A 57,671-nucleotide genomic window follows, 5' to 3' on the forward strand; every position below is an offset into this window, starting at 1 on the left:
GCCGATGAAGTGTGGGGAGACCCTTCTTTTGGTGTATTCCCTTGTCGTCGTACTTTACCATCAAATGAAGATCTTGCCGCAGCCATCGATCTGCTTCTAAACGCTGAGAAAATTGCACTAGTCTGTGGAGGTGGTGTTTTACATTCCGGTGCAGTGGATGAACTTATTGCATTTTCTGAACTCCTTGGCGCTCCAGTAGGAACCACTATTTCAGCAAAAGGTACCATTACAGAAACACATCCATTGGCGATGGGGACTATTGGTACGAATGGTTCTACTGCAGGAGCACGTGATGTATTACGTGAGGCGGATACACTGGTATATATTGGCTGTCGAGTGGGCTCCGTTACCAGTGAAAAACGTACAAACCCATATAATGGTGAAAAGAAAATATTACACATAGATATCGATCCAAAATCTATCGGTGCAAACTATTTGACGGATGTGTCTTTAGTCGGAGATGCAAAAGTCATACTTTCTGAATTAGTCGCTTTGCTTGCCAAACAGGAAAGTAAATGTCTTCTGTCAGAATGGGGATTAAAAGCGGTAAAAGCGTCTAAAACACAGAAAAAAGAGCGTTTTGATCGCTATTCTCAATCAGATGCTATGCCTATTTACGGTGAGCGATTTGTAACTGAATTGCAAAAATCCTTACCTGATGATGCGATTGTTGTTTCTGACCCTGGTACACCGACGCCTTTCTTATGCGCCTTCTTCGAACCTCAGAAGTCTGGTCGGTCGTTTATTTTCCATCGTTTTCATGGTGGGTTAGGGTTTGCTTTACCTGGTGTCGTGGGCGCACATTTTGCAAATACGGGAAGAAAAGTGGTGGGGGTTATGGGTGATGGTAGTTTTGGTTTCTCCTCTGGAGAGCTGGAAACCATCGTTCGTTATAATCTCCCTGTAACATTGATCGTGCTTAATAATTCAAGCTTCGGATGGATTCGTGCAGGGCAAGATCGTTCTTTTGGTAAACGCTATTTTTCAACACAGTTCTCGACTACTGATCATGCCAAAGTGGCCGCCGCTTATGGATTGAAATCTTGGAGTGTTAAAGATCCTAATGTATTAGCAGAAACATTAGCAGAGGCCTTTGCAACAGAAGGACCCACTTTAGTTGATGTGTATACTCGACCATTAGAAGAGAGTGAAGTGCCAGTGACGGCTTTTCTTGGATAGCGTTAAAATACTGTTTGAATAAAAGGCGGCTTCGGTCGTCTTTTTTATGTGCTCATCATGGTGGAATGTGACTCACATTGCATATTGTTTCAATTAAGCTCGTTAGATTTCTATATGAAGGCGGCGATTTAAATGAAGGATTAACTTTCCATTGAGAAAGCAAGCCAAGTCTTAACTGTTGTGAGTCAAGGTAATTCAATAAAGTGGGGATTTATATAAGAGGTGTGTATTTTTTAAGATATGGTACACCCGAGAGGATTCGAACCTCCGGCCTCACCCTCCGGAGGGGTGCGCTCTATCCAGCTGAGCTACGGATGCATTACGGTTGATCTTTTGAAATACATTGTTTCTATTAATTACTAACGAAACCAGTATCGCTTATGTTTGAACAATCATAAGAATGCGCGAAGTATACAGAAGACTGACACGTCTCTCAATATATTGTATGAACTAATGAAGAATAAGACGGCTTAGTGAGGTTGTTTACACTAATGTATTTATATGTATTTTTTGAGTGGAGTTTTTTCGTGAAAACTGGTTGTTTTTAATATTTTGAACGATACTTAATAATCAGGATGGAAATAGGTTAACTGTGTTGGAATATCTCGTTGGTTCACTTTATGTGGCGGTGGTTTATGTTATGGAGTAAACAGAAATGCCGAAAATAATATTTACAATACCTCTCTTCATCGCCGTTTTAGGAGAGGTCTTTGTTGCGTCTCTAATACTTTTTTTTGATTATCCAATCGATAATCTCGTTATCTATCTTGGTTTTTTTATTGTTTGTCTAGCAATGATTAGCTTTGTTGGTCTACGCCTATTGTATCGTCACATGAAAGACGTTCATGTAAAAGATTGCCAAATGTTAGAATTACAAAATTCATTATTAGTTGAACAAATTGCGCTTTTAAATCACTTATGTGCCAAGAAAACGCGATTTTTAGCAAAAATGAGTCAAGATTTAATGGTGCCTCTTTCGGCTGTAAACAGCTTCATGCAGTTACTTGAAGTGACGGAACTAAGTAAAGCGCAACTTAGATACGCAAAGGATGCAAAGTTTTCTTTAAGAGTGATAAAACAAACATTAGATGATGTCGTTGACATTACGGATATTGAGCAAGAAACCTTATTACTCACCAATCAAGATTTCTTTCTGCAGGACGCTATTAAGGAAGTGGGAATGAAGTGTACCTTGTCGAGTCATGAGATTAACAGTGAGATCTATTATGATTTGAGCTCTAATGTTCCTCTGTATGTAAAAGGAGATGTAGAAAGGTTTAAGCAGATTCTTTTTAATTTAATGGAAAATGCGATCAAATTTACTGAAAAAGGCGCGATAGTAGTGCGCTTTAGAGCCATCAGCCTAGATCAACACTTTGTAAATCTAGAGGTCTCTGTCAAAGACACGGGATGCGGGATGGAAAAACAGAAATTAAAAGAAGTTCAAGCACTTTTTTCTCCTTATGAAAACTCTCTATCTTCTCTCTATTCAGGATCCGGTCTTGGCTTAACAATCGTTAGTCAGCTGGTTCAAAGTATGAAAGGAAAAATTAGTGTACAAAGCCAAATAGATAAAGGAAGTGAATTTACATTTGATGTTGTGTTTGAAACGGCATCGATACAAGAGTCGCTGGTCGATAAAATGGAAAAATCCTCGGCTTTCTCTATTCTTTTGGTGGATGATAATCCAACCTCGTTAAGTATACTGGGGGGATACATCGAAGAGTTTGGCTGGCATTACGAATATACGAGCAGCCCGTTAAAGGCACTTGCCTTATTATCGAGTATAGACGAAAACAAACAATTTGATTTAGCGATAATCGATTGGAGTATGCCGGAAATGAACGGTAGAGAGTTAGCCGAGGAAATTAGAAGACAAGCATTCTCTAAAAAAATGCCTCTCGTGATGATGATAACGGCTTATTCTAAATCCATGCTATCCAATCTATATGGAAACGATACGTCTTTGTTAAATGGTTTTTTAATGAAACCTATTACACCCCATGAATTGTACGATTCGGTCAAAGACACATTGTCTCTCACAAAAAAACCGACGGAAGACTCATTCAATGGTGAATTGCCTAGGTTTAATAAGCGTATTTTATTAGTCGATGATAACCCTACCCATCAGACCATTGCCAAAGGCTTGCTTGAAAGTCTAGGTTGTCAGGTTATTGTCGCTCATGGGGGGAAAGATGCATTAACGGTCTTAGAGGAGAACTTGTTTAACTTTGATTTGGTGTTTATGGATATTCAAATGCCGGATTTAGATGGGTTAGATACAACAATTGAAATTAGAAGGCAGAAAAAATTCGAGACTTTGCCGATAGTGGCTTTAACGGCTAGGACATTAACAGTGGATATCGATAAATGTTTAACTGTGGGTATGGATAGCTACATTGCAAAACCATATGATGTAAGCGATTTGATTAGAGCTCTAGATACCTTCACGACGAATAGCCCAAAAACGGAATTGAATATAATATCTCCTATAGTCCCTAAAAGAGTCGATTTTATTGATAAAGAAACACTCAAGTTGTGCCAGCACTATAATATAGCATGGGAAGAGGTGATGGCTCGTTTCAATCAAAATAAAGATATTTATAAACGGTCTTTAGAGTCATTTATGAATGATATAAAAATTTGCCATGCAGAATTAATCGGGGACTCAGAGGAAACCAACGTTGAGAAATTAAAACCTATGATGCATATGCTTCAAGGCTCCTCGGCCTCATTAGGATTTAATGATTTAGCTGAATGCGCAAAATCTATAGATACATTGCTATTAAAAGATAAACTCAAAGGGCTTGATCGTCATTTAACTATGCTAATGAAGCATATTTCTGAAGCTGAATACGTTATCCCTAAATTAATTCATTTATTAGAAGAAAAAGTAGCTCCATTGGCAACAGTAAATTCTTTTGAAAACCCTAGTATAGGTTTGTATAACTCATTGAAATTATTACTGAAAGAGGTTTCTTCAAATAATATGCAGTCAATTGATACGTTTCAGAACATGATGAGTGAACTAAGTGTATTTTACCCTACCGAGACAAAGTCTCTAGATGAAGCCTTAAATAAATTAAGGTTTAAAGATGTGCAGGTCATTATAAATACCTTGTTAGAGGAAAATGAATGCCTTTAAAGTCATGGTTACGCAGTAAAGAGATAGACTTATCTCATGCGAAAATCTTAGTTGTTGATGACCAACCAGTTAATATTCAAGCTATTTATTCTTCATTAAATGGAAGTTATGTCGTATTAGCCGCCACGTCTGGTGAAGAAGCTTTAGATTTGGTTGTAAAAGAAAATCCAGATCTAATTCTGATGGATGTTGTGATGCCGGGTTTATCTGGCCTAGATACTTGCAGAACATTAAAGTTGCAGGAAGAGACTTCGGAGATTCCTGTAATATTTATTACGGGTAGTGATAGTCCTGAAGAAGAAAATGACTGTTGGGACAGTGGCGGAATCGATTTTATTAGTAAGCCGGTTAATCCAATGACTCTTCGAAATCGAGTAAAGTCTCATTTGATGCTCAAATACCAAAAAGATATGTTATTAAAAATGGTATATGTGGACGGGCTAACAGGTGTATTTAATCGACGTTATCTTGATGAACATTTGATTAAGCATATTCATTTGGCTAAGCGCACACAACGAGATACAAGTGTTCTATTGATTGATATTGATTTCTTTAAACAATTTAATGATCGCTATGGTCATGTGGAAGGCGATGCGATTTTAAAGAAAGTAGCCGCTACGATTCAAAATGAAGGACTAAAACGAATGTCCGATTTTATCGTTCGTTATGGCGGCGAAGAGTTTGTGGTTATTTTGCCTGAAACGGATCTCGCTGGAGCAGAGCAGGTCGCAGAAAGAATACGTCAAGAAGTTCAACTCTTGAGCATAGAGCATTTGGATTCAAATTTTAATGTGTTAACGATTAGCATTGGTGTCACTGGGTGCTTATCGCAAGATATGGATTCAAGAGCGGTTGTGGATGCTGCAGATAAAAAATTGTATCAAGCGAAAATATCCGGTAGAAATCGAGTATGTGCCTAGAACACATCATTATCTGTCTATACTAAATTGAGTGGATACCTATAAATCATTTCAGATAATTTGAATAATGTTTATAGGTACCTACATGTATTTTTAAGGTGTTCAACTATTCCTAGTTAAGTTCTCACTTATGTTTTGTTTTACTAATACGTTATCTTCAATCCGTATTCCCCCAAATGGTATTAGTGTTTTGATGAGTGCCATATCGCAACCGTGCTGAGGCAAGCTTTGTTGCATTTTTTCTAGAAGCATAGGAATAAAATATAATCCCGGTTCAATCGTAATGACCATATTTTCTTCTAGTTTTCTTGTTAATCGTAAGAAAGGGGCCGAAGATGGTGGTTTTAGAATATCACCTTCAGGTGTAACTTGATGGCCACCAACGTCATGAACTTGTAGCCCTAAAAGGTGTCCTAAACCATGAGGGAAAAAGGTTTGGGTGATGCCTTTACTTATTTGCTCTTCTGCAGATAACGAGCAAATTTGAGACTCTTGTAATAAATTAGCAATTTCTGTTAAGCAGGTGGCATGCAGCGCTTTATAGTCGGTACCGGCAATGGATTTATTTGCAAGAGACTGTTGAATTTGATCCATTTTGCAAAGTAGCTCATTAAACAGATTATTATCGGTGGTGAAGGTTCGAGTTATATCACTTCCATATCCAGTTACTTTTGCTCCGGCATCAATAAGTAATGTACGAAACTTATCTGGAGATTGTATCTGCTTATGCTCGTAGTGCAATACGGCGGCATTTTGGTTGAGAGCAATAATGCCCGAGTAAGGCTCTTGTGGACTTGTTTGTTGGCTGGTTCGAAGGTAGTCTAAATAAATATCGAGTTCACTTTTACCTTCAAAAAAAGCTTTTTCCGCCGCGTGATGGCCTTTCAACGCTCTAACATTCGCTTGCTTTAATAAATCAACTTCATAGTCTGATTTATAGGCTCTATGATAATCTAGCCAGGCTAAAGTCTTATCATAGCGACCAAACTTATCCGACAACCCTGCTATATCTTGGCCTAACCACATTGTTTTTCCTTTGATGGTATCCGCCCAATTTTCATTGGCTCTGGTTGGCTTAATTGTCCATAAATCAGACCAGCTACCTTCGGGTAAATTTTGTTGAGCGTGCCAAAAATCTTCTTTTAATGGCCAGATTAATGTCGGTTTTGAATGGTTTGAAATAACGATAAAGGTATCGGGTTCAACATCAAATGGTAACCATTGTTGTGCGTACGCATAAGGTTTAAAAGGGTGTGTGTAGTCGTCTTGAAAATAATAACTTTTCGTACCGCTGGCGATGATTATCTGATCAAGTTGAAAACGCTCTAAGGTATCTTGATAGAAAGAGGTTAATGATTTTATGTGAGAAAAATATAAAGAGTCCATTAGCATACCTGTTAAGCGTAAAAGTAAGCAGAACTATAGATAAGTAATGGGTATTGCTCAAGTAGATAATGAAATAGTGAATTCTAAATAAATGAACTCGAAACTGAAAGAGAGGGTTACTTTAAACTGGATACGCAATATTGTCAGCCATTAAGGTGCTGATTTTATCTGCAGGTAAAGGCCGATTAAAATAGTATCCTTGAGCGTATGGACAGCCTAGGGATTTAAGCGTATTTAATTGCTCTTGAGATTCTACACCCTCGGCCACTACAGTCCAATTTAGCCGATTACTTAGATGAATGATGGCTTCAACTATCGCAAAATTATGTTTGTTTGTATTCATATCCATGACAAATGATCGATCAATTTTAATGACATCTGCATTTAACTGGCTAATGTAAGAGAGTGAGCTAAGCCCTGTGCCAAAATCATCAATAGCAATACTGACACCTATTTTTTGTAATTCAATTAAGCTCAATTTCGTAGAAGAAATATTGCTCATCATCGCCGTTTCCGTAAGTTCAATTTCTAATGATGATGAGGAGAGATTGTGTCGTGTTAATATCGTTTGAATGTCTTGGACGAAGTTAATGTCTAGTAAATTATAAGGGGAAATATTGACGGCAATAACCATATCTATGTCTTGAAGCTGCCACTGTTTTGCTTGCATAATCGCTTTTTCAATAACATAGCGAGTAAATTTATGGATATGAACACTTTTTTCAATGAGAGGAATAAAATGGATAGGTGAAATTATCCCTTCAATGGGGTGTTCCCATCTCGCGAGTGCTTCAACGCCAATTATTTTGCCCGTTTGGGTATCTACTTTCGGTTGATAGAGTAGAAAAATTTGTTCTTGTTTTATGGCTTCTGAAATATCACTTCGAAGTTTTGCTTCATAGAGGTAGGTTGCACCCAGAGTCTCATTATAAACATAAGATCCTAAGCGATTAGATTTCGCTTGGTGCATGGCTAGATCCGCATAAGTCATGATCGTGTCTAGGTCAGTTCCATGTTGGAAGAGTAAGGCAATACCAATACTTGGTATCACTTCGATACTAAGGTCATGAATGACTATTCTATTTGTACAAGTATCCAGTATCCTTTCAGCAATTTTTAAGGCGCTGGCCTCGTTTAGCCCTTTGCTCCATATAATAAACTCATCTCCGCTCATTCGGACTAAAATTTCCTTTTTACTCAGGATTGGCTGAATTGTTTGAGCGAATTTTATAAGGACTTTGTCTCCAATCGCATGACCATAAGCATCGTTAACTTCTTTAAAACTGTTCAAATTAAGCTGTAGAATAGCGCCGGATGTTTTGTTGCTATCAATTTTATTTTGACTGATTAACTCTTTAATTTCGGTTCGACACTTAGAAAATAGATGCAGTCTATTGGGTAGCTTCGTTAAAACATCATGAGTGGCAATATGAGCAAGATCGTCATTTTTCTTTTGAACTTTTTTATTTATCCAAGTGGCTAAGAATAATGCGAGCCAAACCGCAATCCAAAAGGTAATGATAGATGTCACAATCAAACGTTTAGTGATGTAGTTGAGAGCTAAGGGGATCGACTGTGCACTCTTAAAAAAGATAATGTCTGCATTGTTTTTGGTTTTTAGTCTTATCCATGCAAACGTTTTATTGTCAATGTTGATAATACCTTGGTTATCTTCATTGACTAACACTGACGTTTTCTCTAATGCTTTGTTTGATGTTTGGGGCGGGAGGTTAGTAAAAGAAAAAGCATCAGGAGAATTGAACAAAAAAAAGCTATAGGTCGCGTTGTTTTCTGACGGATTAGCCGCATAGTTTTTATTCAGAACGGCCTCAATTCTTATTTTTGACTGCTCTATCTCATGAGTATCGAGTACATATTGAAAGTTGGTTGCTTCTGTTGAAATGGCATTAAGCTCTGTAGACGAGCCAATGTCGGAGGCTATTTTATAAACAACAACAATGTATATGATTGATACAACGATAGCGACGCCTACACACACACAAACTAATCGCAATTGAAAGTAAGGGTCTCTATCTAAAGCTGTAGTTGAATTTGAATGCATGAAGCTTCCTTCTTATATGCAAAATACGAAGCGGACAGTGCTTACTCGTCTTTTGCTTTGTAGGTGCTTAGATTTGCCAAGTGGTAAATTGGACACCATGCGGTCAATAAAGAAACAAGGTTCAAAACTGAGAAGATAAAGAGTAACCACCATACTATCGAATCTTCTATATAGTTACTAAAAAAAAGCGTAAAAATAAAAATGCTTACACCAATTACTCCACGAAGAGTACGATCGATAGTACTTAGGTTTCTTGATACCAACATATTTTAGTGGACCTTAATGAATAGAATTAAACTTTACTAATTTAATTATAGTTTACTTTAACTCTATTCATTCAGATTAGTTTGTGACGAAATGTTGTGGCTGAATACGTATCTTTAGGCGCTATTTTCTAGGTGCCTTAATACGTTAGTAAAAACTGGCAAAAGCAACAATAGCAACGCTGGTTAGAATGAAACCACCCCCTATCCATTCCCGAGTACTTATTGTTTCGGAAAAACGGTATTTTGAATAGTATAGGGTCCCAATGACTTCAATTTGCCCAAGCGTTTTAACAAGGGCAGGATTCGCTAATGAGAATGCGGTGAACCAACCAATGGACCCAATGGCACTGAAAAACCCCACTTTATTACTTAATTGAATGTTTTTAGTGAATGGACTAAAAACGCTTTTTTCTAAATAAGACTGAACTGACCACAATAAGAGAGACTGAATGCTTAGAACGAGTATTAACGTTAATGCGGCTCTGGTGGCTAAATTGCCTTCTAATTCGTGACTAGCATAGGTGACTGCAAGTGATGTAATAGCAAAACAAAAACCACTAGATAAACCGAATAATGGACCTGTTTGGAAAAAACTCGAGATCGCGATTTTGGTTTTTACACTTAAAATAATGATGCCTACCACTCCTAAAAAGACGCCAATCCAAGCGATAGTTGATAGTGCAGAAGCAAAGAGCAATAGGCCTAATAATGCCGTCATGATAGCCTCTGTTTTTGCGAATAAGGTTCCACTTGCAAAACTTTCTGTTTTAAATAAATTAAGCATTAAATAGGTTGCCGCTACTTGAGCAATGGCTCCAATAAAAGCCGCTAAGTAAAAATACATGGACGGTGCGGATTGAATTGGCCCTAAAAATAACCAGCAAAAAACGCCATAAATAACAACGAATGGCAGTCCAAAGAGAGAGCGAGCTAGCGTGGCGTGTAAAGTACCAAATTCTTTAGATAGAGAATTTTGATAAGCGGTTCTCATCGATTGGAACCAAGCGGCGATTAAAGTTGAGAAAATCCACATAGGAGAGCCTTTTAATTAGAGTGCTGAGATCGGATAAGGTTTATTATTATGCAAGCATGGTGTCTTACGATTGAAAAGTAAAAGGAATAATAATTATGTTTTGGATTACCATTTGGAATCTGAAATAAATGATAGAGGCTATTTTAGAGTGTTATTTATACAGCTTAATCTTGCGGTGGAGTGATTGATGAAGAACGTGTTGGTTTGGGATTGGCCTATTAGAATGTTGCATTGGCTAATGGTTGTTCTGTTTTCCGCCTTAATAGTGACAGGTAAGTCAGAGGAGGATTATTTAGAACTTCATATAAATCTTGGCTATGCGCTTTCAGGCGTGTTGGTCGCTCGCATTCTTTATGGCTTTTTAGGCTCATACCATGGAAAGTTTTATCATGCGTTTTTCCGTCTAAAAGAGGTTTTTAAATACAGTCACCGTCTTTTAAACAGAACGGCGAATCCAGAGCTCGGCCATAATCCATTAGGATGGTTGATGGTCATTATGATGATTGGGTTACTTACTTTTCAAATTGTAAGTGGTCTATTTTCAACAGATGATATTTTTTGGTATGGCCCATTTTATGATTATGCAACAGATGAGTGGATTTCACTTTTTTCTTATTTTCATCAGATACTACCCAATGCATTAATTGCCTTATCTGTATTGCATATTGGAGCCGTATTGATGCATGAAATTTGTTTTAAAGAAAGGTTGATACGGGCAATGGTTTTTGGAAAAAAGCAAGTGCGAACAGATACACTAGGGCCTGTAATCAGCACGCCAAGATGGGGTATTACCATAAGTTTAATCGTAAGCTTATGTTGGTTAACCTGGTTGTTTACTTTACCAAATTAACCAGCAATACAAGATATTCAAGGGGGAATTGGGCTTATGCCGCTTCATCACTATCGTTTAGTTCAATGATCTCTTCATCGAGATCATTGCTCATGTCGATCATGTCCTCCGTATCAATCATGGCTTCTTCATCTGTTTCGATAACAATGTCTTTTAACGTTTTTACTTCTTCGTATTGATTAGTTTTTTGTTTTATTTCTTCTTTATTACTTTTTTTGGCCGCTGGCTTTCTTTTTGTACCTAGTGCCACTAAAAGGTTATCTTTGTTCTGAGCTAGATGCATGGACAATTTATCTAACAATTCAACGTTATCAATTAATTTACTTTCTTCTAATAGCTGATAGAGTTCGTCAGACATATCGAGCAGTTTGTCATAAGCGTCTGCTTCTGCTTTTGAAGAAAAAGTCATTTTTTCTACCCCATTGCGTTCAACAACATATTTTGTAATGACAGGCATGATTCACCTCCTATAAATTATACTGTACAAATATACAGTTGTTTTTTGATTCTTGTCTAGTTTTTTATAAAACTTTTCTGATTTGAATTGTTGATTCGGTTAATGGTTGCTAAAGTTGCGCCGTTGAAAATAGGAAAATTTAGTATGAGTTTTGATTTTAATCAGATCGATTTCACTTTTTTAAAAGAGCATTCACAAGTTGTCTTAACCATTATTTGGATTCTTGTTTCATTGGTTATTCGTTCATCTGTTAAGAGGGCGATACGAGACACAAAAAAACTTGAGCATGATTCTAAACGCCAAAAAATAAACACAATAGATAATATTTTTAACATGGTGTTATTTGTTGGTGTGGTATTTATTTGGCTCTCAGAATTACAAAATTTAGCCCTTTCTATTGCGGCTTTTATGGTTGCGCTTGTTATTGCAACAAAAGAGTTTATTCAATGTATTGTGGGGGCTTTTTACAAGGCAAGTACTCGCCCGTTTCGAGTAGGAGATTGGGTGAAAATAGGTCATTTCGAAGGAGAAGTGACAGACAGTGATTGGTTAACAACCACCTTGTTTGAAGTGGATATGTCTGGCGGAAGTTATCAATATACCGGCCGTACCTCGGTTATACCGAATGGTTTGTTAATGACTCACACTGTACAAAATTTAAATTATACACGACGCTATGTTACTCATGTTTTTTCAATTACTCGTCAAACCGATGAGGTCAACTTGTTTAAAGCAAAAGATCAAATATTGAAACGTATCAAGGAGTACAGTGAACACTTCAAAGAGGTGGCTATTCGTTATAACAGTTTAATTGAAAAACGGTTGGATATTAAAATTTCTGGACCGGAGCCAAGTGTGCGTATTACGACGACACCAGAAGGGTATAATGTGTTTACTGTCTCGTTATTTTGCCCTACTGAAGAAGCATTGGAAATAGAGCAAAAAGTAACAGAAGACTTTATGGGGTTTTGGTTTGAAGAAGCGCGTAAACAGCGTTTAATAACTGTTCAGTAGTATTGAATGGTTCATTTGAGAGATGTATATGAAAAAAATCTACTGTTCATTAATGATAATATTAAGTGTTCTTTTAAGTGGTTGTAACAGTTATAGACTCAGTGAAGCTAAGCTGAACGAAGAAATTGTTCAACGTATTAAAGACGAGCCAAAACAAAGTATTATTGTATCGATGGGAGAACAAACAGTTACTCTGGATATGGTTGTTATTGGTGCTGTTGTGGACTTAATGGCAAAAGAAGGCGGCGTTGCGCAGATTAGACTGTCTACAGATATGACAGGGACTTTGAATATGTTCGGTAAAGACATTTCTGTACAAACAGATCTTATGCCTTATATTCAAGCGGGAGTTCGAATTGAAGAGGGGAAGATTTATCTGGTTAATCCTAAGGTTTTGGAAATTACCGTGAATGGCTCAAGCTTTAACGATCAATTATTAAGGTCCGCTTTAGGTCCATTACATGATGATTTCGAAGTGGCTCTGTCTGGTTACTTTTCTGAAAACCCTGTTTATATTATGAATCATTCCGCACTGGAAGAGTCTGCGGCTTTAGTGGTTAAGAAAATTACCATTAATGAAGATGAAATTGTGATGTCTATGTTCTGATGTTGTGTCTGTAATACGATAATTTGATTTATAAAAATGCAGAAACTTGAGCTCAGGTTTCTGCATTTTTCGTTATCAAGCCTATTACCTAGTGTGAATCGATTTGAATTGATCAATAAGAGTAACAGGTTGTTTTAATATAAGGGATCATTTTATCGTGACATGGTTCACTAAAAGGTCGCCGATAATAAAATGTGAATGTATTAAAGTAGGTTTGCTACAGATTTAGACACATCTTCAGCGCCTTTTCGAATTTCGTCAATGATTCCATAAGCTTCATTGACGAGCTCCGTACTCTGATCAGATTGATACTTTACCTGCACCATGCTTTCTTTTGCTTCTCTGGTTAGAGCACTGTTTTGTTTAACCATATTTTCAATCTCAACAGTTGAAGAGCTGGTTCTAGCTGCTAAAGACCTTACTTCATCGGCCACTACCGCAAAGCCTCGACCTTGCTCTCCTGCACGAGCAGCCTCGATTGCGGCATTTAATGCGAGTAAATTTGTTTGATCTGCAATGCTGCTTATGGTGGTGACGATTTTAGAAATCTCATCAGATTGTTCATTAAGTCTATCAATTAATACTGACGCATTTTCTATGTCTGTAGAGATCTTTTCAGAAATGGCGACTGTTTTCTGTAATACATCCGAGCCTTTTTCTGAAACCTGTGCGGTTTCAACAGAGGTTGAATGTGCCACTTCGGTAACACGTTGAGATGCTAGCTGCTTTTCTACTCGTTCTGTTACATCACTGGCAAACTTTATGATTTTAATAACTTCGTTTTTGTTATTAAAAATAGGGTTGTAAGTGGCTTCTAGCCAGAGTGTTTGTCCATTTTTGTTTTTTCGCTTAAATTGCCCCGCCCTAAAGGCTCCTGCTTCTAGGTCCTTCCAAAAGTCAGGATTTTCATCATAAAAATCTTGATCACAGAATAATTTGTGATGCTTGCCAACTATTTCATGCAAAGAGTAGCCAACAGTCGAAGTGAAGTTTTGGTTTGCGTGGATAATGTTACCTTTTGGGGTAAACTCGATCACAGCTAACGATCGATCAAGGGCTTCAAAAATGTACTCTTGGTTGTCAAGTTCCATTTTTGACTTTGTTACATCGCTGGCTATTTTGAAGATTCGAGTGATTTTTCCTGATTCTTTAATCGGAAAATAAGTCGCTTCAAGCCATAAAACGTCTCCTGCTTTATTATATCTTTTAAAGGTACCACTGATTTTTTTACCTTGATTTAAATCATCCCAAAATGTTTGGTACTCTTTTGTTTGTGTGTAATTACCACTGCAAAACATTTTATGATGTTGGCCTGTCACTTCTGCATGCGTATAGCCTGTTGTAGCTAAAAAAGAGGGGCTAGCTTCAATAATGGTGCCGTCAGGTAAGAAGGATATGGTTGGCATATTGGCTTGTAATGCTTCAATGAATGCTTCGTTTTCTGTCGCTATATTTGAAGTATTAATGACGTGTTCTTTCGTTATTTTTTGTTTAGTGAAAAACATAGCGCTCTCCATTGATTTTAATAAATAAGGTGTTTTCAAATTCATTTTCGTAAAAAAAGAGAGGGTTGCATAAGTTTTTTATGTGTTTTTATGTAGTCTATGTCTTACAAAATATGCGTGGATTTGGGGAAAAATACTTAAAACAATGTATTATTAGCAAAAATGACAGGACATTTTGTGACAAAAAAATCATAATACTTAAACAAAACATCCAGAATAAATAAGGTATTAAATGTCTATTACTAAAAATAAAGTGGTTCAATTTCATTATACGCTACGTAGCGGCGACGAATTAATTGAAACATCTGCTGGCAAAGATCCTGCCGCCTTTTTATGCGGCCATGGAAGTGTGATTCCAGGTCTTGAAAAAGCGATGGAAGGGAAAGACGCTGGTGATGAGTTTGATGTTGATGTCAAAGCGGCCGATGCTTACGGTGAGCGCTTTGATGACCGTCAACAACAAGTGCCGATAAAACATCTTCAAGGTGCTAAACGCTGGAAAGCAGGTATGGTCGCTGTAGTACAAACAGAAAAAGGACCACGTCAAGTAACGGTTGTTAAAGCTGGTTTAAAACACGCTACGGTTGATCTAAATCATCCGCTTTCTGGTAAAGATTTGAGCTTCTCTATTCAAATTGTTGATGTTCGTGATGCTACTGAAGAAGAGTTATCCCATGGGCACGCTCATGGTGTTGGTGGACATCATCATTAATTACTAGATGACATTAAATGAAAGGCTTTGTTTATTCGACAGAGTCTTTTGCTTATTTTTAGTGTGCAGATGGGGTGGATATTGATTAAATTTTCATATTAGAGGTATGTAGTATGGTAGAGCATGACTTTAAAAAACAGCGGTTTCAATACGAGCAGAACGAGGCTCCGGCTGTTCTGAAATATAAGATTTTGATTGATCCAAAGAGTGGTCAACACACAGTCGATTTTTATAGCACGTTTGTACCAGAGTCTCTTCGTGGCAAAGGTATCGCCGAAAAACTGGTTAGAACTGGCTTAAAATGGGCAAATGAGCAAAATCACGAGATAACGGCAAGTTGCTGGTACGTAGAAAAATTTCTTAGAAAAAAGAAATAATCCTATTATTCAAAGGTAATTCTTTTTTTGACCTTGTTGCTAGGGTTAGATACTGGCTCTTTTAAGGGTTCAACTAGGCTTTCTAAACCGTTTACTTTAATCTCTAAAACAAGTTGCAGCCAATTCCCTAATCGGCCTTCTGGCCAACCCTTATGTTGAAACCAAATTAAATAAGGCTCAGGTAAGTCTATCAATAAAGTGCCTTGGTATTTACCAAATGGCATCGGTTGACGGGCAATCTGAATAAGGTCTTCTTGTTGAAACATCGTCTACTCTTTTCAATACTTTAATGAAACATGGGTATTTAACCATAATTTAAGTAAATTCCCTATGCGCTCTTTTTCAGATGGGGGTGTGTTCTATATATTTTTTATTGATGGCAAGTAACATTTTTGAAAACACCGAATTAAAAAATCACATATTGCATTGAGCTTCGGGGATGAATGGCGAACCTTCGGGTAGACTAGCCACACTCCACTGTAAGGGTATTGGTATTGTGGTAATAGTTCGATCAGCTGACCATTTGCTAACCCTTCTTCGACATAATAATCTGGGAGTTGAGCGATTCCCATACCCTTAAGAGTCGCATCAAGCAGAGCAGGGCCTGAATTACTACGCCAACGGCTGTTAATTTTAATTTCTTTCCTTTGTCCGTCTTGCTGAAATAACCAATGGTTTTTAGAACCAATTAAGCAATGGTGCTTGTTTAATTCAGATAACGTATGGGGCATGCCATATTGATCGATATAACGGCGAGAAGCACATAAGTATTCTTGTCTATCACATAAACGACGAGATAAATGGCTGGAATCTTTTAGTGACCCCATTCTGATGGCAAGGTCATATCCTTCTTCAATTAAATCCACTTCTCGATTGGTTAGATGAAAGTCGAGTTCTATTTTTGGGTTCTCAAGAAGGAAATCGTTCATTAATGGAGAAATAAAACGTTCTCCAAAGGTAGTGGCACAGGTCATTTTAAAAGAACCAATAGGGGCTTTATTAAGACTAGAGACAATTTCTTCAGCATTGTTTAGAGCCTCAGGGAGGCTTCGGCAATGCTGGTAGTACACTTCTCCTGCTTCACTTAAGCGAATTCGTCTGGTGGTTCTAAATAAGAGAGTCGTACCGAAACTGGCTTCCAGTTGGGTAATTAAGCGACTTATATGGGATGGGGATACATTGAGTTGAACTGCAGCGGCAGAAAAACTGCCTTGACGCACGACTTCGATAAAGGCTTCCATCGCTTCCCAATTTTTCATAATAAGATGTCTCAGTTAGAGTGAAAAAGCATAAGATTGGTTTTAATGAAAAGATAATAAAAAAGATTGTTGCTGTATGGCAATAATAATTTTCCAAAAAAGCCATTATCGTTGCCATCATTAGAAGATAAACTGATGACACAGATTTAGTTTTAGTACTCATTAACATTTAATCGTAAACACGTTGGAGAACACAATGAAATGTAAAGCTGCTGTTGCTTGGGGCCCAGGTCAACCACTTAAGATCGAAGAGATTGATGTTCAAGATCCACAGGCGGGTGAAGTTTTAGTCCGTATGGTTGCAACGGGTGTTTGCCACACAGATGCGTTTACCTTGTCTGGTGAAGATCCAGAAGGTATTTTCCCTGCTATTTTAGGACATGAAGGCGCAGGTGTTGTTGAAGCCGTAGGCGAAGGTGTTACCACGCTGAAGCCGGGTGATCACGTTATTCCTCTTTATACCGCCGAGTGTGGCGAATGCAAATTCTGTAAATCGGGTAAAACCAATTTATGTCAAGCCGTGCGTGAAACTCAAGGTAAAGGTTTGATGCCTGATGGAACCAGTCGTTTTAGCATTAATGGCGAACCTATTTTCCATTATATGGGAACCTCTACCTTCTCAGAATACAGTGTTGTTCCAGAGATTGCCCTGGCTAAAATTCATGTAGATGCACCACTTGAAAAAGTGTGTTTGCTTGGCTGTGGTATCACTACAGGAATCGGTGCTGTATTAAATACCGCGAAGGTAGAGAAAGGCGATACGGTTGCGGTATTTGGTTTAGGTGGTATTGGTTTGTCGGTTATTCAAGGCGCACGTATGGCCGGTGCTGGTCGTATTATTGCGATCGATATCAATGAATCTAAATTTGAAATGGCGAAACAGTTTGGTGCGACAGACTGTGTAAACCCTAAAGAATTTGATGCGCCTATTCAGCAAGTAATCGTAGACATGACGGATGGCGGCGTAGACTACTCTTTTGAATGTATTGGTAACGTGCAAATCATGCGTCAGGCACTGGAGTGCTGCCATAAAGGTTGGGGCGAATCCATTATCATAGGTGTCGCAGGTGCTGGCCAAGAAATTTCTACTCGTCCATTCCAGTTAGTGACCGGTCGAGTCTGGAAAGGTTCTGCATTTGGTGGCGTTAAAGGTCGTAGTCAACTTCCAGGTTATGTCGAAGATTACATGAATGGTAAAATCGAAATTGATCCATTCGTGACGCATACAATGGGCTTAGAAGACATTAATAAGGCGTTTGATTTGATGCATGAAGGTAAGAGTATCCGTACTGTTATCTTGTTTGATAAATAACAATACTCGTGTTGAGCCGTCGCCTTTTATGAATTTACCCTCTTTTAGGCGATGGTTTGAGTAGATGCTATTAGAAGGAATTCTGTATGTCTCAACTTGAACTACTTTCCAGTGTTAAAGCTCATGGTGGTTGGATAAAACGTTATCGTCATACCAGCCAATCTGTAAAAGGCGATATGGTTTTTGCTATTTATCTGCCACCGCAAGCGGAAACTCAATCCGTCCCTGTATTGTACTGGCTATCAGGTCTTACCTGTAATGATGAGAACTTCACTCAGAAAGCCGGTGCTCATCGAATGGCGGCTGAGCTGGGGTTAGCCATTGTTTGTCCTGATACAAGCCCAAGAGGCTCAGATTATCCAGGTGAGCATGAAAGTTATGACTTTGGTTCTGCTGCAGGCTTTTATATTAATGCCTGCGTCGAGCCTTATGCACAAACCTATAAAATGTATGATTATGTGGTTTCAGAGTTACCACAATTGATTGAAGCAAACTTTCCTGTAACGGATAAAAAATCCATTTCTGGACATTCTATGGGTGGTCATGGAGCTTTGATTTGTGCGCTTAAGAACCCTGGGCAGTATCAATCTGTTTCGGCTTTCGCTCCTATTGTTAATCCAATTAATTGCCCTTGGGGTGAAAAAGCGTTTACTGGTTATCTAGGAGAAGATAAAGCGACTTGGAAGGAATGGGATGCAACTTCATTGATCGAACATGCAAAAGAGCGTTTGCCCTTATTGATCGACCAAGGTGAAGCCGACGACTTTCTAGTTGAACAGCTCAAACCAGAAGCGTTAGAAGTCGCCTGTGAACAAGCGGGGCACCCATTGACGTTACGTCGCCAACCAGGGTATGACCACAGTTACTTTTTTATCTCCAGCTTTATTGATGATCACTTAGAGCATCATGCTAAGGCGTTGCAATAAATGAGAGTTTTGATGTAGAAAAAGAAGCCTTTTCTTGAACGATAACAAAGAAAAGGCTTCAGAATGTCTATTGGATGTGTTTATTCCTGTGATTTTTCAAGTGTACTTAACCAGTTAAAAATAGAGGTTAAATAATGTTGGCGAGCCTTTATGGGAGATAGATAAAGATCATGGAACCCTTGCGGAATAGTTTCTATTCTTAAATCCGTATAAATAGATTGAGCGGTTATTTTCATGCTTTCCACATCAAGCGCGCCATCTCCTTGAGCCATGTCGTGACTGTTGGTCGCTTTATAAGTACTTTTTTGAGAGCAGCATAATAGGGTTGATAAAGTGATGGCTTGAGTGGTTAACTGCTTTTGATTTTGAATAATTTCATGTAACCATTTAAAGGACAAATAAAAGCCTCCAGAGGGTTTGAAATCTAAACGATATTCCCATTCTCCGCCAAATTTTTTATGCAATGTTTTTGCATACAATTTATCTTCATAAGTTTGTTTTTTATAAAATGGGAACAAGCCTGTCAGGATACGGACAAAAGATGTCATGACTTGCAGTTTTTCTGGAGGGAATGGCAAGCAAATAAAAGGGCTGTTTAAAATGAGCCCAGTGATTTTTAGGGATATCGCTTTGTCTTGGTCATGCCTTTGTCTTTCTTGTAGAAAACGTGACGCGATTAACCCTCCTGTAGAATGAGCTAGAATAACCACTTCTAGAACGCCATCTTGCTGCATGACATCCAGGGCAATGTTGAGGTCATCAAAGTATTGCGCCAGAGAATCACAATCATTCGGTGGACTGTAAGGTCGAATTGAACGGCCGTAACCTTGTAAATCTAAGGCATAAAAGCCATACCCATTATCCGTAATGTCTTTTGATAAACCTGCTTGAAAGAAATAATCTGTGTAACCATGAAGATATAAAATGGCCTTGGAAAGCCTTGGTTTGCTTTGATCGTTTATTAGATGACAAACCACATGGCTTTTTGGACCTGGAAATTGAAATCCTCTAGAGCGAAACGCTCCCCCTAAGAAATCCTTAGTATCAGAAATCTGTTGCCATTGAAAAAGACGTGTTGATTTCATAAAGAATCCTTAGGGAGGAGAGTAGCCTAGTTAAATAGACGGTCGCCTAATTGGTCAATGGTCATTTTAGCTTTATTGATAGTGATAGTAATGCATTCATCTCGACTACCAATTAGATCGGAACGGATAAATTTATGGACTTTTTGATCTTCGCCTTCACCCTTAGTAATAGTGGCGGCAACCCTGTGTTGCCCACCTTCATTAATAGGCGCTGGAATAATGATAAATCCATTATGAACAATGGGGTCTTCTTCTTTGGCTGGAGCGGAAGGAGCGGCGGTAAAGAGAGATTTAAGACCAGATAATAAACTCATGTGTACTTTCCTGTGTTATCAAAACGATTGATAACAGGATACACAGTAATCCCTATTCAAATAAAGGGTCAAAGCAATTCTTTTAAAAAAGTTTTAATCAGTTAGAATAGCCGAGTCAATTTTCAAGTAATGCCCGAAGAATAAAAATTAAAACTGGTACGAATCGTGCTGACATTTACCTATTGTCAGTAGATCCTATAAAAACATAGGTTTTGACACTAAAGCGCTTCCACAAGAGGCATTTATTAATCGCTAAGTTAACCATAAATTGACTTAGAGTATCGGAATAAACTTGACTATGAATATGACACATACCTGGCTTTCTATTCTAGAAGGCTGTTTGTTGGCGGCTCTTGGACTTCATATACTGAATTCAGCTGGTTTTCTTATTAGTGGAACGGCGGGTATCAGTTTTCTTATTTTACAATTTTCCGATTTCACTTTCGGGCAAATTTTCTTCTTATTGAACATTCCTTTTTATGTTTTAGCTTGGCAAACGTTAGGCTGGCGGTTTACCGTTCGTACCTTTTTGAGCGTGAGTTTATTATCGGGCCTTTCAGAGCTGCTCAGGTTATATGTACAGGTAGAAATGAACCCAATTCTTGCCGCGACGTTTGGAGGAATGTTGGTGGGCTTTGGGTTAATTATTCTTTTCAGGCACAACTCATCATTGGGTGGTTTGAATATTTTAGCCGTGTATTTAGAAAGAAAGTTTAATATTCACGCCAGTAAAACCACATTAGTGGCTGATCTTCTTGTGATTGCTTGCGCATTTTCTGTATTAGAAATAGGTAGCTTAGCGTTTTCATTTTTGGCGTTTTTGATATTGAGTTCCATTATAGGCCGTTATCATAAGTCGCCAGCGGCCTCTCAACCCCCGGTGCCTGTATTGCAAGAAAGCTAGTAGGCGACAAAAAATAGAGTGATTTTTTCGGCGATCTAAACGCTTATCGTGATCTATGCATATAAAAAAACCAGCCTGAAAAAGCTGGTTTTTTAATAAGTCGACAGATTCTATGGTGTTAAGCGTTAGCGACAACTTTCGCAACGGCTTTGTCGAGGCGTGCAAAACCTTCCGCAATATCTGCTTCAGGAATGATCAATGATGGTGCCATACGCACAACATCAGGGCCAGCGACTAGCATTAATAGACCTTCTTCAAGGGCGGCATTAAGAAAGACTTTTGCATTGCCTTTATAAGTGTCAACTACTTCCGCGCCGATAAGCAAGCCCATGCCACGAATATCTTTGAATACTGAGTACTTTTCGTTAATTGCTGTTAGGCCATCAACAAATAGCTTGTGACGAGCTTTAACGCCATCCAATACTTCTGGTGTGTCAATAATGTCAATAACTGCTTCCGCAATAACGCAGGCCATTGGGTTACCGCCATAAGTGCTACCATGAGTACCAAAACCTAAGCTTTGAGCTGCAGACTCTGTCGCCAGCATTGCGCCAACAGGGAAGCCATTACCTAATGCTTTTGCGGAGGTTAATACATCCGGTGTTACGCCTAGTTGCTCGTAGGCAAATAAAGTACCAGTACGACCTACACCAGATTGAACTTCGTCAAAGACAAGTAAAGCATTGTATTGATCACACAATTCACGGACTTGTTTAGCAAACTCAAGATCAGCCGGGATAATACCGCCTTCACCTTGAATTGGTTCCATAACAACTGCACAAGTACGGTCTGAAATAAGGGCTTTTAATTGTTCAATGTCATTATAATCGCAATGACTAATACCTTGCGGTGTTGGCTCAAAGCCTTCTTTATATTTAGGTTGACCACCAACAGAGACAGTAAAAAGTGTACGTCCATGGAAAGACTTATTAAATGCGATGATCTCATGCTTTTCAGGGCCATAATTTAAATAAGCATGACGACGAACAAGTTTAAATGCCGCTTCATTGGCTTCACCGCCACTGTTACAGAAGAAAACGCGGTCCGCAAAAGTTTTTTCTGTCAGCTTTTTGGCTAAACGTAATGCCGGCTCATTTGTCATTACATTGGCCACGTGCCAAAATTTATCCGCTTGATCTCGCATGACTTCGACCAATTTTGGGTGAGAATGGCCAACAGCTGTTACGGCAATACCGCCCGCAAAATCGACGTATTCTTTGTCATTACTATCCCACATGCGAGAGCCTTCACCACGTACCGGGATAATGGCAGCGGGTGCGTAATTTGGAACCATTACTTCGTCGAAAGTTGCTCTCGTTACTTGTTCAGTCACTTTTCGTCTCCTTAGAGGAAAAATAGGGCTACCTGATATAGGTAGCCCGGCAGGTTAAATTAGATTTCTTAATTCGCGGATTGCGACAGAAATCATGGCTAATGTTAATTCGCTTTCAGTTTTAATTTCACCGAAAGTGGCTTGATAATGATGGATGCTATCGGCATTTAGTTCATTCCATTGACTGAGTCTTTGCTCAACATTATTGATATCTGAGTTAGACTGAATCACTTCTTGAGTTAAAGTGCGTAAGCTATTATCGATCTCATCACCTAAACCGGCTTTTGCTTTACGTTGCCACATATCGTTCGCGGTAAGCTCGCTGACAGAATGACGTAACCAATGCAGATCTAAATCCATTTCCAAAGCGAAATAGGTCTGAGAAACGTCCATAACATCTTTTTCTGTATTACTGGCGACTCGAATGATGTCTAAGCCGTAGAATAAGTAATGCAATGCGGAAATCTTATCGGACAACTCGCTTGGAATGCCTGTATCAGACAGTTTTGATGATAAGGCAGATAAATGCTCTTGACTTGGTTGCGTTAAAATAGCTTGGATATTTTTTCCAATGACTTCAACACCAGGCTTATAAGCTTCAATTAGTTTTTGAATTGATAATACTTCACGAGTATTACGCAACAACCATAAAGTAGCGCGTTCAAGTAAGGATTGGATACGAATCAATACCTTGTTTAAAACACTGTTCTCTACTTTGAAATCAAGTTCGTTAATGGCGCTCCATAATGCAGGAATACCAAAAATCTCTTCAGCGGCGGAATAGGCACGTACAAGGTTCAATGCAGAGGCACTGGTTTCTTCCTGTACATAAGTACTGAAAGTGGGTCCCATACGGTTACCGATATTATTGGTAACATGGCCAGCGACTATTTCTTGAGCCAGAGGGTGTGTTGCCATATCTTTAGTGAACTTCTTCGCCAGTTGAGTCGGGAAGTAAGTTTGGATTTGATCCATTAAATCGGCATCTTCACCAATACCATCAGCGACTAATTGCTCTGATAGTTTGATTTTTGAGTAAGCTAACAAGACTGAAATTTCAGGGCGAGTTAAGCCATTGCCTTTACTCATGCGTTTCTTGATTTGTGCATCCGTTGGTAAGAATTCAATCTCACGATTCAGGCGTCCATCGCGTACAAGAGAGACTATTAAGCGCCAGTGATCAGCAAGACGTTCAGCCGCTTGAGAATTAACCAATGACAAAGCATGACTTTGGCCAAGGTTATGATTCAAAACCAACTTACCGACTTCATCGGTCATTTCAGCAAGTAGTTTATTACGTTGTTTTTCGGTCATGTCGCCATTTTCAACAACACGATTCAAGAGAATCTTGATATTTACTTCGTGGTCGGAGCTGTCTACACCCGCAGAGTTGTCTATGGCGTCGGTGCTAACTAGGCCGCCCGCTTGAGCAAATTCAATACGGCCTTTTTGTGTTAAGCCAAGGTTACCGCCTTCACCAACCATTTTACAACGAAGCTCATTACCATTAACGCGCAATGAATTATTGCCACTATCGCCTACATCGGCATGGCTTTCGGATTCAGATTTAACATAAGTACCGATACCACCATTCCATAATAGATCAACTGGTGCTTTTAGAATGGCCGAGATTAGGTCTGTTGGTGCGAGCGACTTAACGTTACCTTCGATGCCCAGTGCTTTACGAATGTCCATATTCAGAGGGATGGATTTAGCGGAACGATTAAAGATGCCACCACCTTTAGAAATTAATTCTTTATTGTAATCTTCCCAAGACGAGCGAGGTAGATTAAACATTCTTTGACGCTCTTCAAATGAGGTCGCAGAATCCGGTGTTGGATCGATAAAAATGTGCATATGGTTGAATGCAGCGACTAACCGAATGTGTTTTGACAATAGCATCCCATTACCGAATACATCTCCTGCCATGTCACCGACACCAACCGCTGTGAAGTCGGTTGTTTGGCAGTCAATTCCGATTTCTTTGAACTGGCGTTTAACCGATTCCCATGCCCCTCGAGCGGTGATCCCCATTTTTTTATGGTCATAACCGTTTGAACCACCAGAAGCGAAAGCGTCACCTAACCAGAATCCATATTTTTCAGAGATGCTGTTAGCAAGGTCTGAGAATGTCGCGGTGCCTTTATCGGCTGCCACCACTAAATAAGGATCGTCTTCATCGTAACGCTGAACACTGATAGGCGGTACTACTTCGTTTTGAACCAAGTTGTCAGTAATGTCTAATAAGCCACTAATGAATGTGGTGTAACAACGCACGACTTCAGCTTGAACTTCATCACGAGACGCATTTTTCTTCAGTTGTTTGGCGACGAACCCCCTTTAGCTCCAGCAGGAACAATTACGGCGTTTTTCACCATTTGCGCTTTAACAAGACCAAGTACTTCGGTACGGAAATCTTCCATACGATCAGACCAGCGTAAGCCGCCACGAGCAACTTTACCGCCACGCATATGTACACCCTCTACCCATGGCGCATAAACGAAGATTTCGAATTTTGGTCGTGGTAATGGCACGGCTGGGATTTGGTTTGGATCCAGTTTGAAAGAAACGTAATCCTTGATTTGCCCGTTGTCATCCGCTTGATAGAAGTTCGTACGTAACATGGCTTGAATAACGGACAAGTAATGTTTCAGAATACGGTCTTCATCTAGGTTAGCAACCAGATCCAACTCTTCTTCGATTTTAGTTAAGATTTTTGCTACTTTATCTTCGCGTTTAGTCGACAAAGTAGGATCAAAACGTTGTTCAAAAAGTTGTACTAACAGACGTGCAATATTGGCGTTTTTCTCAAGTGTCTGCTGCATATAAGACAAAGAGAAAGGCACTTGTAATTGAGTTAAGTATTTAGTGACCGCACGTAACATGGTCACTTGACGCCATGTTAGGGATGCGTCTAGCACTAAAGCGTTAAAGCGATCATTTTCTACACGGCGATTGAAGACTTGGTTGAACGCGTCTTGGAAGGCTTCTCGTTGTGCTTTTTGATCTAGGTTAACACTGAGGTCAACAGAAATAGCAAATTCAACAACCCATGTATTGCTATCAGAATGGCTATCCAGTTCGTAAGGACGAGCTTCTAGTACTCGTAATCCCATGCATTCCAATATAGGCAATACATCAGACAGTACTAAAGACGTGCCTGAACCGTAAACCTTGAAGAAATAATTGCCTTTTTCTTGACCAACTTGATGGTAAAGGTGGGTGGTTATTTCTCCGTTAGCGGCAAGGTTATTGAGTCTCTCTATATCCAACACAGCGGTGTTTGGGGAGAAATCTTCACGGTAGGCCGCAGGAAGGTAAGGCGCAAACTTATTATAAAGAGCGTTACTTTTTTCTTCGCCCATGGAGGTATGCAATGCGTTTAGGAGCTTGTCATCCCAAGAGTTCATTGCATCTTGCATTTTACGCTGAATGTCTTCTACTTCTACATGATCCAAACCATTTTTAGAGGATGTTTGAATGGTAAAGTTAACACGAGCCAATACAAGTTGTGAGAATTGAACGTTAAATTCAGAACTCGTACCGTTACAAGAATCGATTAAAATTTCTTGCATCTTGATACGTAACTCGGTGTTGTAACGATCTCTAGGTACGTAAACCAAAGCATTAATAAAGCGGCCATAAATGTCTTTACGTAGGAAAACACGTAATTGACGGCGCTCTTGAATGGCTAGGATGCTTTGAATCGTATTGAGTAACTCATCAACTGGCGCTTGCAACATTTCGTCACGAGGGTAGCTGTTAAGGATGTGTTTAAGGTTTTTACCTTTATGACTGTTTGGATCCACTTCACAACGAGCCACAATGTGATCAAGCTTCTTACGGAGTAGTGGAATATCTTGCAGACGAGCGACATAGGCGGCAGAAGAGTATAAACCGAAGAAACGCCATTCACCGATGACATTACCCGCTTTATCAAAACGTTTAATACCTAAGTAATCTAAATGAACAGGACGGTGGACGCTTGAGACCGCTGTTGATTTCGTCAGAATGATGGCATTGCTGTTATCAAGTGCCAGTTTTGCTAAACGATCATTTAAGATAATGTCGCGTTTAATTGAGGTGGCATCTTTGTCGCGGAATGTTCCTAGGCCAGAGCCATCAACAAGTTTTAAGTGTGCTTCTTCGCCTTCTTTTATTAAGTCGTAAGCTCTAAAGCCAATGAAGGTAAAGTGGTTATTGGCTACCCAACGTAAGAAATCTAAATTTTCTTTATGTTCTTCGTTTTTGCTAAGATGCTTTACTTGCTCGGACTCTTTGATGATATTCAAAAGATTGTTTTGCATTGCAGGCCAATCTTTTACTGTTTGTTTGACATCAACCAGTGTCTTAACCAGCTCGGCTTTAATTTCATCAAATTTCGATAAATCAGAAAGACGATCAATTTCGAATCGAATAAGCGCTTCGTTATTACCTTCATTACTATAAGGTTGTAATGTTTCTAGGTCACCGTTCTCATGACGGCCTACGTGCAGCATTGGGTGTGATGTTAAATGGATGGTAAGTCCTAGGCGCACCAATGCCATATTGAAGGAAGACACAAGGAACGGCATGTCGTCTGTTAAGATTTCAATGACCGTATGAGTGGATTGCCAGCTGTGCTCTTCATAATTCGGATTATAGACACGAATTTTAGGGGTGTTAGGTTTACGGTTTTGTACAAAGTCCCATAAGCACAAAATCGTCCCATATAAGTTTTCAATGGGCTCATTGACCATGTCTTCAGTAAGGGAGTCTTGAAAGTAAAGACGTGTTAGCTGAATTAGGCTTTCAGTGTTAGTTGGAGAAAAGTTGTCTTTAAGCTCAACTTCGATGCGTTCAATTAACTCGAGTTTCTTGTTGTTAGTCATTTATAGTACCCATCCTCATGAGTGGTGTTCTTGTAAAACCTATTTTAGTTATAAGATCGCTAATACTGTGTTTCAGAGCTATTATGTGATTATTATGAAAAAAATCCTCTAGTGGTAGGTGATAAGTTTAGTCAATGCGACATTTACTTTCGCTTTGGGCGTTTTATTTATAATAATACTTGATCAAAAGGGAAAAACCCTTTGTTATCCATTTTACAGAAAATAATCTTCTTTTTTATTTATTAATTGTAGGATAAAAACTTGTACAAACGCGAATTTGCATCAAGAGAAATTATGCAAGCAAGTGGAAAACCGTTAAAGTATGGTTTTTTGCTGCTTCCGCATTACTCTATGCTTGGTTTTTCCTCCGCAATTGAAACGCTTCATCTCGCAAATTGGGTGAGTGGAAAAGAACTCTATCGATTCTGTACTATTAGTTATGAAAGTAAAGATGTTCTTTCAAATACAGGCGTAAAAACGGTAGCTGATTATCTAACGAATGAATCACCTAAAGATCTTGATGCCGTTTTTATTTGTGGTGCATCACCTGTTACTCAAAATGAGAATCCCGCTCTCGAAAACTGGTTGAAAAGTCTGTCTAATAAACGCATTGGTTTAGGTGGACTTTGTACGGGGAGTTATTTGTTAGCGAAAGCCGGTCTTTTGGATGGTTACCGTGCCACTATTCATTGGTGGAGTATTGCTAACTTGCGAGATGAGTTTCCGACAACGATTGTTTCTAATCATTTGTTTGAAGTGGATAAAGACCGTTTTACCTGTAGTGGCGGAACCGCGGCAATGGATATGATGTTGTTTATGATAGGTAAACAGCATGGTATGAATCTGGCGAGTAGCATTTCAGAACAGTTTGTTTGTGAGCGCATTCGTTCCCATGAAGACCCACAACGAATACCTTTACAGGCTCGTATTGGTATTGGACAGCCTAAATTAATTGAAGCGGTTCAGCTAATGGAAGCAAATATCAATGAACCATTAAGTCCTGATGATATTGCGTACCATGTTGGCTTATCACGCCGCCATTTAGAGCGTTTATTTAAGAAAAACTTAGACTCTATGCCATCAAGGTATTATTTAGAGTTAAGATTGAATCATGCAAAGCAATTGCTAACCCAGTCAGATAAAGCCATTGTGCAGGTTGGGCAAGAGTGCGGTTTTGGCTCAGCGCCCCATTTTAGTACTACTTATAAAGGTTTTTTTGGGGTTACCCCAAGAGAAGAAAGGAAACTGTCTACGCCAAGAGACACTGCTCCTGAACAAATAGACAGGAAAAAACGCCAACTTTGGAAAAAATAGTTTAAAATATTTGGTGTTTTGTTATTTGGCATGTTTTTTGTATTTGAGAGTTGGTTGTGTATCCATAAAATTGACTTCAAATACTAGGAAAAAAATGCATTTAATTACAATAATAAATATTCAAAATGAAGGGTAGCTCGATATGTCAAAAGTCCCAGCCTTAGAGCTGAACGATATTCATAAGACCTTTGGTGATGTAGAAGTACTAAAAGGTATTTCTTTAAAAGCTTATGACGGCGACGTAATTTCGATTTTGGGTTCTAGTGGTTCAGGTAAAAGTACTTTTTTACGCTGCATTAACATGCTAGAGAACCCAACAAAAGGGGAGATCATTTTTAATGGCGAACCTCTTTCGTTGAAACCAGGCGAGACAGATCTAGTGGCCGCAAATATGAAGCAGTTAACGCAGATGCGCCAACAAATCGGATTTGTATTCCAAAGCTTTAATCTATGGCCCCACATGACAATTTTAGAAAATGTTATGGAAGGTCCTGCTAATGTTCTAAAGCGTCCGAAAAATGAAGTTAAAGCGTATGCAGAACACTTATTAAACAAAGTGGGTATTGCTGATAAAAAAGATATGTATCCTAGTCAGTTATCCGGTGGTCAACAGCAACGTGTTGCGATTGCTCGGACATTGGCAATGGATCCGCAGGTTATTTTGTTTGATGAGCCCACTTCGGCTTTAGACCCTGAGTTGGTTGGTGAAGTCCTTGGTGTTATGCGTAATTTGGCTGATGAAGGTCGAACTATGTTGATCGTGACTCATGAAATGAACTTTGCTCGAGAAGTGTCAAGTGAGGTTGTTTTCTTACATCAAGGTTTGGTAGAAGAGAAAGGTACACCAACCCAAGTATTTGAAAACCCTCAATCAGAAAGGTGTAAAGGTTTCTTATCCAGTACTTTCTAGTACGGAAGTCGAGCATCACTAATCACTAGCATTTTATTTAACGGATGACGATAATTAAGATTGTCGTGACGTTTAAGTAGAAATAAAATACGTAATTATAAAAAGTAAATAAAAACTATAAAGGATCCAATTATGAAACTGAAGACATTGGCGGTAAGTTCTCTTCTATTAGCAGGTGCAGCAATGACATCTGTATCTGTTCAAGCAGCGGACAAAGTGAAAATCGCAACCGAAGGAGCGTGGGCTCCGTTTAACTTTATTGATGAAGCGGGCAAGCCACAAGGTTTTGACGTTGATATCGCATGGGCGCTTTGTGAAAAAATGAAAGCGGAATGTGAAGTCGTTACTCAGGATTGGGATGGTCTTATCCCAGGTCTAAAAGTACGTAAATTCGATGCCATTATTGCCTCTATGTCTATTACGGAAGAACGCCTTCAAGTCGTTGATTTCACTGATAAATATTATTCGGGCGGTTTGCGTTTCTTAGCTAAGAAAGATCAGTCATTTGATCTTTCTAATTTAGAAGGCAAAGTGATTGGCGCGCAGCGTGCGACACTTGGCGCTCAATTCCTTGAAGATAACTTCACAGGTAAAGCCGATCTGAAATTTTACGATAACCAAGACAACGTATATTTAGATTTATTGGCAGACCGTTTAGACATCGTTTTGTCTGATGAATTGCCTACATATAACTGGTTGAAATCATCTGCAGACGGCGACAAGTTTGAATTTAAAGGTGACGCTTTCCAGAAAAATGATGAAATTGGTATTGCTGTTCGTAAAGGTGATAAGTTAAAAGCTAAGTTTAATAAAGCGCTTGAAGAAATTCTAGCGGATGGGACTTATGCTGAAATCAATGCTAAGTACTTCCCATTCTCTATCTACTAATAATCCCCTTTATAAATTAATTGGCTAAACGCGAGTTGGTTTATAAAAGATTGTTGATCTGAGATCTAGATAGGTAGCGATCTAGCTGCCTATCTTTTCTATTCCAGTCTATTCTGAGAAATTATTATGATTGATCTGCATGGATTCGGTAATCAGCTCCTACAAGGCGCTGTCATTACTGTTGAGTTAGCCTTTGCATCTCTCATCGTTGGGTTGATACTAGGCCTGCTAGGGGCATCAGCAAAGCTGTCATCAATAAAAGCTTTGCAATGGATAGCAAATGCGTACACAACGATTATTCGTGGTATTCCTGAACTTCTAACTGTGCTTATAATTTACTTCGGTGCAACGTCTGTATTAATGAGTGTTGCTAGCTTGTTTGGCTATGAAGAGTATATTGAAATTGGCCCATTTGTGGCGGGTGTGACAGCATTAGGTTTAACCTTTGGTGCTTATGCTACAGAAGTGTTTCGCGGGGCGTTGCAATCCATTCCAAAAGGACAGCACGAAGCCGCTGTTGCATTGGGTATGGGGAATGTACGTAAGTTTTATCGAATTATTCTTCCTCAAGTATGGCGTATGGCTTTACCAGGATTAGGGAATTTGTTTCTGGTGCTATTGAAAGATACGGCGTTGGTTTCTGTTGTTGGGCTAGATGACATTATGCGTAAAGCCAGCATTGCCGTTAGCAGTACAAAAGAACCTTTTCTGTTTTACAGTGCGGCAGCATGCATGTATTTAATACTAACCATTATTTCAATGGTTGCTGTTCATTACATGGAAAAGAAAGCCAGTCGTGGCATTAAGAGGACGTAATTATGGAACTTTCAGTTGTCATTAGCTATTTTCCACGCCTTCTTGATGGTGCTTGGGTAACATTACAGCTAGTTATTTTGTCGATTGTGTTAGGTGCTATTTTCGCGTTACCAATTGCCTTAGCTCGTATCTCGTCTTCTCCTTTTGTTCGGGTGTTTCCTTTTTTATACATTTTCTTTTTCCGTGGTACGCCATTATTAGTGCAAATATTTCTGGTTTATTATGGTGCTTCTCAGTTTGAAGTGGTTAAAGAGAGTGTTTTTTGGCCGATATTAAGAGAACCTTTTTGGTGCGCCATTATTGCTTTTACCTTAAATACTTCTGCGTATACCGCCGAAATATTTCGTGGAGCAATTCAGGCTATTCCTGTTGGTGAAGTCGAAGCTTGTAAAGTGGTCGGTATGACAAGGTTTCAAATGTATCGTAGAGTATTACTCCCGAGAGCATTTGGTATCGTGTTACCTGCATATGGTAATGAAATTATCTTAATGCTGAAAGGGAGTGCGCTTGCCAGCACAATTACTCTTTTGGACTTGACTGGGATGGCGAGAACCATTATTGCGAGAACCTACACACCAATTGAAATTTTTATGGCAGCGGGTGTGATATATCTGGTTATCAGTATGGTTGTCATCGCTATTTTTAAACAAGTAGAGAAAAGGCAAAATCGATATTTAGGGCCAATTGTTATCAAGGTGCCTGAAAAGGGCTAATTGCATTGTGCGAAGCTAATAAAAAAGAGGCTCTCAAGCCTCTTTTTTATTAGCTAGTTTTTTGCTTTAACACGTTAGATCGCATCGGCACCTGTTTCACCCGTACGGATACGAATGATTTGTTCTAAAGACGTAACGAAAATTTTACCGTCGCCAATTTTTCCAGTATTAGCACTGTTCTGAATGGTTTCAATAGCGCGTTCCACTTGATCATCATCAATAGCCAGCTCTAGTTTTACTTTAGGTAAGAAGTCGACAACGTATTCAGCACCACGATAAAGTTCGGTGTGACCCCGTTGACGACCAAATCCTTTTACTTCTGTGACAGTGATACCGTTAACGCCTATTTCAGATAAAGCTTCACGCACTTCATCCAGCTTAAAAGGTTTTACAATGGCAGTAACAAGTTTCATAAATGTGCTCCGTTTAAAACATAACAGTACGATGCTATTAAAAATACCATTCTGTAAGGTTTCCTGCCATAGCTATTAACGAAGTTTTAATCATTAAGTGCGTCTAAATCGTCGTATTTCTCTTCATGGTATTTCATACCGAGCTCATGGACTGCGTCGATTAAATATTTTGGATGCGCTGGATCAACAAATTGATGAATGCCATGACCTAGATTAAATACATGGCCTGTACCGTGGCCAAAACTGGATAAAACGTTCTCAACTTCATGGCGAATAACGTCCTCGCCTGCGTATAGAACGCAAGGGTCTATGTTGCCCTGAAGAGCAACACGGTCGCCAACGCGAGCGCGTGCTTCACCGATATCGGTCGTCCAATCAAGGCCCAGTGCATCCGGTCCAGTGGCCGCCATATTCTCTAACCATTGACCGCCATTCTTAGTGAATAAAATAACCGGAATTTTTCTTCCTTCATATTCTCTAATCAATCCATCAAGTATCTGTTTCATATACATTAATGAGAAGCGTTGATACATAGGACCACTTAACACGCCACCCCAGGTATCAAATATTTGAACGGCTTGGGCCCCCGCTTTTATTTGACCGTTTAAATAATCGATAACAGATAGAGCTAATTTATCAAGCAGCTTGTGTAGCACTTGAGGCGATTTGTACATCATGCCCTTGATGTGGCGGAAGTCTTTACTAGAACCGCCTTCCACCATGTAGGTCGCTAAAGTCCAAGGGCTTCCAGAAAAGCCAATAAGAGGCACGCGTCCGTTTAACGCTTTTCGAATAACGGTAACGGCGTTCATGACATAATCAAGGTCATTTGCTGTTGCAATTGGGAGTGCGTCAACGTCAGCTTCTGTTCGTACTGTTTTACGAAATTTAGGGCCTTCTCCTGTCTCAAAATAAAGACCTAAACCCATAGCGTCAGGAATAGTTAAAATATCGGAGAAAAGGATTGCCGCATCTAGGTCATAGCGCTCTAAGGGTTGAAGCGTTACTTCACAGGCAAAATCAGCGTTTTTACATAAGCTAAGAAAGTCACCAGCGGTTGCTCGACTAGCGCGGTATTCTGGTAGATAGCGACCTGCTTGGCGCATCATCCAAACAGGAGTTGTATCAACAGGTTGCTTTAGTAAAGCGCGTAGGAAACGGTCATTTTTTAACTCAGGAAACATGTATTTCACTCCGATTAAAAAGAAATTGGCAGCATTTTACCTAAGTTCTTTTATAAAAGCAGAGCGAAACTCTAGAATTTGCCTCAATGTGATGAAAAAAATGACTAAGGTTAAGGAAACAGTGTGTTTTGGATCGTTTAATCGCCTAAATATTGCTGCAGACTATTTTCCCTAACTCTTCTTGCCGCATATTTGATATCGCCAGAGTTCAGTAAATCACGAATTGCTTTGGGTAAGGCTTTCTCCACTTCTTTTAGTTTCATTCCTGCGTATAGTCGGTCTGAATAGAGAAGTTTTAATAGTAAATAGTCAAGCGGGCTTAAATAGGAATCAATACTTCGATCATTAAAAATGGAAGGGTAAACATTATCCGAGTCGTTTGGTAAACCCATAAGCTGAGTGATTTCTTCTACAATACAGTCTAAAAAGCGAGCTTTTTGTCTGGCATAGTCAACAGGAATAATAATGGTTCCTTTAGTGATTTCTGATTTTCTATTGTAAGAAAAGTTGCCTAGGCATATCGCCTCCTTTATGGCGGCCCGCATTTTATTGGGATCTCCAATGTACTCTGCTACTTTAGGTTCAAGATTGTTGTAAGAGGTGAAGATAATGAAAATATTACCTTCTTGTCGACGGTTGACGAATTGAATTGGAATGTTTGTTATAGAGGAAAGATGGCTCAAGTGCACAGACAGTAATTCTTTCTGTAGGCTAGCATCACCAAAATCACTTTCTAAAAAAATTTTGATAGGCTGCTCCCAGCGTACAAGCTGGGGATTGGCTTTTTTATCATATTCTCTTTGCAGCGCAATAGTGACAAAGCTTTCTTGTATATAATTGGCGTTTTGCCAGCGTTCCATTGACATGACCTGTACCGATGCAAAGGCGATGTAAAAGCTAAAGAGGGTCTGTAGAGCTATCTTGAGTGAGTTTGTTAACATAATGCTTTAATGCGTCCAGAGAGTCTTTGGTAAAAAGTTGCTTATCCCTATTGGCTAAAATATCTTCAATCGCCATAAAATGTAAGGAAGCCACTTCACTAGGCTGAGGAATAAGTGGTCCATGCTGTGTTTCATCATATAAGCACGAATATATTTTCCCCCAGATTTTAAAGCCTTCTCCTTCAGTATAGAACAAACCATGACAAGTTAATTCAAGGTTAATGCCAAGCTCTTCATGCAGTTCACGTTGAGCACATAAGAGATAAGATTCACCACTGGCGACAACGCCTCCTGTGGTGATGCCATACCAACCAGGGCAGAAGGATTTATTGAGGGTTCTTTTTTGGACAATTAGCTGCCCGGATGTCGTAAAAACTAAGATATAAGTGGCTCTGTGGAAGTCGAGTCCAAATCGCATCTTACTACGATCTACTTCTCCTATAACCTGATTTTTCTCATCAACTAGGGTTATTATTTCATCTGACATATTGGCTTCTTGAGTTAGGTCATCGCTCTCAATAAAGGATTGGTGATATGTGTTAAGGCCTTCCTTCGAGTGAATGAGTGATTCTTTAATAGCCGTTTTTAACATATTCTATAGGAATTACCAAAACTTCAGATGCTTTAAAAGTAAAATTACGAATTTGCGACATTTAGTTCGTATTTTCTCGTTGTGAAGTAAGAAAATCATACATCTTGATAAAATGTCGATAAAATTTCTAATTTATACGGTTTGAAAATGGATTCATAACATTATGCCTTCTCACTTTGCGTTTCCAAATAACGACTTTCTTGCTTATACGTTAGCTAATCCGGTTGCATGCGAGCCACAAGTACTTTCTGTAAATGGTTGTGATCTATACCTTGAAGACACTGGCATTTTAAGAATAGAGCCTTCTCAACCAACAAAAACCAGCCTGGTGCTTTCTGTTGGTGTACACGGTAATGAAACTGGCCCCATTGAACTTATTAACAATATGTTAAAAGACATCTTGTCGGGTGCATTGGCGCTCAATATTCGATTATTGGTTTTGATTGGTAACCCGGTATCAGCCAATGCTGGAAAACGTTTTATTGATATCAATATGAACCGTTTATTCTCTGGAGCTTGGAAAAAGTTTGAAGGACCTGAAGCGCTTAGAGCGAAGAACTTAGAGCAGGCAATAGAGCGTTTTTATGCGGTGAATGAGCAAGATAACCTACGATTACACTACGATTTACATACAGCCATTCGAGGCTCAGAGTACGAAAAATTTGCCGTTTACCCTTACGATCATGGCGCTGGTTATAGCATAGCTCAGTTGCGTTTTTTGGCTGCATCGGGATTAGATGCTGTGTTACTTTCTCATCAGCCAACGACAACATTTTCCTACTATACAAATCGTGTTTTTGGGGCGCATTCTTTTACCGTAGAGCTGGGTAAGGTCTATCCATTTGGGGAAAATGATCTCAGTCGTTTTGCCGATATCGATAGCAGTTTAAGGCAGCTAATGTCTATGTCTACGCTCCCAGAAGGGAATGCGTCATCTGTAAAAGTCTTTTCAGTTGAAGAAGCCTTAATTAAAGATGCGGAAGATTATGTTTTAAACATTGGCTCTGATGTGAAAAACTTTACTGGATTTGATAAAGACTTTTGCTTAGCACAATCCTCACTTTCTAAATACACCATAAAATCCGATGGGGATGCCATTATATTTCCCAATGCAAATGTTCCGATAGGGCAGCGTACGGGGTTGGTCGTGCGACCTACCACCCTTGAAAGCTTGTCCTTTTTAGAAGACCTTGGCTAGACAGCGGGAAAGAATAGTGGGTTTGTAGGTTCACTATTCTTATGCTATTCATTTCTTGTTAATTTTATTGTTATGTTATAACATTTTTATTTTTCAATGATTGAGAATGATGAAAATGAGCAAGTATTCTTTTTTAACTAAAGCTGGTGTTGGTCTAAGTTTAGGATTAAGTGTGAGTTGGAGTGTGTTCGCCGAATCAAATTCACGCCCTGTTGTGGCAACCAGTATTAAGCCTGTAACCATGATAGTGGAAGCGATCGCTGGTGATTACGCTCAAGTGAATCAAATTGTATCGAATACCGCCTCGCCGCATGATTTTGCCTTAAGGCCTTCCGATATTCGAAAGATACATCAAGCGGATACGGTGGTCTGGGTTGGCGAGTCGTTAGAAAGCTTTATGGAAAAAGTGCTGGTTAATGCAAATAAATTTGATACGTCTATTGAGTGGTTAACACTTTCCAATATGACATTGCGAGATTTTTCTGACCATGACGACCATGACGACCATGACGACCATGACGACCATGACGACCATGACGACCATGACGACCATGACGACCATGAAGAACACAAACATGAGCATGACGATCACGAAGAGCATGACGATCACGAAGATCACGAAGATCATGAAGATCATGAAGATCATGAAGAGCATAAACATGATCACGAAGACCATGAAGGTCATGAAGGCGCTCATAATCATGAAGGAGTTGACCCTCATGTTTGGTTAGACCCAAATAACGCGATAGTATTGGCGAAAGTTGTTACTGAAAAATTATCAACTCTTAGCCCTGAAAATCAGCCTCACTACGAGCTCAATTTAACCGCATTTATTGAATCCGTTGAATCGGCTAAATTGGCTATTAATGATTCTCTAAAACAGCAAAAAAATGTTAACTATATGGTTTTTCATGATGCCTATGGTTACTTTGAAGATCGTTTTGATATTCATCCGGTTGATGTTATTACCGTGAATCCAGATCGTAAACCAGGCGCTAAAAAAATCTCTGAGATTCAAACGATGATTCATGAAGGGAAAGTGCAATGTGTTTTCACTGAACCTCAGTTTAACCCCGCTATTGTGTCTGTTTTACTAGAAGGTAGCGAGGTGAAAACAGCCGAGTTAGATCCTATAGGTATTGACATCAAAAATGGACCATTAGCTTATAAAGATTTCCTGTTAAATCTTGAAAAGCAAATTCACTCCTGCTTTTAATCTTGATACCTAGCTAAAATAGATAGGTTGGATTGACTGCTCCCCTTCTTTTGCGTCTTGTTTTACTTTTTTAAGGTAGGCGCTTAAGAAGGGGATCTGTATAATCAATTGATCTTTTTATGTGTCGAGACAGATCATGGTTACCTCCACAGAAAATCTTACAAATGTAACGCCCTTAAAAGCAACCTCAAATGAACAACTTATTGAGAGTGCTCGTAATACCCTATCTACTCAAGCTCAAGCACTGCATAGCCTGTCTTCTCGTATTGATGATGAATTTGCCAACGCGGTAAATCTTATTTTAGAAGGAAAGGGGCGTACTATTATTTGTGGCATGGGGAAATCAGGACTCATCGGTAAGAAAATTGCGGCCACTTTTGCTTCAACTGGAACCCCAAGCTTTTCCCTCCATCCTGGAGAAGCCTTTCATGGTGATCTTGGCATGGTGCAAGCAAATGATATTCTGATTTTGATTAGCTATTCTGGAGAAACAGAAGAGCTAATTCGTTTACTGCCTTCCCTTCAAAGCTTTGGGAATACCTGCATTGCTATGGTGGGAAATACCTCGTCAACATTGGCTAAGCACTGTCAATGTGTTTTAGATATTGGGGTGGATAGGGAAGTGTGTCCTAATAATTTAGCACCGACCACCTCGACTACCATGACGACCGCAATGGGAGATGCTCTAGCGGTGGCGTTAATGGAAAGTCGAAACTTCCAGCCGCAGGATTTCGCACGTTTTCATCCAGGTGGCAGTCTAGGCCGTAAATTACTGACCCGTGTTAAAGATCTTATGCATAAAGATAACCTACCTTTTTGCTCTCCCACAACGCCTTTAACCGAGGCCATTACTTTGATGACCCAAGGACGTATGGGGGTGGTGTTAATACAGCAAGAGCAAAAAGTGGTCGGGATTTTTACTGACGGTGATTTACGTCGTGCCATGCTAAGCTCAGGTGCCAGTATGATGGCTCAAACCATGTCAGAGTTAATGACAAGAAACCCTAAAACGATTAATGAAAATACTCTTATAGTTAATGCTGAAGAACAAATGTTAAGAGATAAAATTACCTTGCTTGTGGTGATTAATAACGAACAAGATGTTGTCGGTGTATTAGAAATATACGATCGTTAATGTGTGGACTCACAACGACACATATTTTATAAAACGAATCCAGCTAGCGAAAGCATAAATTTGGCTTTTAGATGAACTGAACGTAAGTAGGAAAACCATGTCTCAGACCAGTAAAGTAATTAAAATTAATGATAAAGTGAGTGTTGCTAACCATTTACCTTTTGTGTTGTTTAGTGGCGTCAATGTATTGGAGTCTCGTGATTTGGTTATGAGAGTCGCTGAAGAACACGTTAAAGTGACCGATTCGTTAGGTATTCCTTACGTTTTTAAAGGCTCATTTGACAAAGCGAATCGCTCCTCTATTAATTCCTTTCGTGGTCCAGGAATGGAAGAGGGATTAAACATTCTACAAGAAGTTAAAGACACTTTTGGTGTTCCTGTTATTACCGATGTGCATGAAATTGATCAATGTGCACCGACCGCAGAAGTGGCGGATGTGATTCAGTTACCGGCTTTTTTATCTCGTCAAACGGATTTGGTTGTGGCGATGGCGCAAACCGGTGCGGTTATTAATATTAAAAAAGCTCAGTTTTTAGCGCCACATGAAATGAAGCACATACTGACTAAATGTGAAGAAGCGGGAAATGATCGCCTTATGTTGTGCGAACGAGGTACCATGTTTGGTTACAATAATCTGGTTGTTGACATGTTAGGTTTCGGCTTAATGAAACAATATGATTATCCCGTTATGTTTGATGTTACTCATGCTCTACAGCGACCAGGTGGACGAGAAAGCTCTGCGGATGGCCGCCGTGCTCAAGTCGCAGAGTTAGCAAGAGCCGGAATGTCACTGGGACTTTCTAGTATGTTTTTAGAAACGCACCCAGATCCTAATTCAGCAAAATGTGACGGGCCTTGTGCATTGCCTCTGGATAAACTGGCGCCTTTCTTAAAGCAAATTAAGCAGCTTGATGATCTCGCTAAATCGTTCGAAGAATTAGATACAAGCGCTTAGTATTTGGCATTGTTGGAGAAATGTTTGGAAAATACCATAGATCAAGCGTATTTAAACGCTTACCCATTAGGTGCACCAACCAAAGTACATAATCATCTAGTCGCGCTTCTACAAACACTTAAATTGGTGGTTTTTGATGTTGATGGTGTGCTCACTGATGGCGGGTTACTGTACGGCGAGTATGGTGAACAACTAAAACGCTTTAATGTGAAAGATGGTGTGGCTTTGAAACTCTTGCCTAAGTGGGGGGTTGAAGTGGCCATCATAACGGCTAAAGATTCCGCGCCACTGAGAAAAAGAATGCAAGATCTGGGCATCAAGCACTTTTATCCAGGCTGCCATAATAAAGCCGATGCGTATAAAACGCTTATCGAAACGTTAAATATCAATAGGCAGAATACGGCTTATGTGGGCGATGATGTGATTGATTTACAGGTCATGCCGTTGGCGGGGGTGTCCTTTTGTCCTGCCGATGCGCATGAATTGGTTGTTCGTTCTTGTGACATTACATTGAATGTAAATGGAGGGCAGGGGGTAGCAAGAGAAGTTGCTGACCGAATATTAGCCTGTAGAATGCCACTTGAACACGCTTATGGTTTGGCCATAAAGCCTGAATTTGAAAAGGTAATATGATGACGACGTTACTCGAGTCTACTCTCGGTTCTAATACAACAAGCCTGCCGAATTTTCATATAGTGATACCTGCACGCTTTGCTTCGCAACGTTTCCCAAAGAAATTGTTGGCCATTTTAGGCGACAAACCTGTTATACAGTGGGTATACGAATTGTCTTTGAAAGCGGGTGCCGAGTCTGTTGTGATTGCGACAGATCATATAGAAATCCAACAATTAGCTCATGGCTTTGGCGCAGACGTTGTGATGACTCGAGATGATCATGAAAATGGCACCGAAAGGTTGGCTGAAGTGGCCGCATTAAAAGGCTGGTCTGCGAATGAGATAGTGGTAAACGTTCAAGGTGATGAGCCATTTTTACCTGTTGAACTCATTCATGATGCTGTATTTGCTTTGCATAATGATCATGCCGCGGATATGGCTACGGCGGCCTGCGGCATAGAAAAAAGCGAAGACTTTTTTAACCCAAATGTGGTTAAGGTGGTTTGTGACCAAGAGCAAAGGGCACTGTATTTTAGCCGAGCCCCCATTCCATGGGATCGAGATGGTTTTGCAAAAGAGAAGCAAACGCAGCCGGACATGCCTGTTTTCCGACATATCGGTTTGTATGTTTATCGCGCCCGATTATTAGCTCAATATGCCACTATGCCGGTCTCTCCTTTAGAAAAGTGGGAAAAATTAGAACAATTAAGGCTTTTGCATCAAGGCGTAAAAATTCAAGTGGCCTTGGTGTCAGGACTGCCTCCTCATGGTGTTGATACTCCAGAAGATTTAGAAAAATTGAATCGTACCTTATAGTGAGTACCGCTTTCAGAAAATAATGAACTGAAATGAATACCTTTAAGGTGGTAGACAGGATTAGATGAAAAAAATACCTATTTTCTTTGTATGTTGGTTTGTTTTATTGCTGCTGCTATCTGCTTTGGTCAGTTCACCGTTGCACTATTGGAGGAATAGCATTCAATCAAATTTGATCGAAGGTGTAATACTTCAACAAATCGATGGACGTTTATGGGATGGAGACGCTCGCGTTTCACTACCAAGGTTAATGACTCCGGTTGATCTACAGTGGCGTTTCAACTTTCCATTAATAAATGTACAGGTTACGCATCCTCTCTTTCAAGGTTGGGGTGCGGCTTCCATCGGTCTTGATGGCGCGGATATCTGGGTGGATCAAGCGCAACTTGATATGGGTTTATTTAAACCGGTCGCACAGTCTAATGGCGTTAGCTTAAATGGCTCTTCATTTATAATAGATAGGTTGTTTATTAATGTAGGTTATGACACATTTGTACCTAGGCTTTGGCGTGGTGAAGGTTCTTTAGAGACGATTAATGCCGATTACCGTTTTAATAATGATCGAAAAAATATACAGATAAAAGGCATCACGGTGGAATGGCTGACTCAGGAGCAGGAGTCAAAAATGTTAGTGCGTTCACAAGAGGGGAAGCATTTATTGACCCTTGAACCAACACACCAGCAAGAATTAGAAATTGCTATTATGCCACCTCTATTGAATGAAGTGGGCATTAACTGGAGCGGCAAAGCCGATTATCCTGTGGCGGTGCTTGTTGAGCCTTTGTTTTAAATTGAATCATAACATGAGTTGGCACGTCCCTGTGATGACTAACTCAATTTTCATCCTCAGGCGATGACAATGAAAGGAATAGGTTGAATACCAGTATGACATCGACTTCCCATAAGCTAGAAAGCGTCGCTCGTTACAGCATGAGTTTTATTTTTATTAGCTGGGTAGCGATGGCTTTGGGGTATTTTATCTGGAGTTGGGAGGTGACGCCTGCACACAGATTGCCTCCGATTCCCAACCTTGCGGCAACAGCACAAGATGCACTCAAACCCATTTCTGGAAATTTGTTTGGCTTTAAAGCGCTTACCATCACTCAAGCGAAGCCTTTATCTGAAACACGTTTGCAGCTTACTCTGAAAGGCGTACTGCCATCAGCACAACAAGAAGAGTCCATTGCCTTTATCTCTTCTCAAGGTGGCCCTGATGAAATGTACCGAGTGGGGGATACGGTGTCTTCTGGTGTCACTTTAGATTCAGTATTTGCTGATCGAGTTATTCTATCAAGAGGCGGTACTAGAGAGATTTTGTATTTCCTAAAAAGCGCAGAAAAACTCTTGATTGAGAAGGGTGTCTCTCAAGGTTCTGATACAGAAAATCGAATCTCAATGGAGTCTAATCCTATTGATACCATACGAAGACCCGCATTGAATGTCAGTTCGACAGTAGGAAAAAACGCTTTTGGGGCTTCTCTGAGTCAGGATATTGTGGGCTTGTCACCGAAAGCCTTACTTGATCGCTATGAGCAAGCGTTTCAGCGCAATCCTGAAGGTTTACTCTCTTCTGCCGGATTAACCGCTACTGGGTCATCCTATAAGGTAATAAATGGTAGCCCATTGATCAAAGCGGGATTAAGAGTAGGGGATGAGATTGTCTCCGTTAACGGTCAAGCTGTGGGTAATATTGCCAATGATCAGTCTTTAGCGTCTGTTGTCCGTTCTCAAAACGTGGCTCGTATTGAAATACGTCGTAATGAGAAGCGTTTTTATGTAAATTATGCAGTCAAATAACGATTTAAATTGAACAAGGATTCTTGATGTTACAGCGAGCTATCTCAAAGTGGGCGATGCTTTTTGCATTGGTATTAGCTACAACCTCTTTGGCATCAGCTAAAAGTTGGCAAGTAAATCTGCAGCAAGCTGATATTGGCGTCTTTGTTCGTCAGGTTGCAGAAATGACGGGTAAAAGCTTTATTATTGATCCTAGGGTCAAAGGTAAGGTAACGGTTATTTCTAATGATGAATTAGATGAAGATGCCATATTTAGGTTGTTTTTATCTGTATTAACCGTTCATGGATACGCGGTTATTGATTCCCCTGAAGGCTATAAAATTTTGCCACAGAACATAGCAAAACAAGGAGGGGTAAATTTTGATTTGAATGGCTCGTCTCCTGGAGAACTTCTCGTTACGCGAGTCATTGTAATTAAAAATGCATTGGCATCTGAATTAGTACCTATTCTGCGTCCATTAATACCTCAATATGGCCATCTCGCGTCGGTAAACGAAGTTAATGCGCTTATTATTAGCGACCATGCCGATAACATACGACAATTAGAAAATTTAATTTCTCGATTAGACAGTACTGTTGAAGGCGATATTGCGGTTGTTTCTTTGAAGCACGCTTGGGCGGGAGACATTCTAGACGTGCTACAAAACATTAGTGGCGTGGCAGCATCTGGCTCTTCAAATACCCCAGGAAGCGCTTCTATTAGCACTCGTATACTTGCGGATGAAAGAACGAATCGCATTGTTATAAAGGGCAAAGAAGGCGAATTGACTCAGATTCGTGAGTTGATTGAAAAACTGGATGTACCAGCTCGTAAATCCAGTCGGCTACAGGTTATTCCATTGCGTTATGCCGATGCGAAAAAAACCGCTGATTTAATAAAAGGGGTGTTGGGTAATACCGCAACAGAAGGAAACAGTGAAAAGCCAACGACGTTTAATATTCAAGCCGATGAAGATCTAAATGCATTATTAATAAATGCTGAGCCGGATGTTATGGCGGATATTCAGTCGGTTTTGATCGAGTTAGATATACCAAGAGCGCAGGTGTTGGTTGAAGCCATTATTGTTGAAGTTAAAATGGAAGGATCAGAGGCTCTTGGCTTTCAATGGTTATTTGGTGATACATCTGATTCCACCACCCCTGTTATCGGCACTAACTTTACGAATGCTGGCAACAGTTTAACCAGTTTGGCCACCGGAATCGCAACTGGTACACCGAGTTTATCGAATGGCATTACCGCAGGAGTGGCTTCCTTTAACAGTAATGGGGACCTGAATTTAGCGGGTATCTTACAAGCCATTGAGTCTAACTCTAATGCGAATTTACTCTCCACACCGAAAATTCTCACTTTAGATAATCAAAAATCGAAAATTATTGTCGGGGAAACGCGTCCTTTTCAAACGGGTGGCTATTCGGATAATGGGGACAACCCATTTGTTACCATTAATCGTGAAGACGTTGGTTTGACTTTGGAAGTGACACCTCACATTAATGCGGGTGATGAAGTTCGTATGGAAGTACTGCAAATTGTTGAGGCGGCCACGAATGAGTCTAGCTCATTAGGAACCATTACCACTAAACGGGAAATTCAAACCACGGTCATTGCTGGTAATCGTCGTACTATCGTTTTAGGAGGCTTGATCGAAGATAATGTCACTGAGATTACACAAAAAGTACCCGGATTGGGGGATATTCCAATATTAGGAGCCCTCTTTAGAAGTACCTCCTATGAAAATGTTAAAAAGAACTTATTAGTCTTCATTCGACCGACTATTTTGCGCAGCCAACAAGATGCAGAAGCTTTGTCTAGACGTAAGTATGAAAGCTTTAAATCCATTGAGTTAACTATGCCAATGAAGGAAATAAGAACCAGGAGCGTTGATGAGTTATTTGATTCAACTCGTTATGTTCCCGAAGTGGATACTGAGCTAGAGGCAAATTAGCTTGATACTTTGTAAATGTGCTTATTTTACTGACATGAACATTTATATAAATTAATCCGTTGGAATTGAACCTATGACGTCACTTCTCTATTCCTTTGTTAAACAGTCTGGGGTGCTATTACGTCAGGAAGGGGGTCATTGGATTGTGTCTCATAAGACGTCTGCCAGTATTGAGGCATTATGCGAAGCCGCAAGAGTTTCTCCTGTGTCCCCTGTCTATCAGTCCTTGTCAGATGATGAATTTGATGAGGTGGTGGTGCGCTTTTATCAACAGGAAGGCGGGCAAACCTTGGCTCTTGCTGAAGGCTTGGGAGACGATCTTGATTTAGCCAGTGCAGCGGAAGCGGTACCAGACAGTGAAGATTTACTAGAAAGAGAAGGGGATGCCCCCATTATCCGTCTGATTAATGCCATCATGAGTGAGGCAGTTAAGGAGGACGCGTCAGATATTCACATTGAAACCTTTGATAAGCGTTTATTGGTTCGATTTCGTGTTGATGGGGTATTAAGGGAGGTTATTCAGCCTAAACGTGCCTTGGCGCCTATGCTGGTGTCTCGTATAAAGGTGATGGCCAAATTAGACATTGCTGAAAAACGTGTCCCCCAAGATGGGCGCATTGTACTACGTATTTCTGGGCAAGAAATTGATGTGCGAGTGTCGACCATGCCGGCTACTCATGGCGAACGTATTGTGATGCGTTTATTGAGCAAGCAAGCTGGTCGTATGGATTTACAGCATCTAGGTATGAATCAAGTTGATCGAGAGCGGATAACGGCGTTAATTAATCAACCCCATGGCATTTTATTGGTTACTGGGCCAACAGGTTCAGGTAAAACCACCTCTCTTTACGCCGCACTAAGTACTTTGAATAATGGCCGTCGTAACATTATGACGGTGGAAGATCCAGTTGAATATCATATTGAAGGGATTGGCCAAACTCAGGTGAATTTAAAAGCCGACATGACTTTCGCTCGAGGGTTAAGAGCCATTTTGCGACAAGATCCTGATGTGGTGATGATAGGGGAAATTCGTGATAAAGAAACCGCCGAAATTGCCGTGCAAGCTTCATTAACTGGCCATCTTGTATTGTCTACCTTGCATACTAATAGTGCGGTTGGCGCCATCTCTCGCTTAGAAGACATGGGGGTTGAGCCGTTTTTGTTGTCGTCTTCTTTAATTGGTGTGTTGTCTCAGCGTTTGGTCAGAAAACTTTGTGATCATTGTAAAACCCCCATTGTAGCGGATGATGTCACTAAACAGCGGCTGGGTATTGACCTTAACACCGAAGACACACGGATTTTCCAGGCGAAGGGCTGTGATGAATGCTTTGATCAAGGTTACAAAGGCCGATTAGGTTTGTATGAATTGGTAATGGTGACTGAAGCCGTTAAAAACCTGATTCACAGTAAAGCCAGTGAACAGGAAATGGAATCCCTTGTTCGACAAGAGACCCCCAGTTTGTTTCATGATGGCGTGCAAAAAGTATTACAAGGTACCACCACGATTGAAGAAGTATTGCGAGTCTCCAATGAACGTTCTTAGTCGGTCATGGCTTGTTTCTCGTTGGTTTTTTATAACAGAGGGTAAACGCTAGATGGCGGCTTTTGAATATTCGGCGCTGGATGCGAAAGGTCGCAAGCAAAAAGGAGTGCTAGAAGCGGATAATGAACGGCATCTACGTCAGCTATTGCGCGATAAAGGCATGACCCCCTTGGACATCAAACAAGGGAAAGAGCGCTCGCGCCATTCTTTTTTTCACCTAGTATCAGCGTCAAGGATAGGGCGTTAATTACTCGTCAACTGGCTACCTTAATTGATGCCGGTTTGCCTATTGAAGAAGCGATTACCGGTGTTGCACAGCAGGCGAGTAAACAAAAACTGCGCAGTATGTTACTCAGTATCCGCTCTAAAGTGTTAGAAGGTCACAGTCTGGCACGGGCGTTAGCCGCGTATCCAAAAGCCTTTCCGGTATTGTTTCGAGCCAGTGTTGAAGCGGGAGAACAATCAGGCCATTTACAGCAAGTATTGACCCGCTTAGCGGATTACACCGAGCGTCAAAGGGCGACAGCGCAGAAAATACAAATGGCCATGATGTACCCTATTATTCTTACTCTAGTGGCCATCAGTATTGTGAGTTTTCTCTTAGGGAGTGTGATGCCGGATATTGTGTCTGTATTTGATAAGCAAGGTGCGGCTTTGCCTCCCATTACGGAGTTTATGTTATCGGTTAGCTATGGTGTCACCCATTACGGCCAACTTATCTTGTTATTGTTTGTTATCACTCTTGTTGTCTATAAATGGCTAATGACTAAGTCAGCGGCCAGCGCTATAAAAGACCGCTTGATATTGAAAGTGATTGGTATTAGAAAACTGATTATTGTCGCTCAAATTACCCGTTATATTAGTACGTTAGCCATGCTTACTAGTAGTGGGGTGGCTCTAGTTGATGCCATGAAAATTGCAGCGCAAGTCGTGGATAACAGCAAGATGCAGCAAGGGCTGAAAGCCGCTATGGTGAAGGTACAAGAGGGAGGGTCGCTCGGCAAAGCCTTAGGTGATACCAAATTATTGCCCCCTATGATGTTACAGTTGATCCAGAGTGGTGAGCGCAGTGGTGAATTAGATTCCATGCTGGCCCGTGCGGCCCATCAGCAGGAAGAAGAGAGTAGTGCTTGGATGACCACGCTCGTGGGGTTGTTCGAACCTTTGATGCTGTTAGTCATGGGAGGCGTGGTTATGATGATTGTGATGGCGATACTGTTGCCGATTATGAATATGAATCAATTATTAAACTAAACACTAAATTAAATCCGTTAAGAAGAGAGTTTTCGAGTTATGTCTATGTTTGAGAATCGCAAGCAAGTGCCATCTTTTAAGAAAAATAAAGCGGCATTTACCCTATTAGAATTAATGGTAGTGTTGGTCATTTTAGGGGCATTAATTGGTCTGGTAGCCCCCAATATATTAGGCCGATCAGATGATGCCAAGGTCTCGGTGGCCAAAACTCAAATTCGTAACTTAATGGCCGCATTAGACCTGTATAAACTGGATAATGGCCAATACCCTTCTACTGCGCAAGGGTTAGAAGCGTTAATTACTAAACCTTCCGGTTTTCCAGAAGCGAAAAACTGGAAGTCTGGTGGCTATATGCAAAAGCGGCCTCAAGACCCTTGGGACAATGATTTTTTATATATCAGCCCTGGTTCTGATGGGGCTTATGATCTTATTTCTTTAGGTGCGGATGGTCGCGAAGGTGGCAGTGATGATGCCGCTGATATTAGTAAAGCGGACCTTTAAAGATTTATAGATGCTTGATTCTTAATAGCGAACGAAGGCAGACTAAATGGCAAGGCTAGAAAGTCATAGTAGAACGCAATTCGCCTTTACTTTGCTTGAGTTGCTGGTGGTACTAGCGGTACTTGGTGGCATGCTAAGTCTGGTTAGCTTTCATTATCAGACCGATACAGTCGAGCAGGAATTGGTCGAAGAGTCCCAGCGAGTTCGATTGTTTTTACAAAGCACCTTGGATAAGGCGTGGCTTGATGGCGTGACTTATGGCGCGAAAATTACAGCAGACGAAATTGTTCTACTGGAACTCAAAGGCGGAAGTTGGGAACCTTTATCTAAGCGATATCAGGTATCCAATGCGGGAATGGAATGGCATTTAGTGGAAAAAATTGGGTTTACAAATTTATCAGCTGAAGGTCGTGATCTTATTAAGAACATTGATTTAGTCTTTGCGGCCAGTGGTGAATACACGCCTTTTGAACTGCATCTTATGAGCGTGTCTTCAGACCCATTTATACAAAGCAGTGACAAGCAAACGAGGGTGTTAATCGGAGATGGAGCCAATGCCTTTGTATTTGCCACCGAATAACGTTCAGCCTAAAACCGTTTGCCCGCATCGACATAGCATAACGGGTCGAGCTGAATTGGGCGCTTTTACTTTAATCGAAGTACTGATTGCCTTGGTAATTATTGCCCTTGTTGGCATGATGCTAGCGCAAACGAGTTCCCAATCAGTCGATCAAACCGACTATTTGAAACGCAAATTAATGGCCGCCTGGGTTGCTGAAAACCGCATGACAGAGTTGCGATTATTGTCACTTCAAGGGCAAGAGATACGCTTTACTGACTCAGATGTTGAGCAAGGACAGTGGCGCTTTCGAGCTGTGTCGACACTAGAAAATCAAGCCGCTGGTGTGCTGCGGATAAAAGTACAGGTTTTTCAACTCCCCCAAGCGGATTCCCCTTTGTTTACCCTGACTGGTTATATACCTGCAAACATCCGGGCAGTGAGTGATGGTGATGACGTTATTGGTGGGAATAGAGGCCGAACTCCATGAGGCGTCTTAAGTATCATAATCAAAGCGGATTTACGCTGCTTGAATTACTTATTGTGTTAGGTATTCTGTCTTTTCTTGGGGTAGCAAGCTTTAATATGGCCGGTTCTGGCATACGTTTACAAAAAAGCATTGCGTCTCAAAGTGAGGCGTTAGAGGACGCTGTCAGAGTATGGCAATGGTTAGAGAGAGATCTAGAACAAATGGTTAATAGACCGGTTCGAGACCAGTTGGGAGAAACTCAAGAGGCGGTTTATTTACGGAATAATCAATTCTTCTTTAGTAAAGCGGGCTGGCAAAATCCATTAATGTACGTTCGTTCGGATGTGCAGCGAGTGGAATATCAATGGCAAGATCAGCAATTTATACGACGCTTTTGGCCTATGATGGACAGAGATCAAGACAGTAAAGCCATAGAACAGGTGTTTGAAGGCATCAGTAATGTACAGATTTCCCTATTAGGAGAACAAGGTTGGACGAGTGTTTGGCCTGAGACGGAAAGCGCACTGAGACAAGGTGATTCGAGTACTGAAGAAAGCGGTTTGCGTTTACCGCAGGCCGTGAGAGTTCGCCTCAATTTGATGGAAATTGGTGAAGTGGAGCGCTTATTTATTGTGCCCTCTATTCCTTTAAATCAAGAACAGAACGAGACGATATGAAACGGAAAAAACTCCTATCGTCTCAACGTGGTGTCGCCTTAATCATGGCCTTGATGGTATTTGCCTTAGTCAGTGCAATGGCGGCTAGCGTAATGAGTTACTTAGCGAAAGAAAGGGATGTGATCGCGCAAGTTCAAGAGACCGTTCAATTAAAGCAACAACTACTTGGTGGAGAAGCCTGGAGCATTCATGCATTTCTGCAATTAAATGAATCTTCGCTAACCTCATTCGACCGTTCTAAATGGTTGATTGAGCAAAAAACCTTTCCATTAGAAGAGGAGGGTGATGAAATGACCGTCATCCTGCTTGACCGACAAACGTGCTTTAATGTGAACTTATTGGCTAATGAAGAGAGCGCCGAGCAAGGATATCAGCAATTAAAACGTTTGTTTTCTAACCTAAATCAAGATGAAAAACTAGCGGATCAGGTCAAGGATTGGCTCGACGCGGATCAGAATATTACGGGGGCAGCGGGGCGTGAGGATGAATTTTATCAAGCTTTTTCGCCCAGTTTTCGCACAGCTGATCATGCTCTCGTCAGTGAAAGTACGATGCCACTATGGCAGTGGGATCAAGATCAATTGTCTATTTTACTGCCCTGGATGTGCCTCTGGCCACAAGCAATGGGCACCAACGTTAATCGTTTTCCAGAAACATTACAAAAGGCGTTGTTACCGGATATGACGGCAGAGCAGAAGCAGACACTCAACGCTCGTTTAGACAGTGCAGGCTTTAACAACGTAAAGGATTTTATAGGCCAAGAGAGTGTCGCCGATCATAATTTAAAAGAAGCCGATTGGCGTACAAATATGGCTTATGTTGATGCTTTTATAAAGGTAACATTAGGAGAAAGGCAAATGTCTCTGCATTCTCGTTTAATAAAATCTAATGATGGGGATGTCAGGGTGTACGGTCGATCTTATGGTCCTAATGAATGGTTGTTATCGTATTTTGACTTACCTAACACCGACTTAGCAGATGATGAACTTGAGGCTAATTAATTTCATGCACGCTAATCTGATGTTAACTTACCCGGTACGAACTTATTCAGTATTAAAGAGAGGACTCGATTAAATGAATCGCCTGATTATACGTTGCTACGAATCATCGACGATAAGCGATACGTCTAGAGACCTTTTATCTGAGCTTCCTCTTACAGAGCAAGCAACGAACGAGTCTAGAGTGCGATACGGAGCCTTATCTTCTCGTGGCGATTGGGCTCTTATGGATGAAAAAGGCGCTTTGTTAGAGTATCAACAGGACGCAGACCTTCCCCAATTGACTCAGTATCTAGCGGAACAATCGACAGGCAAAAGCATGAGGTTTACCGATGTTATTGTATGCCCTCCAACAGAGCGATTGCATACGCGTTGTCTGTCTTTGGATAGCGGCCAACGCAAACACCTTGAGACTGTTGCGCCTTTTTTAATGGAAGAGACCTTGGCGCAATCGATGGAGGAATTGCACTTCACCATATTGAATAAAAGTCAGCAGGACAGAACTTGGGTTGTGGCAGTAGAAAAAACATTACTCTCAATTTGGATTGAGCAACTGGCGAGCTGGCAGTTATTTTCTCCTAGTATCTTACCGCTTGCCTGTGGTTTTATGAAGGAGGCTGAGAAGCAAGAAGGTCATTGTTTATTGGTTAAGGTGCAGCAAGAGAATGTAAGTCCGGTAGAGGGAAGCGCGGTATTGTCTCCGCAATGGCTCTGGATCAATGACACCACGGTCAATGTCCTAACAGACTCAATGTTGACCCATTTACCAAAAACAGCGATGGAGACCGCCATTATTGAGGCTGAGCCTGAAAAACGTGTGTTAGAGAAAATCGCTCAATTTGTATTACAGACAAAAAGCTGGCAAGAAAAAAACCTTTGTCACGGGGCATTTCGTCAAGGTGGTTTATGGCTGGAAAAATTAACGCCATGGCGTTGGGTAGCGGCGCTCGCCGTGATTGCCTTTTGTCTTGAACTCTTTCTTTTACAGGCCTCTACTAAAGCCTTAGGGCTACAGGAACAAGACGTTCGCCAGCAAGCCAATGCTCTTTTCTTAGAACTTGTCCCCAGCGAAGGAAGAGTAGTGAATTTATCACGTCAATTACGAGGTTTACTACAACAGAATCCAGCGACGACGACCTCCACGAAAACGGATTCGGCTTACGATGTGTTGGCAAAAATTGACCAAGCCAGAGAGCAAGTTAAAGGCCTACATCGTTTAACTCGACTGGACTTCTTTGACCAAACTTATCGTTTAGATTGGCAAGCAGAGAAAAGAGAAACCCTTGATGCAATACAAAGTGCTCTAGAGAAAAGCGCGCTCTCTGTACAAATGGAACAGGTGGTACGTCAGGAGCAGGGTTATAGAGCGGCATTAAAGATTCAGTTAACGAATTAATCTATATTTAATCGGATTATGTAGAAGGATAAAACAATGAAATCTTGGTTGATGAACCAGTTTCGAAGCAGCCCATCATTGTATTCAATATGGTTAGCTTATTTGCGCTTGAGCATTAGAGAGCAAGTGTTGGTGTTTGTTCTCGCCGCTTTTGTTTGCCTACTTAGTGTCTATTTTTTGCTATGGAAGCCAATGCAGTTGCAAAATCAAGCGGCTCAAGTGTCTTTTGAGCGTAGCTTAGCGGATTATTATAAAATTATTGAAAATGCCAATCACCTCCGTGCCTTTAAAGGGGAGTCCACCTCAGGCTTAATAGACAGATCGGCCAATGAATTAAGAGCATTGGTTAATAGTACCGCACGACAGCATGGCATTGTCGCGGAAAGAATTGCGGTAGAGGGAGACAGTCGTTTGCAAGTTTGGGTGAGCAATACGGATTTTGCGAAATTATCTCCTTGGATTACCGCGCTAGGTAACGCAAAAACCAAAATTTATGCCATGCAATGGCGCAGTCAAGAAGTAGGAGAGGTGGACTTAAAAATTACCCTAGACTGACGCTTTATTTAATTTATCCAAGCTTTGTCTTCTGCTTCCATGTACTTATCAACATGTACATGGAAGATTCTTGCTTACATGGAAGATTCTTGCTTACATGGAAGCGTTATTCAGTACACTCAATGCGCTGACTGGCCGTAACAATACCATCCAATGGCACATCCCAGCTTTCAATGGGTAAACGATTAACTTGCTGACAGTCATGAGCTAGGCCAATCAAGGCGGTGTGCTTGGCTTTATGTGCAAAGGTCTTGTCATAAAAGCCGCCCCCCATGCCCAAACGCCCTCCAGATTTATCAAACCCGACTAATGGCAAGCAAACCAGATGCAGTTGCTCCGCGGTTAATGGATTTGGATCCAGGGGTTCATCAATGGCAAAGCGGTTTTGCTGCCATTGGGTTTCAGGAGTATACAAACCAAAGAGTAAGGTTTCTCCATCAATAATCGGTAAATATACCTGTACCCCTAATGACCATAAGTATTGGCAAAAGACATCTGGCGATATTTCACCATCGTTACTGAGGTAAAGAGCAACATGTACCTGATCGGCAGGATGTGTTGCTAGGTGCTGTTTTAGCCAAGGAGAGGTTTGAAGTTGTGTTGATAGTGCGACGGCTGCGGCTTGCTGCTGAGATGCTGGCAAGGCTTTTCGCTCTGCACGTAAGTGTTTTCTCAGGTCATTTCTCGATAACGAGTCTAATACTGAAGTAGATTCTAGGCTTAATGACGTTTCTAAAGCGGAATAGTTAGAAGAAGACATAAAAAAGTTTCCCAAGTTGCCGTTTCGACTATTGGCCTTGAACCCAGTGGTTCAAGTTGGAATGAACTGAAGCTTTTTAGGCTTTCCGACGCACGGACATGCACACCAAACTCACATATTCTTTCCGGGTGTATACGCATAGGCTCAAGGGCGTTAAGCCGTTCCAAACAACCCAGGAAACAGACTGTAGTATAAGACATCGATTTTAAAAATCTACCCGTTTTAGGGATAAAAAAATAAAAAAGTTCCTGTCAAAGCCTTTATTTTACTGGGTTGGCGAATATTTGAGCGCTTTTACTCAGGTGTTGATGACCTTTTAACCAACTTTGTTTGTATGCGTTAATGCCGAGTCCAGTTGCGAGGTCAGTTCGCGTAACTGTTGTTCATTTGAGCGAGCATACTTGCGACTAGAGAGCATATCATGGGTAATATTTAAAGCGGCAATGATCGCCACTTTTTCAGTTCCAATGATCTTGCCATTGTTTCTAATCTCTTGCATTTGGCCGTTTAAATAATCCGCCGCTTCGGTCAATTCTGCTTCATGACCTTTTGGGCAATTGATTTTATATTCTTGCCCTAATATGTTGACAGATACCGTTGGTTTTTCCATGTGGGCTCCAGTTAATCGTTTTGTCGAATAAAATGCTTTATTTTATCAGAATGAAGGGGTCAGACCATTTTATGATGCTAGTAAATTCGTTACAATTAACTATATACCTTAATCCACCTGTTTTATAACAAATTGAAGCCATTATGGAAATCAATCCGATACTTTCTAAGATAAAAGACTTAACTGAGCGTACCCAAACTCTTTGGGGGTATCTTTGACTACGAGACAAAGAAAGAACGTCTTGAAGAAGTTTCTCGTGAACTAGAAGACCCAGATGTTTGGAACGATCCAGAATACGCCCAAAAACTGGGTAAAGAACGTGCCGCATTAGAAGCGGTTGTTGATGTATTAGACGCAATGGAAACAGGCGTTGCCGACGCGAAAGACCTGTTAGACATGGCGGTTGAAGAAGACGATGAAGAGTCTGTTGAAGCGGTCCAGGCCGAACTGGCTGATTTAGAAACGCAAATGGCGAAATTAGAGTTTCGTCGCATGTTTTCTAAAGAGATGGATGAAAGCTCCGCCTTCCTTGATATTCAATCAGGTTCTGGCGGTACGGAAGCGCAAGATTGGGCCAATATGATTTTGCGTATGTATTTGCGCTGGGGTGAAGATAAAGGCTTTAAAGTTGAATTAATGGAAGTCTCTGCTGGGGATGTGGCTGGCATTAAATCGGCCACCATTCGCTTTGAAGGCGAATACGCTTTTGGTTGGTTAAGAACGGAAACCGGTGTGCATCGCTTAGTGCGTAAATCACCGTTTGATTCTGGTAACCGTCGTCATACGTCATTTGCTTCTGTCTTTGTTTCTCCAGAGGTGGATGATAACGTCGATATCGAAATCAATCCTGCTGACATTAGAACGGATACCTATCGTTCATCAGGTGCCGGTGGACAGCATGTAAACACCACCGATTCGGCGGTACGTATTACCCATATTCCAACAGGGATTGTGGTGCAATGTCAGAACCAGCGTTCACAACACGCTAACCGTGATTTTGCTATGAAGCAATTACGCGCGAAATTGTACGAATTTGAAATGCAAAAACGTAATGAAGCCGCGCAAGCTGTGGAAGACAATAAATCTGATATCGGTTGGGGCAGTCAAATCCGCTCTTATGTCTTGGATGCGTCGCGTATTAAAGACCTACGAACTGGTGTAGAAAGCTCTAATACGGGTTCCGTGCTAGACGGCAATCTGGATCAATTTATTGTAGCCAGCTTAAAGCAAGGCCTGTAACCCGCAGGCATAACGGTATTTAAAAACATCATTTTAAAACGATATTCTAAAAGAGTAGATGGCAAATCATGGCTAACGAAAACACTACAGAAAACACTGGCGTCGCGGAAGACAATCGTTTGGTTGCTGAGCGTCGTGGTAAATTAAACGCCATTCGTGAAGAGCGTAATGCGTACCCAAATGATTTTCGCCCAAATGCGTATGCAGCGGACTTACAAGCGGAATTCGGTGACATTGAAAAGCCAGATTTAGAAGAAAAAGACCATAAAGTCAGCATTGCTGGCCGTATAGTACGTAACCGTGGTGCGTTCATGTTGCTACAAGACATGACAGGCCAAATCCAAGCCTACGTTAACCGTAAAGCCTTGAGCCCCGAGCTATTAGCCGATCAAAAAACATGGGACTTAGGTGATATCATTGGTATTACTGGCCCAGTACATAAGTCCGGTAAAGGTGATTTGTACATTGATATGCAATCGGCTCAACTATTAACCAAAGCCTTGCGTCCATTGCCTGATAAGCACAAAGGTTTGTCGGATACTGAAATGCGTTACCGTCAGCGTTACGTTGATTTGATTGTGAACGAAGAGTCTCGTAATACTTTCCAAATTCGTTCAAAAATCATTTCTACGATTCGTCGCTTCCTTGAAGATCGTCGCTTTATGGAAGTGGAAACGCCTATGCTGCATAGTATTCCTGGTGGTGCAACGGCCCGTCCGTTTGTAACGCATCATAACGCCATGGACATGAGCATGTTCTTGCGTATCGCGCCAGAGTTATACTTGAAGCGTTTGGTTGTGGGTGGTTTTGAGCGTGTTTTTGAAATCAACCGTAACTTCCGTAATGAAGGGGTATCCACACGTCATAACCCTGAATTTACCATGATCGAATTCTACCAAGCCTATGCGGATTACAAAGATCTTATGGATCTAACCGAAGACATGCTGCGTGATGTGGCAGAAAAAGTATTGGGTACTACTTCTGTAACTTATCAAGGTTCGGAATACGATTTCGGTGCACCATTTGTACGTATGACCATGCTTGAGTCTATCCTTCACTACAACCCAGAGTTGACCGCTGAAGATTTAGATACGTTAGAAAAAGCCACTGAAGTAGCGAAAAAGTTGCATATCGATGTGAAACCCATTTGGGGCTTAGGTAAGTTGTGGACTGAAATTTTTGAAGAAACAGCGGAATCCAAACTGGATCAACCGACTTTCATTACGGAATACCCTGCGGAAGTGTCTCCGTTAGCACGTCGTAATGATGACAATGATTTCATCACAGACCGTTTTGAATTCTTTGTGGGCGGCCGTGAAATCGCAAACGGTTTCTCAGAGTTAAATGACCCTGAAGACCAAGCGGAACGTTTCCGTAAGCAAGTAGCAGAAAAAGACGCCGGTGATGATGAAGCCATGCATTACGATGCCGACTACATCAATGCTTTGGAATACGGCTTACCACCAACAGCAGGTGAAGGTATCGGTATCGACCGTTTGGTGATGCTATTTACCGATGCACCGTCTATTCGTGATGTCTTGTTATTCCCACATATGCGCCCTCAGGACTAATCCAGAGGCGGATGACTGTTTGTACTAAAAAGGCCTCTACTTAGAGGTCTTTTTTTGTTGATCTATTTATTTATACATTGGTTCTGATTGGGAGAAAGTAAATGAGTCGTTTTTGGACTAAGAAAATTACCGAGCTAGACCCGTACGTACCGGGTGAGCAACCGCAAGACAAGCAATACATCAAGCTCAACACAAATGAAAGCCCTTACTCGCCGTCTCCGAAAGCCTTAGCGGCCATGTCTGCCATGGTGAATGAAAGCTTGCGTCTTTATCCTGATCCTAATGGCATGACGTTGAAAAGTGCTTTAGCCAATCAATATCAATTAGACACCAAGCAAGTGTTTGTAGGTAATGGCTCTGATGAAGTGCTGGCATTGGCTTTTATGGGCTATTTCGCCGGCGGCAAACCTTTGGCCTTTGCGGACATTACTTATAGCTTTTATAAGGTCTACGCCAACCTATACGACATTGAACCTCAGCTTATCCCGTTAACAACAGATTTTGATATCGATCCGACGGATTATCAGAATCTAGACGTATCCGGTGTTGTGATTACCAACCCAAATGCGCCAACGGG

The 57,671-nt window shown here is 40.6% G+C and carries 56 protein-coding genes, 1 tRNA gene, 1 other RNA gene and 1 pseudogene (2 of these 59 cut by a window edge); 38 read left to right on the forward strand and 21 right to left on the reverse strand.

The genetic code is table 11. From position 1 onward, the window contains the following. Positions 1-1,179, forward strand: the 3' portion of a protein-coding gene (locus O1D97_RS07455) for a thiamine pyrophosphate-binding protein (protein WP_269124320.1). 528 nt of this gene lie to the left of the window's left edge; the window shows 1,179 of its 1,707 coding nt (coding positions 529-1,707); its start codon lies beyond the left edge, outside the window; it ends in the stop codon at positions 1,177-1,179. A 241-nt stretch (positions 1,180-1,420) separates the two neighbouring features. Here the strand turns inward: O1D97_RS07455 and O1D97_RS07460 are convergent. Then, positions 1,421-1,497 (reverse strand) — tRNA-Arg (locus tag O1D97_RS07460). Between the two features lie 337 nt (positions 1,498-1,834). Here O1D97_RS07460 and O1D97_RS07465 point away from each other — a divergent pair. After that, positions 1,835-4,324, forward strand: a complete 2,490-nt coding sequence (locus tag O1D97_RS07465) for a response regulator (protein ID WP_269124321.1) — start codon at positions 1,835-1,837, stop codon at positions 4,322-4,324. After that, positions 4,315-5,244: a diguanylate cyclase gene (locus O1D97_RS07470; protein ID WP_269124323.1), complete on the forward strand. Its 930-nt coding sequence runs from the start codon at positions 4,315-4,317 to the stop codon at positions 5,242-5,244. The genes O1D97_RS07465 and O1D97_RS07470 overlap by 10 nt, the downstream gene beginning before the upstream one ends. Positions 5,245-5,346: 102 nt before the next feature. Here the strand turns inward: O1D97_RS07470 and pepQ are convergent, their stop codons facing one another. The 4 genes from pepQ to O1D97_RS07485 all read right to left on the reverse strand — a co-directional run bounded on the left by pepQ (position 5,347) and on the right by O1D97_RS07485 (position 9,991). After that, positions 5,347-6,630 (reverse strand): Xaa-Pro dipeptidase, encoded by a 1,284-nt coding sequence (pepQ, locus tag O1D97_RS07475; RefSeq protein WP_269124325.1) that lies wholly within the window; start codon positions 6,628-6,630, stop codon positions 5,347-5,349. Positions 6,631-6,751: 121 nt separating this feature from the next. Further along, positions 6,752-8,692, reverse strand: coding sequence for a putative bifunctional diguanylate cyclase/phosphodiesterase (locus O1D97_RS07480; protein ID WP_269124327.1), 1,941 nt, complete (start codon positions 8,690-8,692; stop codon positions 6,752-6,754). Positions 8,693-8,733: 41 nt separating this feature from the next. Further along, positions 8,734-8,958 carry a YgaP family membrane protein gene (locus O1D97_RS19865; RefSeq protein ID WP_428981106.1) on the reverse strand — a complete coding sequence of 75 codons (225 nt, stop codon included), beginning with the start codon at positions 8,956-8,958 and terminating at the stop codon, positions 8,734-8,736. A 145-nt stretch (positions 8,959-9,103) separates the two neighbouring features. After that, positions 9,104-9,991, reverse strand: coding sequence for a DMT family transporter (locus O1D97_RS07485; protein WP_269124329.1), 888 nt, complete (start codon positions 9,989-9,991; stop codon positions 9,104-9,106). A gap of 187 nt (positions 9,992-10,178) precedes the next feature. Here O1D97_RS07485 and O1D97_RS07490 point away from each other — a divergent pair, with 187 nt between their 5' ends. Further along, positions 10,179-10,841 carry a cytochrome b/b6 domain-containing protein gene (locus O1D97_RS07490; protein ID WP_269124331.1) on the forward strand — a complete coding sequence of 221 codons (663 nt, stop codon included), beginning with the start codon at positions 10,179-10,181 and terminating at the stop codon, positions 10,839-10,841. A 34-nt stretch (positions 10,842-10,875) separates the two neighbouring features. Here the strand turns inward: O1D97_RS07490 and O1D97_RS19725 are convergent, their stop codons facing one another. Next, positions 10,876-11,298, reverse strand: a complete 423-nt coding sequence (locus tag O1D97_RS19725) for a YebG family protein (RefSeq protein WP_346433183.1) — start codon at positions 11,296-11,298, stop codon at positions 10,876-10,878. 144 nt (positions 11,299-11,442) lie between these two features. Here O1D97_RS19725 and O1D97_RS07500 point away from each other — a divergent pair, with 144 nt between their 5' ends. Both O1D97_RS07500 and O1D97_RS07505 read left to right on the forward strand, forming a co-directional pair. Next, complete coding sequence (locus O1D97_RS07500; RefSeq protein ID WP_269124333.1) at positions 11,443-12,312, forward strand: mechanosensitive ion channel family protein; 870 nt, start codon at positions 11,443-11,445, stop codon at positions 12,310-12,312. Positions 12,313-12,340: 28 nt separating this feature from the next. Then, the gene (locus O1D97_RS07505; RefSeq protein WP_269124334.1) at positions 12,341-12,919 is read left to right on the forward strand and encodes a DUF1439 domain-containing protein; all 579 of its coding nucleotides are present in this window, start codon (positions 12,341-12,343) and stop codon (positions 12,917-12,919) included. Positions 12,920-13,122: 203 nt separating this feature from the next. Here the strand turns inward: O1D97_RS07505 and O1D97_RS19575 are convergent, their stop codons facing one another. Beyond that, positions 13,123-14,424, reverse strand: coding sequence for a methyl-accepting chemotaxis protein (locus tag O1D97_RS19575; protein WP_330221447.1), 1,302 nt, complete (start codon positions 14,422-14,424; stop codon positions 13,123-13,125). Positions 14,425-14,656: 232 nt separating this feature from the next. On the opposite strand from O1D97_RS19575, the gene O1D97_RS07520 reads away from it, so the two are divergent. Beyond that, positions 14,657-15,136, forward strand: coding sequence for an FKBP-type peptidyl-prolyl cis-trans isomerase (locus O1D97_RS07520; protein WP_269124336.1), 480 nt, complete (start codon positions 14,657-14,659; stop codon positions 15,134-15,136). A gap of 113 nt (positions 15,137-15,249) precedes the next feature. Further along, a complete protein-coding gene (locus O1D97_RS07525; RefSeq protein WP_269124338.1) occupies positions 15,250-15,513 on the forward strand; it encodes a GNAT family N-acetyltransferase in 264 nt (87 codons plus the stop codon). A 5-nt stretch (positions 15,514-15,518) separates the two neighbouring features. Here the strand turns inward: O1D97_RS07525 and O1D97_RS07530 are convergent, their stop codons facing one another. Both O1D97_RS07530 and O1D97_RS07535 read right to left on the reverse strand, forming a co-directional pair. Then, on the reverse strand, positions 15,519-15,779 hold the full coding sequence (locus O1D97_RS07530) for a DUF3820 family protein (protein WP_269124339.1): 261 nt from the start codon (positions 15,777-15,779) through the stop codon (positions 15,519-15,521). A gap of 93 nt (positions 15,780-15,872) precedes the next feature. Continuing rightward, positions 15,873-16,772: a LysR family transcriptional regulator gene (locus O1D97_RS07535; RefSeq protein WP_269124341.1), complete on the reverse strand. Its 900-nt coding sequence runs from the start codon at positions 16,770-16,772 to the stop codon at positions 15,873-15,875. Positions 16,773-16,968: 196 nt separating this feature from the next. On the opposite strand from O1D97_RS07535, the gene O1D97_RS07540 reads away from it, so the two are divergent. Further along, positions 16,969-18,084, forward strand: coding sequence for an S-(hydroxymethyl)glutathione dehydrogenase/class III alcohol dehydrogenase (locus O1D97_RS07540; protein ID WP_269124343.1), 1,116 nt, complete (start codon positions 16,969-16,971; stop codon positions 18,082-18,084). Positions 18,085-18,170: 86 nt separating this feature from the next. After that, entirely contained in the window at positions 18,171-19,010 is an 840-nt protein-coding gene (fghA, locus tag O1D97_RS07545) for an S-formylglutathione hydrolase (RefSeq protein ID WP_269124344.1), read from the forward strand. Between the two features lie 80 nt (positions 19,011-19,090). Here fghA and O1D97_RS07550 read toward each other — a convergent pair whose 3' ends face one another. Together O1D97_RS07550 and O1D97_RS07555 are read right to left on the reverse strand one after the other, a co-directional pair. Next, positions 19,091-20,095 (reverse strand): alpha/beta hydrolase, encoded by a 1,005-nt coding sequence (locus O1D97_RS07550; protein WP_269124346.1) that lies wholly within the window; start codon positions 20,093-20,095, stop codon positions 19,091-19,093. Positions 20,096-20,121: 26 nt separating this feature from the next. Next, positions 20,122-20,409, reverse strand: coding sequence for an HlyU family transcriptional regulator (locus tag O1D97_RS07555; RefSeq protein ID WP_269124348.1), 288 nt, complete (start codon positions 20,407-20,409; stop codon positions 20,122-20,124). A 298-nt stretch (positions 20,410-20,707) separates the two neighbouring features. Here O1D97_RS07555 and O1D97_RS07560 point away from each other — a divergent pair, with 298 nt between their 5' ends. Beyond that, positions 20,708-21,313, forward strand: coding sequence for a YitT family protein (locus O1D97_RS07560; RefSeq protein ID WP_269124349.1), 606 nt, complete (start codon positions 20,708-20,710; stop codon positions 21,311-21,313). Positions 21,314-21,431: 118 nt separating this feature from the next. On the opposite strand, the gene O1D97_RS07565 is transcribed toward O1D97_RS07560, so the two are convergent. From O1D97_RS07565 to O1D97_RS07575, 3 genes and pseudogenes are all read right to left on the reverse strand, one after another. Beyond that, positions 21,432-22,646 (reverse strand): aspartate aminotransferase family protein, encoded by a 1,215-nt coding sequence (locus O1D97_RS07565; protein ID WP_269124351.1) that lies wholly within the window; start codon positions 22,644-22,646, stop codon positions 21,432-21,434. A gap of 54 nt (positions 22,647-22,700) precedes the next feature. Continuing rightward, complete coding sequence (locus O1D97_RS19870; protein ID WP_428981110.1) at positions 22,701-23,924, reverse strand: hypothetical protein; 1,224 nt, start codon at positions 23,922-23,924, stop codon at positions 22,701-22,703. Continuing rightward, positions 23,919-27,517, reverse strand: a pseudogene (locus O1D97_RS07575) (NAD-glutamate dehydrogenase); the annotation flags it as partial. The pseudogene O1D97_RS07575 and the gene O1D97_RS19870, both read right to left, overlap by 6 nt. Positions 27,518-27,811: 294 nt before the next feature. Here O1D97_RS07575 and O1D97_RS07580 point away from each other — a divergent pair. The 5 genes from O1D97_RS07580 (at position 27,812) to O1D97_RS07600 (ending at position 32,158) form a co-directional block, all read left to right on the forward strand. After that, positions 27,812-28,831: a GlxA family transcriptional regulator gene (locus O1D97_RS07580; protein WP_269124356.1), complete on the forward strand. Its 1,020-nt coding sequence runs from the start codon at positions 27,812-27,814 to the stop codon at positions 28,829-28,831. 142 nt (positions 28,832-28,973) lie between these two features. Continuing rightward, a complete protein-coding gene (locus O1D97_RS07585; RefSeq protein ID WP_269124358.1) occupies positions 28,974-29,741 on the forward strand; it encodes an ABC transporter ATP-binding protein in 768 nt (255 codons plus the stop codon). Between the two features lie 132 nt (positions 29,742-29,873). Beyond that, positions 29,874-30,629 (forward strand): transporter substrate-binding domain-containing protein, encoded by a 756-nt coding sequence (locus O1D97_RS07590; RefSeq protein ID WP_269124360.1) that lies wholly within the window; start codon positions 29,874-29,876, stop codon positions 30,627-30,629. Between the two features lie 126 nt (positions 30,630-30,755). Beyond that, the gene (locus O1D97_RS07595; protein ID WP_269124362.1) at positions 30,756-31,445 is read left to right on the forward strand and encodes an ABC transporter permease; all 690 of its coding nucleotides are present in this window, start codon (positions 30,756-30,758) and stop codon (positions 31,443-31,445) included. A gap of 2 nt (positions 31,446-31,447) precedes the next feature. Further along, complete coding sequence (locus tag O1D97_RS07600) at positions 31,448-32,158, forward strand: ABC transporter permease (RefSeq protein ID WP_269124364.1); 711 nt, start codon at positions 31,448-31,450, stop codon at positions 32,156-32,158. 74 nt (positions 32,159-32,232) lie between these two features. On the opposite strand, the gene glnK is transcribed toward O1D97_RS07600, so the two are convergent. The 4 genes from glnK to O1D97_RS07620 form a co-directional block, all read right to left on the reverse strand. After that, a complete protein-coding gene (glnK, locus tag O1D97_RS07605; RefSeq protein ID WP_269124365.1) occupies positions 32,233-32,571 on the reverse strand; it encodes a P-II family nitrogen regulator in 339 nt (112 codons plus the stop codon). Positions 32,572-32,657: 86 nt separating this feature from the next. After that, positions 32,658-33,755, reverse strand: coding sequence for a uroporphyrinogen decarboxylase (gene hemE, locus O1D97_RS07610; protein WP_269124366.1), 1,098 nt, complete (start codon positions 33,753-33,755; stop codon positions 32,658-32,660). A gap of 137 nt (positions 33,756-33,892) precedes the next feature. Continuing rightward, positions 33,893-34,615 (reverse strand): DUF2927 domain-containing protein, encoded by a 723-nt coding sequence (locus O1D97_RS07615; RefSeq protein ID WP_269124368.1) that lies wholly within the window; start codon positions 34,613-34,615, stop codon positions 33,893-33,895. A gap of 37 nt (positions 34,616-34,652) precedes the next feature. Beyond that, positions 34,653-35,183, reverse strand: a complete 531-nt coding sequence (locus O1D97_RS07620; protein WP_269124369.1) for an NUDIX hydrolase — start codon at positions 35,181-35,183, stop codon at positions 34,653-34,655. 268 nt (positions 35,184-35,451) lie between these two features. On the opposite strand from O1D97_RS07620, the gene astE reads away from it, so the two are divergent. The 19 genes from astE to O1D97_RS07715 all read left to right on the forward strand — a co-directional run bounded on the left by astE (position 35,452) and on the right by O1D97_RS07715 (position 52,914). Next, a complete protein-coding gene (gene astE, locus O1D97_RS07625; protein ID WP_269124371.1) occupies positions 35,452-36,486 on the forward strand; it encodes a succinylglutamate desuccinylase in 1,035 nt (344 codons plus the stop codon). A gap of 115 nt (positions 36,487-36,601) precedes the next feature. Continuing rightward, positions 36,602-37,702, forward strand: a complete 1,101-nt coding sequence (locus tag O1D97_RS07630) for a zinc ABC transporter substrate-binding protein (RefSeq protein ID WP_269124373.1) — start codon at positions 36,602-36,604, stop codon at positions 37,700-37,702. Between the two features lie 136 nt (positions 37,703-37,838). Further along, the gene (locus O1D97_RS07635; RefSeq protein WP_269124375.1) at positions 37,839-38,837 is read left to right on the forward strand and encodes a KpsF/GutQ family sugar-phosphate isomerase; all 999 of its coding nucleotides are present in this window, start codon (positions 37,839-37,841) and stop codon (positions 38,835-38,837) included. Between the two features lie 97 nt (positions 38,838-38,934). After that, positions 38,935-39,792: a 3-deoxy-8-phosphooctulonate synthase gene (gene kdsA / locus O1D97_RS07640; protein ID WP_269124377.1), complete on the forward strand. Its 858-nt coding sequence runs from the start codon at positions 38,935-38,937 to the stop codon at positions 39,790-39,792. 24 nt (positions 39,793-39,816) lie between these two features. Further along, a complete protein-coding gene (locus O1D97_RS07645; protein WP_330221448.1) occupies positions 39,817-40,425 on the forward strand; it encodes a KdsC family phosphatase in 609 nt (202 codons plus the stop codon). After that, positions 40,425-41,222 carry a 3-deoxy-manno-octulosonate cytidylyltransferase gene (gene kdsB / locus O1D97_RS07650; RefSeq protein WP_269124379.1) on the forward strand — a complete coding sequence of 266 codons (798 nt, stop codon included), beginning with the start codon at positions 40,425-40,427 and terminating at the stop codon, positions 41,220-41,222. Before O1D97_RS07645 ends, kdsB begins: the two co-directional genes overlap by 1 nt. 64 nt (positions 41,223-41,286) lie before the next feature. Continuing rightward, the gene (locus O1D97_RS07655; protein ID WP_269124380.1) at positions 41,287-42,012 is read left to right on the forward strand and encodes a hypothetical protein; all 726 of its coding nucleotides are present in this window, start codon (positions 41,287-41,289) and stop codon (positions 42,010-42,012) included. A 95-nt stretch (positions 42,013-42,107) separates the two neighbouring features. Continuing rightward, positions 42,108-43,019 carry a type II secretion system protein N gene (locus tag O1D97_RS07660; RefSeq protein WP_269124382.1) on the forward strand — a complete coding sequence of 304 codons (912 nt, stop codon included), beginning with the start codon at positions 42,108-42,110 and terminating at the stop codon, positions 43,017-43,019. 26 nt (positions 43,020-43,045) lie between these two features. After that, on the forward strand, positions 43,046-44,962 hold the full coding sequence (gene gspD, locus O1D97_RS07665; RefSeq protein ID WP_269124384.1) for a type II secretion system secretin GspD: 1,917 nt from the start codon (positions 43,046-43,048) through the stop codon (positions 44,960-44,962). Positions 44,963-45,035: 73 nt separating this feature from the next. Next, positions 45,036-46,505 carry a type II secretion system ATPase GspE gene (gene gspE / locus O1D97_RS07670; protein WP_269124386.1) on the forward strand — a complete coding sequence of 490 codons (1,470 nt, stop codon included), beginning with the start codon at positions 45,036-45,038 and terminating at the stop codon, positions 46,503-46,505. A 52-nt stretch (positions 46,506-46,557) separates the two neighbouring features. After that, a complete protein-coding gene (locus O1D97_RS07675; RefSeq protein ID WP_269124388.1) occupies positions 46,558-46,752 on the forward strand; it encodes a hypothetical protein in 195 nt (64 codons plus the stop codon). Positions 46,753-46,787: 35 nt separating this feature from the next. Next, entirely contained in the window at positions 46,788-47,759 is a 972-nt protein-coding gene (locus O1D97_RS07680) for a type II secretion system F family protein (RefSeq protein ID WP_269124390.1), read from the forward strand. A gap of 39 nt (positions 47,760-47,798) precedes the next feature. Further along, complete coding sequence (gene gspG / locus O1D97_RS07685) at positions 47,799-48,260, forward strand: type II secretion system major pseudopilin GspG (protein WP_330221449.1); 462 nt, start codon at positions 47,799-47,801, stop codon at positions 48,258-48,260. A 46-nt stretch (positions 48,261-48,306) separates the two neighbouring features. After that, positions 48,307-48,840, forward strand: coding sequence for a prepilin-type N-terminal cleavage/methylation domain-containing protein (locus O1D97_RS07690; RefSeq protein ID WP_269124392.1), 534 nt, complete (start codon positions 48,307-48,309; stop codon positions 48,838-48,840). Beyond that, positions 48,815-49,309, forward strand: coding sequence for a type II secretion system minor pseudopilin GspI (gene gspI, locus O1D97_RS07695; protein WP_269124394.1), 495 nt, complete (start codon positions 48,815-48,817; stop codon positions 49,307-49,309). The genes O1D97_RS07690 and gspI overlap by 26 nt, the downstream gene beginning before the upstream one ends. Continuing rightward, complete coding sequence (gspJ, locus tag O1D97_RS07700) at positions 49,306-49,965, forward strand: type II secretion system minor pseudopilin GspJ (RefSeq protein ID WP_269124396.1); 660 nt, start codon at positions 49,306-49,308, stop codon at positions 49,963-49,965. Before gspI ends, gspJ begins: the two co-directional genes overlap by 4 nt. Beyond that, positions 49,962-50,966 carry a type II secretion system minor pseudopilin GspK gene (gene gspK, locus O1D97_RS07705; RefSeq protein WP_269124398.1) on the forward strand — a complete coding sequence of 335 codons (1,005 nt, stop codon included), beginning with the start codon at positions 49,962-49,964 and terminating at the stop codon, positions 50,964-50,966. The genes gspJ and gspK overlap by 4 nt, the downstream gene beginning before the upstream one ends. A 73-nt stretch (positions 50,967-51,039) precedes the next feature. After that, entirely contained in the window at positions 51,040-52,359 is a 1,320-nt protein-coding gene (gene gspL, locus O1D97_RS07710; RefSeq protein WP_269124400.1) for a type II secretion system protein GspL, read from the forward strand. A 36-nt stretch (positions 52,360-52,395) separates the two neighbouring features. After that, the gene (locus O1D97_RS07715) at positions 52,396-52,914 is read left to right on the forward strand and encodes a type II secretion system protein M (protein ID WP_269124401.1); all 519 of its coding nucleotides are present in this window, start codon (positions 52,396-52,398) and stop codon (positions 52,912-52,914) included. Positions 52,915-53,020: 106 nt separating this feature from the next. On the opposite strand, the gene O1D97_RS07720 is transcribed toward O1D97_RS07715, so the two are convergent. The 3 genes from O1D97_RS07720 to O1D97_RS07730 all read right to left on the reverse strand — a co-directional run bounded on the left by O1D97_RS07720 (position 53,021) and on the right by O1D97_RS07730 (position 54,284). Next, the gene (locus tag O1D97_RS07720) at positions 53,021-53,674 is read right to left on the reverse strand and encodes a 5-formyltetrahydrofolate cyclo-ligase (RefSeq protein ID WP_269124403.1); all 654 of its coding nucleotides are present in this window, start codon (positions 53,672-53,674) and stop codon (positions 53,021-53,023) included. A 4-nt stretch (positions 53,675-53,678) separates the two neighbouring features. Continuing rightward, positions 53,679-53,856: non-coding RNA, 6S RNA (ssrS, locus tag O1D97_RS07725), on the reverse strand. Between the two features lie 134 nt (positions 53,857-53,990). Further along, the gene (locus O1D97_RS07730; protein WP_269124405.1) at positions 53,991-54,284 is read right to left on the reverse strand and encodes a cell division protein ZapA; all 294 of its coding nucleotides are present in this window, start codon (positions 54,282-54,284) and stop codon (positions 53,991-53,993) included. Positions 54,285-54,427: 143 nt separating this feature from the next. Here O1D97_RS07730 and prfB point away from each other — a divergent pair. The 3 genes from prfB to hisC form a co-directional block, all read left to right on the forward strand. Next, positions 54,428-55,523 (forward strand): peptide chain release factor 2 gene (prfB, locus tag O1D97_RS07735; protein WP_269124407.1). Its coding sequence is split into 2 segments (ribosomal slippage): positions 54,428-54,499 and positions 54,501-55,523, totalling 1,095 coding nucleotides; the frame shifts between segments, so codons are not numbered across the junction. Positions 55,524-55,591: 68 nt separating this feature from the next. Further along, the gene (lysS, locus tag O1D97_RS07740) at positions 55,592-57,094 is read left to right on the forward strand and encodes a lysine--tRNA ligase (protein ID WP_269124409.1); all 1,503 of its coding nucleotides are present in this window, start codon (positions 55,592-55,594) and stop codon (positions 57,092-57,094) included. A gap of 101 nt (positions 57,095-57,195) precedes the next feature. Beyond that, positions 57,196-57,671, forward strand: the start of a protein-coding gene (gene hisC / locus O1D97_RS07745; protein WP_269124411.1) for a histidinol-phosphate transaminase. The gene runs 586 nt beyond the window's last position; the window shows 476 of its 1,062 coding nt (coding positions 1-476); the start codon lies at positions 57,196-57,198; its stop codon lies off the right edge, out of view.

The organism is Marinomonas phaeophyticola (assembly GCF_026966905.1).
GTDB classification, from domain to species: Bacteria; Pseudomonadota; Gammaproteobacteria; order Pseudomonadales; family Marinomonadaceae; genus Marinomonas; species Marinomonas phaeophyticola.

Coding starts and splice junctions, on each gene's coding strand:
- gspL (WP_269124400.1), top strand. CDS start 51,040: ATGAATCGCCTGATTATACGTTGCTACGAATCATCGACGATAAGCGAT.
- gspI (WP_269124394.1), top strand. CDS start 48,815: ATGCCTTTGTATTTGCCACCGAATAACGTTCAGCCTAAAACCGTTTGC.
- O1D97_RS07500 (WP_269124333.1), top strand. CDS start 11,443: ATGAGTTTTGATTTTAATCAGATCGATTTCACTTTTTTAAAAGAGCAT.
- pepQ (WP_269124325.1), bottom strand. CDS start 6,630: ATGGACTCTTTATATTTTTCTCACATAAAATCATTAACCTCTTTCTAT.
- O1D97_RS07585 (WP_269124358.1), top strand. CDS start 28,974: ATGTCAAAAGTCCCAGCCTTAGAGCTGAACGATATTCATAAGACCTTT.
- O1D97_RS07535 (WP_269124341.1), bottom strand. CDS start 16,772: ATGAAAAATTGGGAAGCGATGGAAGCCTTTATCGAAGTCGTGCGTCAA.
- O1D97_RS07690 (WP_269124392.1), top strand. CDS start 48,307: ATGGCAAGGCTAGAAAGTCATAGTAGAACGCAATTCGCCTTTACTTTG.
- O1D97_RS07675 (WP_269124388.1), top strand. CDS start 46,558: ATGGCGGCTTTTGAATATTCGGCGCTGGATGCGAAAGGTCGCAAGCAA.
- O1D97_RS07540 (WP_269124343.1), top strand. CDS start 16,969: ATGAAATGTAAAGCTGCTGTTGCTTGGGGCCCAGGTCAACCACTTAAG.
- O1D97_RS07715 (WP_269124401.1), top strand. CDS start 52,396: ATGAAATCTTGGTTGATGAACCAGTTTCGAAGCAGCCCATCATTGTAT.
- O1D97_RS07560 (WP_269124349.1), top strand. CDS start 20,708: ATGAATATGACACATACCTGGCTTTCTATTCTAGAAGGCTGTTTGTTG.
- O1D97_RS07580 (WP_269124356.1), top strand. CDS start 27,812: ATGCAAGCAAGTGGAAAACCGTTAAAGTATGGTTTTTTGCTGCTTCCG.
- O1D97_RS07550 (WP_269124346.1), bottom strand. CDS start 20,095: ATGAAATCAACACGTCTTTTTCAATGGCAACAGATTTCTGATACTAAG.
- gspG (WP_330221449.1), top strand. CDS start 47,799: ATGTCTATGTTTGAGAATCGCAAGCAAGTGCCATCTTTTAAGAAAAAT.
- O1D97_RS07490 (WP_269124331.1), top strand. CDS start 10,179: ATGAAGAACGTGTTGGTTTGGGATTGGCCTATTAGAATGTTGCATTGG.
- O1D97_RS07635 (WP_269124375.1), top strand. CDS start 37,839: ATGGTTACCTCCACAGAAAATCTTACAAATGTAACGCCCTTAAAAGCA.
- O1D97_RS07530 (WP_269124339.1), bottom strand. CDS start 15,779: ATGTTTCAACAAGAAGACCTTATTCAGATTGCCCGTCAACCGATGCCA.
- O1D97_RS07600 (WP_269124364.1), top strand. CDS start 31,448: ATGGAACTTTCAGTTGTCATTAGCTATTTTCCACGCCTTCTTGATGGT.
- O1D97_RS19870 (WP_428981110.1), bottom strand. CDS start 23,924: ATGACCGATGAAGTCGGTAAGTTGGTTTTGAATCATAACCTTGGCCAA.
- lysS (WP_269124409.1), top strand. CDS start 55,592: ATGGCTAACGAAAACACTACAGAAAACACTGGCGTCGCGGAAGACAAT.
- O1D97_RS07630 (WP_269124373.1), top strand. CDS start 36,602: ATGAGCAAGTATTCTTTTTTAACTAAAGCTGGTGTTGGTCTAAGTTTA.
- gspE (WP_269124386.1), top strand. CDS start 45,036: ATGACGTCACTTCTCTATTCCTTTGTTAAACAGTCTGGGGTGCTATTA.
- O1D97_RS07590 (WP_269124360.1), top strand. CDS start 29,874: ATGAAACTGAAGACATTGGCGGTAAGTTCTCTTCTATTAGCAGGTGCA.
- O1D97_RS07520 (WP_269124336.1), top strand. CDS start 14,657: ATGTCTATTACTAAAAATAAAGTGGTTCAATTTCATTATACGCTACGT.
- O1D97_RS07480 (WP_269124327.1), bottom strand. CDS start 8,692: ATGCATTCAAATTCAACTACAGCTTTAGATAGAGACCCTTACTTTCAA.
- O1D97_RS07595 (WP_269124362.1), top strand. CDS start 30,756: ATGATTGATCTGCATGGATTCGGTAATCAGCTCCTACAAGGCGCTGTC.
- O1D97_RS07470 (WP_269124323.1), top strand. CDS start 4,315: ATGCCTTTAAAGTCATGGTTACGCAGTAAAGAGATAGACTTATCTCAT.
- O1D97_RS07620 (WP_269124369.1), bottom strand. CDS start 35,183: ATGTCAGATGAAATAATAACCCTAGTTGATGAGAAAAATCAGGTTATA.
- hemE (WP_269124366.1), bottom strand. CDS start 33,755: ATGTTTCCTGAGTTAAAAAATGACCGTTTCCTACGCGCTTTACTAAAG.
- O1D97_RS07720 (WP_269124403.1), bottom strand. CDS start 53,674: ATGTCTTCTTCTAACTATTCCGCTTTAGAAACGTCATTAAGCCTAGAA.
- O1D97_RS07505 (WP_269124334.1), top strand. CDS start 12,341: ATGAAAAAAATCTACTGTTCATTAATGATAATATTAAGTGTTCTTTTA.
- O1D97_RS07465 (WP_269124321.1), top strand. CDS start 1,835: ATGCCGAAAATAATATTTACAATACCTCTCTTCATCGCCGTTTTAGGA.
- O1D97_RS07525 (WP_269124338.1), top strand. CDS start 15,250: ATGGTAGAGCATGACTTTAAAAAACAGCGGTTTCAATACGAGCAGAAC.
- O1D97_RS19865 (WP_428981106.1), bottom strand. CDS start 8,958: ATGTTGGTATCAAGAAACCTAAGTACTATCGATCGTACTCTTCGTGGA.
- O1D97_RS19725 (WP_346433183.1), bottom strand. CDS start 11,298: ATGCCTGTCATTACAAAATATGTTGTTGAACGCAATGGGGTAGAAAAA.
- O1D97_RS07615 (WP_269124368.1), bottom strand. CDS start 34,615: ATGGAACGCTGGCAAAACGCCAATTATATACAAGAAAGCTTTGTCACT.
- O1D97_RS07485 (WP_269124329.1), bottom strand. CDS start 9,991: ATGTGGATTTTCTCAACTTTAATCGCCGCTTGGTTCCAATCGATGAGA.
- fghA (WP_269124344.1), top strand. CDS start 18,171: ATGTCTCAACTTGAACTACTTTCCAGTGTTAAAGCTCATGGTGGTTGG.
- O1D97_RS07730 (WP_269124405.1), bottom strand. CDS start 54,284: ATGGAAAAACCAACGGTATCTGTCAACATATTAGGGCAAGAATATAAA.
- gspJ (WP_269124396.1), top strand. CDS start 49,306: ATGAGGCGTCTTAAGTATCATAATCAAAGCGGATTTACGCTGCTTGAA.
- glnK (WP_269124365.1), bottom strand. CDS start 32,571: ATGAAACTTGTTACTGCCATTGTAAAACCTTTTAAGCTGGATGAAGTG.
- O1D97_RS07655 (WP_269124380.1), top strand. CDS start 41,287: ATGAAAAAAATACCTATTTTCTTTGTATGTTGGTTTGTTTTATTGCTG.
- O1D97_RS19575 (WP_330221447.1), bottom strand. CDS start 14,424: ATGTTTTTCACTAAACAAAAAATAACGAAAGAACACGTCATTAATACT.
- gspK (WP_269124398.1), top strand. CDS start 49,962: ATGAAACGGAAAAAACTCCTATCGTCTCAACGTGGTGTCGCCTTAATC.
- gspD (WP_269124384.1), top strand. CDS start 43,046: ATGTTACAGCGAGCTATCTCAAAGTGGGCGATGCTTTTTGCATTGGTA.
- astE (WP_269124371.1), top strand. CDS start 35,452: ATGCCTTCTCACTTTGCGTTTCCAAATAACGACTTTCTTGCTTATACG.
- O1D97_RS07660 (WP_269124382.1), top strand. CDS start 42,108: ATGACATCGACTTCCCATAAGCTAGAAAGCGTCGCTCGTTACAGCATG.
- kdsA (WP_269124377.1), top strand. CDS start 38,935: ATGTCTCAGACCAGTAAAGTAATTAAAATTAATGATAAAGTGAGTGTT.
- O1D97_RS07555 (WP_269124348.1), bottom strand. CDS start 20,409: ATGAGTTTATTATCTGGTCTTAAATCTCTCTTTACCGCCGCTCCTTCC.
- kdsB (WP_269124379.1), top strand. CDS start 40,425: ATGACGACGTTACTCGAGTCTACTCTCGGTTCTAATACAACAAGCCTG.